We start from the raw sequence: 57,344 nt of genomic DNA, 5'->3' as shown, positions 1-57,344 counted from the left end.
TCACGCCGGACGACATGCAGCCCGAGGTCAAGCGCGGCCGCACTTCCCGCGGCGGTGAGGATGTCGCCGTCGTCCACGAACAACACGTCCGCTTCGAGGCGGACGGAGGGGAAGCGGGCGCGGAAGGCGTCCGCCCATTGCCAGTGTGCGGTGGCCCGGCGCCCGTCGAGGACCCCGGCCTCGGCCAGCGTGAAGGCGCCGCTGCAGAAGCCGACCAGGCGAGCCCCCCGCGCGTGCGCCCGGCGGACGGCGTCGAGTACGTCGGGGCGCCGGGGCACCTCCACGTCGGGGCGGTTCGGGACGATCAAGGTGTCGGCCGTATCGGCCGCCTCAAGACCGGCGGCTCCCATGAGGGTGAAGAACCCGTCACGCATCAGGGTCCGCGGCTCGGGCGAGCAGAGCCGGAAGTCGTACAGTTCCCGGCCGATCTCCGGTCTGCGCAGGCCGAACACCTCGGTGGCGCAGCCGAGTTCGAAGGGGTTCGAGTTCTCGTCGACGATCACCACGACCCGGTGGAGGCCCGACGTGCCGGATGCCTGCGAGGATTCTTGCGTCATATGCGATTCCTAGCACTCCCTTCGACCGCCCGCAGTGGCCGAGGATGAACCCATGACCCCTACGAACCCCGCGCAGCCCCTGCCCACCGCCCCCATCTCCCTCCGCACGGCCCTGGCCTCCTTCAGCGCACTCTGGAGCCCCCGCATCGTCACGCACGTGAACGATTACGACGTCCGCGTCGCCAAGGTCGAGGGCGAACACATCTGGCACGTCCACGACGACACCGACGAGTTCTTCCTGGTGCTCGAAGGGGAGCTGTACATCGCGCTCCGCGGGCCGGACGACGAGCGAACGGTCCTGCTTCCGCAGGGGTCGGTGTTCACCGTCCCCCGAGGCACCGAACACAAGCCGTACGCGCCGTCCGGTGCCGCGATCCTGATGTTCGAGCCCACCGGGACGCCGACCGTGGGCGATCGGCACGACGGCATCCCGGACCACGTGGACGCGACGACCGGGCACACACTGGACCTCTGAGCCGACGGGCGGGCACGGCTCGGGCCACGGCCCCGCCGGGCCCACGCGTGGGGGCCCGCGGGCACTGACGGAGTGGTCGATGCGCAACGGCGCGCTCGGTGGTAGGCGGTGGGCGGTGCCGGAGGGTGGCAGCTTCCGGGCCGGGGTTAGGGTCGATGGTTGGACGGCGATCCCAGGAGGCGGCGGTTTTGACGGCAGTGGTGCTGGTTCACGGTCTGTACCACCGTCCCGAACACTTCGCCCCGGTGACAGAGCGCCTGCGGGCCGCGGGAGTCGACGTCGTGGTTCCCGAGTTGCACCGGGGCTCGCTGACTGCCGACACCCTCGCCGTCCAGGCCGCGACACAGTTGGAAGAGCACCCCGTCCACCTATGTGGTCTGCGCGCGGGACAGGGCCATCGACCCGGAGCTGCAGCGCAGTATGGCCGCACGCTGTTCCGATGTGCGTGAGTGGCGGACCGGGCACTCGCCATTCGTCGGGCGGTCCCAGTTCGTCGTCGAGCTGTTGGGGGAACTGCTCGCCACCGGGGCTGCCGACGAGCGGGATGACGAAGCTCCGGCCTCGCCCGGTGGTCGCGGTCGGGCGTAGGGGCGCGGGTCGGTCCGGTCCGTGTCGTGTACCGGGGCGGATGAGCCCGCACGGATGTATACGCGGCCGCCCCATCGGATGTCCCCAGCCCCGGCCGCGCCGCGGCCAAGCCTTCGGGCGCCATGCCATGGCCCCAACTCGCCTGTCATCAGAAGGGGTTGATGTACGCGGGGTGGTGGCCCGGGCGTACGGGAGTGCGCGGCTCGGTCGGCGGGCGTCGGCATGCCGTCCGGCTCGGCCTCGGGAGCCGCACCGGAGGGTCCCCGCATTCCGTTCGGGCCTGTCTCGCGATCACGTTGCGTATCGCCCGGGCGGCGGAAAGCCACTGCCCACGGGAGGGTGCATGATCGCCGGGGCTGCCGGGTATGTCACGGAAGTGAATCCTGTGCCCCAAGGAGCCGCCATGTCCACCGACGCGATCGTGATGCTCAGGGAAGGCCACAAGGAGCTGAGGCGCTTGATCCGCTCCTACGGTGCCGATCGGAATCCCGGCGTGGTCGACCAGTTCCTGCGCGTACTGACCGTGTACACGTACATGGAGCGGGAGGGTCTGTATCCGCGGGTGTCCGCCCTCGCTCCGGAGAACGAGTTGACGATCATGGAGTTCCGGGAGGAACACCACATGGCCGAGGTGCTGGCCGGCGAACTTCAGGACATGCCGACGGATGGCATCGCGTACGCCGTCAAGGCCCGCTTCCTGATGGACGTCGTCGAGCGCCACATGGATTCCGAGGAGCAGGTGTGGTTCCCGCGGGTACGGGCCACCGTCGGGCGCAAGGAGCTGCAGGAGATCGGTGCCTGGATGGCCCGGCTCGCCGAGCGGGCCCCGAGGCGACCGCCGCGCCGCACGGCACAGGACGCCTGGGACGCGGTGGCGGCGTAGCGGTCCTGGCCCCGGCGAGCCGCGGGGCAAGGCGGTGGGTGTTCTGTCGCTCGGCGGCGGGCCCGTGACCGGTCCGTGGAGCCTGGTTCCGCGGAGCCTCGGTCCGCGTGCCACGGCGAAGCCCCTGACGGGCCCTTCTCCACCGCCAGTCGGGCTCCCCGCCGAGATGAGGGCGGCCGTTCCGCTGATCGACAGAGGCGGTCAACCGCTCAACAACCGTGCCCGTTCATGGTGGAGTACGGAGCGGGCGGGCCCCGTCGGGCCGACCGGAGCGGATGTCGCAGGGGAGAGATCAGCATGGAGCCGTTCACCGTACGCATCGTCGTGCGCGGGTACGAGACCGACTCGCAGGGGCATTTGAACCAGAGCGTGTATCTCCAGTACGCGGAGCACGGGCGCTGGTGCGCCTTGGAGCACGGGGGAATCCGGCAGAGCGATCTGCTGGCCAAGGGGATCGGTCCGGTCACCATGGAGAACACCATCCGCTATCGGCGCGAGCTGCGCGCCGGTGACGAGGTGGACGTGAGCTGTGCGTTCAAGTGGAGCGACGGCAAGTCCTTCCGCATCGAGCAGACCATCCGGCGCGTCGACGACGGGACGCCGGCGGCCGAGGTCACCGCCGTCTGCGGAATCCTCGACCTCGCCGAGCGCAAGCTGGTCCCCGACCCGCGCGCTGTCTTCCACGCCCTGGCCACGGACAAGGCGGTGTTCGGGCTCTAGCGGCTCCGCCCTCCGCCGGCGCCTCCGTGACGCGTGGTCCACCCGCTCCGCAGCCTGCCCCTGGCCCGCCCGGAACCTCGGCCCGGGGACCGTGTACCCTGCCGCGGCCGATGGGGCGGTCGGGTGGCCGACGGGGGCCGATCGAGTGGTGGGGCGGCCGTGGGGCCGTGCCGTCGACGGTCATGTGGGGAGAGGTCGTGGGGGCTCGGGCGCGAGTCCGTGGGCCGCGACCGAGGGGAAAACGTGTGTCTGTGTCAGAGGGCGGGGGAGACCGCGAGTGCTTGGCGACACTTGCCGCGGACGTCTGGTTGGTGCTCGGGGCGGGACTGCGCGAGCGAAAGCTGACGGGTCGTCTCATCGACACCTTCGCCGAGGAGTTCGGGGAACGCTTCGCGGTGGTGGGCACCGATGAGCTCCTCCTGGGCGTACGGGACGGCCGGTTGACCCTGCACGACCTCGACGGGTGCGAGGTGGCCGCCCCGACGACGGCGTACGGCAGGGTGTGGACGCCGGTGGCGAGCACGGACCGCGAGATCACACTGCTGCGCCACCTGGAGGCCATGGGAACGGCCCTGTTGAACCCGGTCGACGCGGTCCTCGCGTGTCTGAACAAGTTCTGGCACCTGCAGCAGCTCGCGGTCGCGGGGCTCCCGGTGCCCGATACGCTCTCCTACGCGGACGCTCCGCTGGGGGAGGCGATCGGTGCGGGAGTGCCACAGCCGTGCGTGGTGAAGGCGGTGCGAGGGCACCGCGGCGAGCAGGTGTTCCTCGCACCGGACGCGGCCATGCTCCAGGGCATCCACGGGAGCCTCGCCCAGGACGCCCCGTACCTGTTCCAGGAGTACGTCGCCCACTCCCACGGGCGGGACCTGCGCGTGGTGGTGGTCGACGGGCGTGCGGTGGCCTCGCAGGTGCGCACCGCCGCCCATGGCGACTTCCGCTCGAACCTGGCGGTGGGCGGGACGGCCACCTTGTGCACCGGGTCCCATCCGCAGGGCGAGGCACTCGCGGTGCGGGCCGCCGCGGTGCTGGGGCTCGGTGTCGCCGGCGTCGATCTCCTCTTCACGCCGGACGGCGGCTTCACCATCTGCGAGGTCAACGCCAACGTCGGCTGGCGCGAGCAGATGACGGACGTCACCCCGGCCGTGGTGGCCGCTCTCCGCAGCCGACTCGCCGCCAAAGGCCGGTCCGTACCGGCCGCTCGGTGATCAACTCCGCGGTGCCGAACGGAGACCCGGGGCAGGCCACGGACGGAGTGCCGGGCCAGGTCGGAGACGTGGGCCCGGGCCGGGAAGGGGACTCCGCGCACCGAGTGTTCCGGCGTTGGCCGTTGCTCCGGAGTCCCAACTTCCGGCTCTTCGCCCTGGGACAGACGACCTCCAACACCGGCACCTGGATGCAGAAGATCGCGCAGGACTGGCTGGCCCTGGAACTGTCGCACGGCAACGGCACGGTTCTGGGCGTCACCACGGCCCTGCAGTTCCTGCCCTTGCTGCTGCTCGGCCCGTACGGCGGTGTCCTCGTCGACCGGCACTCCAGGCGCCGAACGCTCCTCGTGACCGAGGCGGTCATGGGCGTGCTCGCCCTGCTGCCCGCCGCACTCGTGCTGACCGGCACGGTGTCCCTCGCGGCCCTCTACGGACTGGCCCTGGCGCTCGGGCTCACCATGGTCGTGGAGAAGCCGGCACTCCAGGCCTTCATCGCGGAATCCGTCGAACCGGCCCAACTCGTCGGCGCCCTGGCGTTCAACAGCGCGGTGCTCAACCTCGCCAGGATGGCGGGCCCCGCACTCGCGGCCCCGCTCATCGTTTTCGTCGGCCCCGCCCCCGCCTTCTTCGCGAACGCCCTGTCCTACGTCGCCGTGATCGTCTGCCTGCTGCGCATGGACCCCCGCAGCCTCAACCCGGCACCGCCCGTGGCCCGTGCCAAGCGGCAGGTACGGGACGGGCTGCGTTATGTCGCCGAACGGCCGGACCTCGCGCTCACGCTCGGGCTCGTCGCGGTCGTCGCCGCGTTCGGCATGAACTTCCAGATCACCACCGCGCTCATGTCCACCCAGGTCTACGGAGCCTCGGCCGCGACCTTCGGCCTCGGCAACACCGCGCTCGCCGCCGGTTCCGTCGTCGGTTCGATGCTCGCCGCCCGTCGTCAACGCATGACGGGTCATCAACTGGCAGGCGCGGCACTCGTGTTCGGGGCTCTGGAGACCGCGAGCAGCCTGATGCCCGGCCACCTCGCCTTCCTGGTGCTGCTCGTGCCGACGGGGGTGGCGCTGCTCGTGTTCCTCACCGCGGCCAAGGCCCGGCTCCAGCTCGGGGTGAGTGAGGACATGCGCGGCCGCGTGATGAGCCTCTACATGCTCGCCTCGCTCGGCACCACCCCGCTGGCCGCGCCCTGTATCGGGTGGGTCGCCCACACCGCGGGCCCGCGAGCGGCGCTCGCCCTGGGCGGAGCCGTCTCCGTCCTCGCGGCCGTCACCGTGGGCGTGCTCTACCGCCGCCCGGCCGTGGCCGTCGGCAGCGGCCGGCCCGTCCACGCCGCCGGCTGAGCATCGGCGCGGGCCCGGGGCTCCCGTAGCTCAGCGGTGCTGGGCCCGCCCGGGAGCAGCCCGGTGGTCGTGCACCGCGCGCGGACCAGTGCTTGACTGGATTTGAGGTGAAAACGGCAGATACATACACATCGCGGGTCGGTTTTCTCTGCGTGCGCCGCTCCGGGAGCCGCCCAGCCAGTTCACGGAGGCTCTCATGCCTACAGTCAGTGGTCCGTACGCACCAGGCACGCCCTGTTGGATCGATTTGATGGTTCCCGACCAGCAGGCGGCCATCGATTTCTACCGCGACCTGTTCGGTTGGCAGGGCGAGGTGGGGACACCGGAGACCGGCGGGTACGCGGTGTGTTCCCTGAAGGGCCGGCCGGTCGCCGGAATCATGGCGGCGATGAACCCCGACGGAACCAAGCCCGACCCGATGCCCCCGGCCGTGTGGACCACCTACCTCGCCACGGCGGACCTCGCCGCCACGGAAAAGAAGATCGCGAGTGCCGGGGGCCAGGCGATGGTGCCCGGCATGGACGTCATGTCGCTCGGCCGGATGGCCGTCATGAGCGATCCCACGGGTGCCGTCTTCGGCCTCTGGCAGGCCAAGGACTTCCCCGGCGCGGGCATCGTCAACGAGCCGGGCGCGTTCATCTGGAGCGAGCTCAACACCAGTGACACGGACGCCGCTTCGGCCTTCTGCGCCGACGCGCTGGACATCACCACCACCGCTATGGAGGGCGCGGACGGCTACCTCTCGCTCAACGCGGGCGGCCGCATGGTCGGCGGGATGCAGGCCCTCTCCGCCATCGACGACCTCCCGCCGGGCACGCCCTCGCACTGGCTGACGTACTTCTCGGTCGACGACACGGATTCCACGGTGGACGCCCTGGTCAGGGCCGGCGGCAACGTCATGAAGCCACCGTTCGACATGATGGCCGGCCGGATGGCCGTCGTGCAGGACCCGCAGGGCGGGGTCTTCGCGGTCATCAACGCCAAGGGACCCGAGTCCGACTGACACCCCTCCGCCTGTCCGCGGACCCGCCCGGCGGGGATAGCTACAGGAGTGGGGTGAGCCCAACAAGCCCGGGCGGTCGGCGACTTGACGTCACCGGCCGCCCGGAACGGAGCTGTGTCGGACCACCCGCGTCTGATCCGGGTCAGTGTGTGCGGGGTCCCCGCGTATGAGGCTTCGCCACCGCGCCGAACGTGAGGATCTGCTCGGACGCGGACCGTGCGCCCCCGACCTTGCTGCCGGTGGTGTCGGTCCAGGCCCGCACCGGGGTGGTCTCGGCCAACCGGTTGCTCGTGGCGGACAGCCCGAGCACCAGGCCGCTGTACCGGTTGACCAGCCGGAACGTGCCGGTGGGCGCACCGGAGCCGCCGGTGTTGGCGACGACGAACCACTGCTGACCCGCGGTCGGCCCGCCGGCGGGAGCCTTCGTCGCCGTGGGTTTGGCGGCCCAGGCGCGTCCTGCCGTGGAGGTCGAGTCGACGCCGAGGAGCTGCCCGGTGGACGCGTTCGCGATCCGGTACGAGCCGTCACCGTTCGGGCTGAACACCCACTTGGCCAGTGCCGAACTGCCCGTCGAAGCCTGCGAGGTGGTGGCGGATCCGCCCGACACCTGTGCCAGACGGCGACCGGTCCCGCTCGCGATGGTGTAGGCCTTGGCGGGGTCGACCGGCGCGGGGGCGGTGGCACTGCTGGTCACCGTCGTGTCGTAGTACTCGCCGTCGGACCCGTTGGAGCAGAAGAACGAGCAGTACGAGCGGAACGTCTTGCCGACGATCGTGTTGGTGGTGCGGCTCACCGGGTCGAGCAGCCAGCGGTACCACGAGCCCGAGCGGTAGTCGCCGGAGTCCCCGATCAGCCGCCACTTCTGCGTGGCGAGGTTGTCGGTGACGTAGAACCGCTGCTTCTCCGTGCCGTCCTGCTTGATCGTCTCGGGCTCGCCTATGTAGAGACCGAGGTAGGCGTCGTAGGCGATGTTCATGGTGAGCAGATCGGACTTGGCGGGCAGCGTCCCGGCCGTCGTCTGCTGTGCCACGGTGCCCGGGTTGGCCGGGTTGTAGTCGTGCGCGACCGGCGTGTAGCCCGTGGTGTGGGTGGCATCGACCGGCTCCATGTTGCTTTCCAGGCCGCCGAGTCCGGGCTGCGACCAGGCGCCGGCGTACCACTTCTGCCAGGAGCCGGGTGCCATCTTGCCCGACATCGGGGCGCGGGCCACATGCGCCCGGGAGCCGTCCGTCCAGCCGCCCGACACACCGCCCTTCGGGATGATCCGCGAGTTGTAGTAGACGTAGAAGTAGCCCGACGCCGTGTCCACGAACAGCCGGGGGTCACCGTTGCCGTAGTCGTACGTCTCGTGCGGGAACGCCGCCGTGTCGCCGCGTTTGGTGCTGTAGGGCGATGTGAGGACGTGGCTCTGGATGTTCCAGGTGTGGCCCTGGTCCCTGGAGACGGCGTAGTCGATGGCGTCGTAGTGGAGGCCGTCGCCGAAGGGGCCGGGGGTGAACTCGTTGTGCACCAGGCCGTACCAGTCGCCGGTGTCCGGATCGACCCAAACGCCTATCAGGTCACAGTAGTTGGGCTGTGCGTAGCTGGATCCGGCGGGCGCCTTGGTCGCCTCGCGGCCGGTGGGGCTGTTGTTGCACCGCCATGTGGTGTCGTTGTTGCGGTCCTGGGAGTTCTTCGGGTTCACGGCGTCACTGAGGGCGCTCGACCGGGTCGCGGAGTCGAAGTCCTTGCCGGTGTAGAACGACCAGGCCCGGTCGTCATCGGCGGCGTACAGCGAGTGTGCCGATTGGTAGTAGAACGTGCCGTCCTTGTCGATGTACGGCGCGGCCGGAGTGTCGTCGGGGTTCCCCCAGGGGCCCTTCGCTCCGATGGTGACGGTGTACGCGGGGTCCTGGGCCGACGCCGGTGCGACCAGCAGGGTGCCGGTCAGCAGGGCGGTCGTGGCGACGAGCGCGCCGACGATCCTCGTTCTGATGCGGGCGGACACGAATACTCCTCTCGGAGCGGGCCGTCCGCGCGGCGGCGGCCCGGTGGGGCGGGCGTCCGGATCGACGTAAGGGCTGAACTGTGTGCGCGGTAGGGGGTGTTCACTGGTTTCACGGAGGCCGCTGATTAATTTGAATAGAATCCGAACTAATAACGGGCCTGTCAAGGCATCCGGCGCCGGCATGTGCACCTCGGTGTCCTCGGAGTGCACCTCGGTGGCCTCAGCGCGCTTCGGCGGCCGTGAACATGTCGATGAGCCGATGGGGAGTGTCGGCGCCGAAGAGGAGCTCGTGGAGCTGCTCCCCATCGGCGGCGGCAGCGGCGCTGCGGGGGAACATGGCCTGCTCGTACGCGGTGAGTGCGGTCTCGATGTCGTCGGGGTTCTCGGCGATGCCCAGGGCGAGTTCGGCGCCGTCCAGCATGGCGAGGTTGGCGCCCTCCCCGTTCGGGGCGGCGAGGTGGGCGGCGTCGCCGAGCAGCGTCACACCCGGCACCCTTGTCCAACTGTGTTCGATCGGCAGGGCGTTGAGGGTCCGCAGTACGGGGGCGGTGTCGCCGTCCGTGATCAGCGCGGTGAGTTCGGGCGCCCAGCCCTCGAATTCCCGGGCGATCCGTGCGGCGGCCGCGGCGGGATCGGCGAAGTCGATGGCGTCGAACCAGGACCGGGGTTCGGTGAGCGCGACATAGGTGTGCAGGGTCCCGTCGTTCTCGCGGTGCGCCTGGATGCCCCGTCCCGGCGCGAGCACGAACAGCGCTCCGGCGCCCACCGCCTTCGCGGTGGCCGGGTGCCGGGTGTCGGCGTCGAACAGGTAGGTCTCGACGAATGACCTGCCCGTGTACTCGGGGGTCGCGCCGGAGAGCAGCGGGCGGACGCGTGACCATGCCCCGTCCGCGCCCACCAGCAGGCTGGTGATGACCGTGCTGCCGTCGGCGAAGCCCACCTCGTGGCGACCCTCGCCGAGGGCGCGGACGCCGCTCACCTTGTGACCCCAGCGGACGGTACCGTCCGGCAGCGAGTCCAGCAGGATGCGTCGCAGTGCGCCACGCAGCACCTCGGGGCGCCCGCGTGTGGTGTCGTCCTCGAAGAGGACCGTGCCGTCCGTGTCGAGGAGGCGGGTCGCCTCCCGGCCCTCCAGAACGAGCGCGCGGAACTCGTCCGTCAGACCCGCCGCCTCCAGCGCCGGCTGGCCGCTGTCCTCGTGGATGTCGAGCATTCCGCCCTGGGCGCGGGCCGCCGGGGAGGGTTCCGCTTCGTAGACGGTGGCGGCGATGCCGTGGACGTGCAGGACGCGGGCGAGGGTGAGGCCGCCGAGTCCGGCGCCGATGATCGTGACGTGGGTGGTGCTGGGGCTGGTCATGGTGACTCCTGGGGCGTCGGGACGGGTCCTGTGGATGCCGCGGGCCGCGCGGGTGCCGTGCCTGTGGGCCGATGCCGGGGTGCCGCGGTGAGACGGCCCGATGGGGGGCTGAGGTGGAAGGCGGGCCGTCCGCGATGGAACGTTGTTCCAATCAGGCTGGAACGGTGTTCCACGAATGTCAAGCTGGAATGGCGTTCCAGTCATGTGCCAGGATGTCCCCATGGCAACCAGGACGCGTCGCGCGGAGCGACGCGAGGAGCCGCTCTCGCGGGAGCGCATCGTCGAGGTCGCGGTCGAGCTCCTCGACGCCGCGGGCGAGGGCGGACTCACGTTCCGTGCGCTGGCCGAGCGGCTGGCCACGGGGCCCGGAGCCATCTACTGGCACGTCGCGAACAAGAGCGAGCTCCTCGACGCCGCGACCGATGCCGTGGTCGCGGGCGCCCTGGCAGCCAGGGACGCAAGGTCCCCGAAGTCGCCGCGGGACGGGATTCGCGCGGTGGCGCTCGGCCTGTACGACGCCATCGAGGCACACCCGTGGCTGGCCGTGCAGCTCGCCACGCAGCTCTCCCGCAGCCCTTGGCAGCCGGTGACCCTGCGGATCTTCGAGAGCGTCGGCCGTCAGGTGGGTGCGCTCGGCGTACCCGAGAACAGCTGGTTCACGGCGACCTCCGCACTGTTGCACTACATCCTCGGCGCCGCGGGCCAGAACGCCGCGAACGCCGTGAGCGGGCGCGCTCTCGGGCCGGGTTCGAGCCGCGCCCAGTTCTTGGACGACGCGTCGAAGACATGGGAGGCACTCGACCCGGACGACTACCCGTTCACCCGGGCCGTCGCCGCCCAGATGCGTGACCACGACGACCGCGAGCAGTTCCTCGCCGGGGTCGCCCTCATCCTCACCGGCATGACCGCCCCGCCCTCACCGGCCTGACACGCGGTCTCATCCGCCCGGGCCCGACATGGGGCGCATCCGCCCCGGCCTGACACATGGCCTCATCGTCGCCGGGGTGACCGCGGCCCCTCAGCTCGGCGCCCAGCGGCTCACGCCGACTCCCGCGGGCTCGGCGAAGCCAGGTCGGCCCGACTCGCCAACGCTGCGGCCGGTCCCCTCGGCGTCAGTCGGGCGACGCTGCGGCCCTGTCGTCGCGGCAGGGGCTCATCGCGATGCCACAGTGCACGTCGGAGGCGTCGGGCGAGCAGCGAGGAGAGCCGGCTCACATGGGGTTGACCAGTACGTCGTTCCTCGTCCTCCTGGTTGCCCTCACCTTTGTGGCCATGGTCATGACGCTCCTGCTGTGGGGGCGCGTGCCCGGTCCGGGGTGGCTGCGCTGGCCGCTTCGCACACTCATGATCGTGCTGTGCCAGGTCACGGCCATCGCCACCGTCGCCACCGACATCAACAACAGCTACGGCCTGTACGCCTCGTGGGGCGACCTCCTCGGCACCGTCGACGCGAACGCCGCCGCCATGACCGGGCCGCCGCCCAAGCGGGCGAAGTTCACCGAGGCCGCCAACGGCGTGCGCACCACCTACTTCCGCGGCCCGCACTCCCACTTGGCGGGGCGCGTCCTCGTGTGGACGCCGCCGGAGTACGCCGACCGGGCCCACCGCGGCACCCACTTCCCCGTGATCATGCTGCTGCACGGGGTGCCCGGCGCCCCGGAGTCGTGGATCGAACAGGGCGGAATGCCCGGCACGTTCGCGCAGCTCGTGCGGCAGCGCGCGGCCCGTCCGGCGATTCTGGTCATGCCCGTCATCGACCCCGGGGGCGAGGACACGGACTGCACCGACACCCCGCACCGCAAGGTGGCCCGCTGGCTGGCCGACGATGTGCCCACGCTCATCGCCCAGCACTTCCGTGCGCTGCCCGGGCCCCGGGGGACGGGGGTCATGGGCATCTCCACCGGAGGCTTCTGCGCGGCCAAGCTGCCGCTGCAGTACCCGAAGGTGTTCGGTGCGGGTGTCGCCCTCGACCCGGACCCGCTCTCCGGTGACGCCGGCGTGCTGAGCGACGCCGGGCTGCGCGAACGCACCAGCCCGATGTGGCTGGTGGCCCACCACCCGCCGCCCACCTCCCTGTTCCTCGGCACATCGGCCCAGGACCCCGACAGCCCGCCGTCGTACATCGAGGAGTTCGTGAAGGCGGCAGCCGGCACGGACGTCAAGGTCACGACACGGATCACGTCGGGCGGCGGACACAACTGGGGCACGTGGACCGCCTTCTTCCCGCAGGCCCTGCCGTGGCTCAGCGACCGGCTGGACGCCCCTCGCTAGGCGGTCGCGCGTGGGTACCCGATTCCCCGGTGCGTGGAACGAAGGCTTCGAATCGAAATCGGAGAATCGTTTTCCTGAGGCCTGGTCAGGTATGACGTCGCAAAGTTGAGGGGTTTTCTCATATTTCTTGGGCGGTAAGCGCTTGCGATCTTAACGGCACTTTATTCGCTCAGGGATTCGACCCCTTTGCCTTTATTTGAAGCTTCGAATTCCTGGAGTGCTTGTCGTATTCATTGGTGCAGCCATAACGTTCTCTACGTAAGGCGCCGGACGGCCTGGGTGGGGAATCCTGCATGAGGTCATCCGGTCACTCCACTGAAAGAGAGCCGAAATGCTCAGCGTATCCGATCTTGAGGGTCAGACCGTCGGCCTGTTGCCGAACCGCGAGGCCCTGGGGGTGCTGAAGTTCAACTGTGCGCCGACCCATCACGTGCCCGCCCCGTGCCCGCCGGTCCACCACGCTCCGGTCCATCACGTGCCCGTGCACCACACCCCCGTGCACCACACCCCCGTGCACCACGCCCCGGTGCACCACGCGCCCGAGCACCACGTCCCGGTGCACCACGCGCCCGAGCACCACGTCCCGGTCCACCACACCCCGGTGCACCACGCGCCGGCCCACCACGCGCCCGTGCACCACGCGCCGGCCCACCACGCGCCGGCCCACCACGCGCCCGTGCACCACGCGCCGTCGCACTGCGCCCCCGCGCACCACGAGGCGCCGCCGGCGCACCACGCTCCGTCGCACTGCGCCCCCGCGCCGAAGCACTGCTGAGGCCACATGTGGGGGGTCCACAGGCTGAGTGAGTGAACGAGTCGTCGGTCGATCGTCGTGCGGGGCCTGGTCAGCCGCCCTCGACGGTCGGCCGGCGTCACGTTTTTCGTATCCAGGGGGCGTGGTTCGGCGGACGCGAAACGGGAAACGCCGGGGCATCCGATCATTCGCCTTTGTTGTGCGAATGCTCGGCGTTTTCTTTTTCCACGCCGTGCCGCGTTGGGAAGGTCGAGTCATTTATCAGGACGGGCAGTCCGCCGCGGTCGCGGCGCGTATGATTCCGTGTCGGACCGATGGTCTTGAACTGCACGGAAAATACCAGGGGTCCGGTTACGCGGAGCCGGTATTCATCGCCCGCAGGGGTGATGGCCAGGTGGTACATGTCTCGGAACTTCTCCATCTCGTCGCCGTGGCGATCGACGGCAAGCGGGATGTCGAGGAGATCGCGCGGGAAGTCACCGTCTCCTTCGGGCAGGAGGTGAGCGCCGACAACATCGTGTATTTGGTCACGAACAAGCTGGAACCGATGGGCATCACCGCGGCGCCGGGTACCGGCACGGCCCTGGCGAAGGACGTACCCCGTTCCGATCTGCTGCTCGGTCTGGTCGGCCGCCGCACCCTGGTTCCGCCGCGAGCCGTCGCGGTCGCCGCCAGGGCGCTGGCCTGGCTCCACCGGCCGCCGGCCGTCGTGCTGGTCCTGCTGGGCCTGCTCGCCCTGGACGGGTGGCTGTTCCTCGTGCACGGCGCGGTTCCGGCCCTGCTCGGAGCCCTGGACGAGCCGCTCCTGCTGCTCGCCGTCTTCGGCCTCGTGGTGGCCTCGCTGGTGTTCCACGAGTTCGGCCATGCGTCCGCCTGCCACTACGGCGGCGCGAGACCGGGCAGGATCGGCTGCGGCATCTACCTGCTGTGGCCCTCGCTCTACACCGACGTCACCGATGTGTACCGGATCAGCCGGGCGGGCCGGCTGCGCACCGACCTCGGCGGGGTCTACTTCAACGTGATCTTCATGCTGGCGCTGGCCGCCTGCTACGCGGGCACCGGCTGGTCGTTCCTGCTCGCAGCGATCTACCTGGGCCACTTCGAGATCTTCGAGCAACTCGTGCCCGCCGCCCGTCTCGACGGCTACTACATCCTGGCCGACATCGCGGGCGTACCCGATCTGTACGGCCAGATCGGCCCGATTCTGCGCAGCGTCCTTCCGGGCCGGGGGCCCAGGCACGCGGTCGCCACCACCCTGACGCGCAAGGCCCGTACCACCATCGCGGTATGGATGCTGGTGGTCCTGCCGCTCATGATCACCGACCTGGGCTACACCCTGTGGAACCTGCCCCGCATCTGCGCCACCGCCGCGCGTTCGGTCACCTCGCAGGCGCAGGGCGCCTACGAGGCCGCGGTCACCGGGGACGTCTCCGGCTGCGCCGTCGCCTTCACCGGCCTCGCGCTGCTCGCCTTTCCGCTCATCGGCATCGGCTGCCTCCTCGCACGCCTCGTACGCAGGCTCGTCCGGACCGCGCACTCGGCCACCGCGGGCCGCCCCCGGACTCGGGCCGCCCTGGTCTCGGTCGCACTGGCCGCCATCATGTCGACGGCCAGCGCCTGGGCGGCGGGTGTCACCCCCGAACCCCTGCCGCCCAGCCGGTCCTCGGCCCTGCCCTTCACGCACCTGGCCGTTCCGGCGCCGCCCCGCCCGTCGCGCTCGCCGAAGAGCACGGCCCACCATGCGACCCGTCCCACCCCCGGCCCCGCGAAGCCCGGCCCCTGCGGCGGTCTCGGAGCGGCCTGCCCCCACGCCACCCCGACCGCCGTGCCGCGCAGCGCCCGGCCCGCGCCCACTCCCGCCAAGGCGACGCCGAGCCCGGCCCCGCACCGGACCACGACCGCGGAGCCTCCGTCGGCGTCCAGCCCCGCCGCCACCCCCGGCACGGGCCCCAGCCCGTCGGAGCCCCCCGTCGACAACACCCCGGCGCCCTCGCCGAGCTCCCGGCGCGGCCACCGGGGCGGCGGCCGGGGGCCCTCCACGGCGGCCCACAGGACCCGGCCCGCCACGCGGTGACAGCCGTCCCCTGCCAGGCTTATTTGATGCAGCGCGTGGTTGACGTCACGTCCAATCAGGTTGACGGCGGAAGGCGTTGGTGTGGGCCATCCCGCTGCACTTCCGTCGGCGCTCGCACCTGGCGAGAGCAACGCGTCGGCCGTGTGCGGGCGTTGCGGACCCCCTGCCCCGTCATCCCGCCCGCTTCGCGGGGGCGTGGTTGCCAGGAGGCAGGGGATGGGGGATGGTTGCCGAACGGCAATGTTTCCTATGAGGGTGTGAGGTGAGGGGTTCGCGCAGCGGATCCTCGACATTTGGTGACTTCCACCAACCCGGCAACCGGCGTCGACGTCCAGGGAGGCTCCCTGTGGAGCAGGGCTCCCTATCCCGTCCTGATAGCTGATCTGCAGGGCGCGATCATCCTGGTCAACGAGGCGGCGGGTGCGCTTCTGCCGCGGGCGCGCCCCGGTACGCCGATGACGGACGCGGTCCCGGACTGGCTGTCCTCGGCGCACGCGGCGTTGCGCCTTCCCCGGCAGGGCGCGGCCGCCGAGCCCGCCGTGTGGTCGGGCCGGGTGGGCGACCGGGTCTTCGAGGCGCATCCCACGGTCGAGGACAGCGGCACGGTGCTGTGGTGGCTGGTCGACACCACGGACCACCGACTGGCCGAGGAAGCACTGCGCAGGGAACGCGAGCGGACGGCGTTCCTGGGCAGGGCGTCCAATCTGCTGCTGTCGTCCCTGAACCTCGACCGCTGCACGAACGTCACCGCGCAGATGGCCGCGGAGCACCTGGCGGACGCGGCGCTGGTCATCGCCCCCATGCGCGGGAACCGGCTGCCGATCGTGACCTGCCTGGGCGACGGGAACCCGGTCGCGTCCTCGGCGATCGCCGACCCGGCGTCCGTGCCGGGCCTGGTGGAGGCGTTGCAGGGCTTCCCTCCGGTGCCCACCCGCTGGGTCGACCCCCGTACGGTTCCGGACTGGGTGGTGCCCGAGGGGTTCGGAGCGCCCGGCTCGATAGTGGTCACCCCGCTACCAGGGCACGGCGTCCCGGCGGGCGCCCTGATCCTGCTGCGGCGCGCGGACGGCCCCGGATTCACCCCCGAGGAAGAGGTCTTCGCCCGGCTCTTCGCGGCCCGGGCGGGTGCGGCCATGTCGGCCGCCCGCCTGTACGCGGACCAGTCGGCGATCACCGACGTCCTGATGCGCGAGTTGCTCCCGCCGTCCCTGCACCAGGTGTCCGGCGTCGACTTCGCGGGCGGCTACCGCCCCTCGGAGGACCACGAACGCATCGGCGGCGACTTCTACGACGTCCACCCGGCGGGCACCGAGGGCGCCCCCTCCCTCGTGGTGCTCGGGGACGTGTGCGGCAAGGGCCTCGAAGCCGCCGTGCTGACCGGGAAGATCCGGAACACGCTGCACGCCCTGCTGCCGCTCGCCGACGACCACCAGCGGATGCTCGCCCTGCTCAACATGGCCCTGCTGAACTCCCACCACACCCGCTTCGCCACGCTGGTCCTGGCGTCCGCGGTGCGGGAGGGCGGCTCGGTCCGGATGCGGGTCACCAGCGCGGGCCACCCGCCCCCGCTGGTCGTGCGCGCCACCGGTGAGGTGGAGGAGGCCGACACCCGGGGCACCCTGATCGGCGCGATCCCCGAGGTCCGGGCGGACAGCGCCGACCTGTTCCTGGCCCCGGGGGAGACCTGCGTCCTGTACACGGACGGGTTCACCGAGGCCCGGGGCGGCCCCATGGGCGACGCCATGTTCGGCGAGGAGCGACTGCGGCGCGTCCTGGCCGAGTGCGCGGGCATGCCCGCCGAGGGCATCGTCGAGCGCATCCAGATGGTCGCCGCGCAATGGGTCGGCACCGGGCGGCACGACGACATGGCGGTCGTCGTGGTCTCCGCACCGCGCAGCCACCACCTGAGCGCGGTGAACGGCCACACACGGGGCAGGTTCACCGCATGAGTACCGAACTTCGTTCGGCTCCCAGACGCACGGCGGATCTGGAAGCCGCCCTGTGGGACGCCGTCTTCGCGGGCGACGAGTACACGGCGACGGACCTCGTGCAGCGGGCCCTGGACGACGGCGCCGACCCGGAGAGCGTGCTGCTCGACGTCATCGCCCCCGTCCAGTTCAAGGTGGGCGAGGAGTGGGCCGCCAACCGGATGACCGTGGCCCAGGAGCACGCGGCGACCGCCATCAACGACCGTGCCGTGGCGGCGCTCTCGCTGCACGCGGCCTCCCGGACCGTCGCCGGACGCGGGCGGATCACCGTGGCCTGCGTGGACGGGGAGTGGCACGCACTGCCCGCCCGGCTCCTCGCCGAAGTGCTCCGACTGCGCGGCTGGCGCGTCGACTACCTGGGCGCTCAGGTCCCCGTACCGCACCTCATCGCGCATCTGCACCGCACGGGGCCCGAACTCGTCGCGCTCTCCAGCTCCATCGCGACCCGGCTGCCCACCGCCCACGCCACGATCACCGCCTGCCAGGCCGTGGGCGTCCCCGTCGTGGTCGGCGGTGCCGCCTTCGGGCCGGGCGGGCGCTACGCCGAGCTGCTCGGTGCGGACGCCTGGGCGCCCGACGCGCGCTCCGCCGCCGACCGGATACAGCGTGACCCGCTCAAGCGGCCCGTGCCCGGCCACCAGCCGATCGACGATCTTCCGCACCTGGACGACCAGGAATACACGATGGTCACGCGCACCAGGACCAGCCTGGTCCGCGCCGTGATGCGGGGACTGGACCAGGGCTTCCCCGCCATGCTGCGGTACAGCGACCTCCAGCGGGAACGGACCGCCGAGGACGTGGCACACATCGTGGACTTCCTCGCCACCGCCCTCTACCTCGACGATGCGGACCTGTTCACCGACTTCATCGCCTGGACCGCCGGCATCCTCACCGCGCGCGGCGTGCCCGCGCACAGCCTGCCGCCCGCACTGCGCCTCCTGGCGGGTGAACTCAAGGACTTCCCGCGCGCCACGCGCCTCCTGCGGCTGGGCATCGACCAGCTCGCCGCCCCCTCCGCCCACTCCGTACCCGCCAGGAACCACCCGTGAGCACGTTTCCTTCAAGTCACCTGAGACTGACGGCCGTTGACACCGAGACCGTCGTGCGCATAGAGCTGCTCGGCGACCTCGACTACGACAACGCCGACCTCCTTCTGGACGCGGCCACCGCCAAGCTGGCCGCCCGCCCCCGGCTGCGCGAGCTGCACCTGGGCTGCGCGGGGCTCGGGTCGATCGACTCGACCGGGCTCTCCGTGCTCCTGATGATCCGGCGGCGCACCGACGCGGCCAACGTTCTTCTGCGCCTGGAGGACCGCCCGCCCGCTCTCGACCGGCTCCTGACGATCACGGGTAGCCTGGACCATCTGACGGCGCTCCCCACCGGCGCCGCACGCGAGACCTCCGGCCCGGGAGAATCCCGGGCGGACACGGAGGAAGCCATACCGGCCCGCCCCACCGGACCGGACAGCAGCGCCTGACCGGTCCGACCGCCCCGACCCCGCGGGAATGGTCCGGGCACGCCGACGGGGGAGCCCATGCCTCACCGAGACCGCGACCCCCAACTGATCGATCCCGAGTGGGCACCCGCGACGAGCGATGTCGTCGACCTGCTCGACCTGCTGTGGCAGCAGGCCCGCGACACCGTCACCACGACCTCGGTGTCCACCCCGCAGCTGCGTCTGATGTACCTCGTGGACCGCAACGACGGCATACGCATGCGGGCCCTCGGCGAACTCCTGCGCACCGCCCCGCCCTCCGTCAGCCGGCTCTGTGACCGGCTGCAGGCCGCCGGGTTCCTGGAACGGCTGCCCTGCCCCGACAGCCGGCGCGAAGTCAGCCTGCGCCTGACCGCCGGCGGCCGGCGCCACCTGGAGCGAATCCGCAGCGAACGCGAGGCGACCCTGACGCTGGCCGTCGAGGCCATGCCGCAGGCGGACCGCCGGGCACTGGCCACCGGGCTCGCCGCGCTGCAGAGCGCCATCGCCGCCCCCGGTAGGCTGGGGCGTTGATACGGCCGGACCCGGCCGTACGCAGCGGATTCTTGAGGTTCAGGGGTGTGGCGAGCGCATGAAGCGACCTGGACGGCCGCAGACAGCACACGGGCTGCAGAAAGCGGGGGAACTGGCAAGCCGCCTGAGCTCCCTCACCAAGTCGCCCTCCGTACGCGGGAGTTCGGCGACCCGGCTGCTGCGCAAGGCGGCCGAACACGACGCCGTATGGCTGGGCGCGGCAGCGGTCCTGGGCCTGTCCGGCGGTAGGAGCGCCCGCCGCGCGGCACTGCGCGGCATCGGCTCGGTGGCGATCGTCGCGGCCGTCAACCACACACTGGCCAAGCCGGCTGCCCGCAGCTCCCGGCCCGTCCTGGACGCGCTCCCCGGCATCTTCCCGCGCCCGAGCACGGCTTCCCTGCCGTCGAGCCCGATGGCGTCGGCCGCCGCCTTCGCCGCGGGCGTGGTCGTGGAGTCGCCCCGGTACGGCCTGGCCGTGCTGCCGTTCGCCGCGGGCCTCGCCTACGTACGCGCGGGCGGGGAGCTCGACCACCGGCGCCGCGCGGCGGCCGGGGCGATCGTCGGGGTGGGCGCGGCGCTGCTCACGTGCCGCTGGTGGCCCGTGAAGCCGGAGGCCGCGGCCGCCGCGGCCCCGCCGCGCAGGCCGGCGCCCGCGCTGAAGGAGGGCAAGGGCCTTCAGCTGGTGGTCAACCCGTCCTCCGGCGTCGCCTGGTCCAAGGACACCGCCGAGACTCTGCGCGCCCTGCTGCCCGAGGCCGCCATCACCGTCTTCGAGCCCGGCGACGACCTGCTGGCCCTGCTCGACCGGGCCGCGGCGCGGGCGGCCGCGGACGGCGGGGCGCTCGGCGTGTGCGGCGGCGACGGGACCGTGAACGCGGGCAGCGCGACGGCCGCCCGCCACCGTGTGCCGCTCGCGGTCTTCCCCGGCGGCACCTTCAACCACTTCGCCGCGGACCTCGGCAACCAGACCATGGAGGATGTCGCCCGCGCGCTGCGGGCGGGCGACGCGGTCACCGCCGACGTGGGCCGCGCCTCGTCGCCCGTACGCCCCGGCACGCACCCGGCGACGGACGAGCCCGGCGATGCGCCCGAGGAGTTCCCGAGCGGCGAGGACCAGCAGCTCTTCCTCAACACATTCAGCATCGGCGTCTACTCGGAGCTCGTCCACGCCAGGGAGCGGCTGGAGAAGCGCATCGGCAAATGGCCCGCGCTCGCCGTGGGCCTGGCCAAGGTCCTTGCCACGGGCAGTCCGCTCTCGGTCGTCATCAACGGCCGCCCCCGCCGCATCTGGCTGCTGTTCGCGGGAAACGGCATCTACCATCCGGCCGGCTTCGCCCCCACCTACCGCACCCAGCTCGACGACGGACTGCTCGACGTCCGCGCGGTGGAGGCCGGCACCCCGCTGGCCCGGACCCGGCTGCTCCTCGCCGTACTGACCGGCACCCTGCACAGTTCCCGGGTCCTGACGACGGCCCAGGTGCGCCGCCTCGACCTCGAAGTCATCGAGGGCGAGCCGCACTTCGCGTACGACGGCGAAGTGACGGAGGCGACCTACCGGCACCTCGTGCTCGACAAGCTCCCCGGCGCGGTCACCCTCTACCGCCCGGCCGACCAGGAGCAGTGGCTGCGCTGACCGCCGCAGGCCCCCGCGGTCCGGCTCAGGGCAGCGGGGGTACGGCCAGGACGGCCTTGCAGGTCCAGGTGGAGCGATGGGCCGGGTCGAGGGCGTCCAGGGTCAGGTTGACGGCGTTGGGGGAGTAGGAGAGGGCCACGTGGCCCGACGAGTCGCCCGGGCACACGTCCTGGAGGGTGAGGTTGGTGACCGCTGCCGGGTCGTCGGCGGGGGCGGCGAGGAAGCCCGAGGTGTACGGGGTCACCACCTTGTCGTAGGTGGTGACCACGACGGTGTACTTCACCCCGGGCAGGGTGTCACCGCCCTCGTTGAGGCGGGCCAGGAACCGTGACCCGGCCACCTGTTCCAGCGCGGCGGGTCCCAGAACCGCGTCGGTCACCGGGGCGACCGCTTTCAGCACGGCTCCGAGCCCGCTCACGGTCGTTCCGTGGTTGTCCGGAGCGAGCCCGATCAACCGGTGCACCTTCGCGGCGCCGCCCTCGAACTTCAGATACTGCCGCGGCATGGGGCCCGCCCCCTGGGAGTGCCCGACGAGATCGACCTCGCGGGCCCCGGTGGTCCGCAGTACCCGGTCGACGTAGGCCGCCAGCTCCTTGGCCGAGTCCTCGATGCGGCCCGTCGCCTTCGCGCCGAGCGCGGTGAGGGGGCCCGTGGCGCCGTAGTTGATGGCGTAGACGCAGTAGCCCGCGTTGGCGAGGGCGGGAGCCATGACGTTCCAGTTGTCGTACGCGTTCTCCGCGGTGCCGTGGATCAGGACGACGGGCCGGGGGTGTGCGCGCCGGTCGGCGCCGGGCGAGCAGGGCCTGTCGGGGTCCGTATGGGCGCCCGGGGGACGGGAGTTGGCGGTGGCCGGGGACACCGCGGTGGCCGCCAGGGCTCCCACGACGGTGCTGTGATCGGGACGGTCGCCGCCCCTTCGTGCCGCCGAGGCGGGCGCGGCGGCTGCGAAGAGGGCGAGGGAGCAGAGGGCGGCGGCGACGGCTGTCGCACCGGATCGCTGGGGCATCAGGGGAACCTCACGGGCTGGACGGGCCGGGACGGCGCCGCTCGCGGGAACGCACCGGGCACCGCACAAGGAACGCCGTGGGCGGGGCCGGGTCACGCACACTCACCCGGATGTTCGCCCCTGGCCGGTGAGAACCGCCCGTGAGAACCGCCCATGAGGACCCCGCCTGTGAGGACCCCGCCCATGAGGACCCGCCTGTGCCGATCCGCCTGTGAAGACGTGGCCGTGCGGGCGGGGCGGCCCGTCAGCCGTTGGGCAGGATGACGGCCCGTCCCTTGATCAGGCCGTGGTGCAGCCGCTCGTACGCCTTGGGGGCCTCGTCCAGCGAGTAGGTCTCCACGTGGACGTCGACAGCGCCGGCCCGTGCCAGGTCGAGCACCTCGATCAGCTCGGCGCGTGATCCCCAGTAGGGTGCGCGGACCGCCGCGTCGTAGGGCGTCGTGCCGAAGCCGACCAGCGCGGCACCGCCGCCGATGCCCACGATGGTCACGTCCGCCTCCACGGCGGCACAGGCCGTCGCGGTGGTGACGGTGGGGGGCGCGCCCACGAAGTCGAACACGGCCTGGGCGCCCAGGCCGCCGGTGAGCTCGCGTACCCTGGCCGCCGCGTTCTGGTCCGACAGAACGGTCTCGTGCGCGCCGACCTCGCGGGCGAGGGCGAGCTTGTCCTCGCTCACGTCCAGGGCGATGACCCGCGCCGGCGTCAGGGCGCGCAGGAGCTGGATGGCCACGTGACCCAGACCACCGGTGCCGATGACCACGGCGGTGCTGCCGGGGGTGAGCTTCGGCTGGGAGGTCTTGATGGCGTGGTACGGCGTCAGCCCCGCGTCGGTCAGCGGAACGGCCGTGACCGGATCGAGGTCGCCGAGCGGAACGAGATGGCGGGGGTCGTCCACGAGGAGGTACTCGGCGATCGCACCGGGTGCTCCCAGGCCGGGCGGAAGGATACCGAGCTCGGCAGCGCGCAGGCAGAGGTTCTCCTTGCCCTGGGCGCACATCAGACAGTTCCCGCAGCCCCACGGCCCGTACACGGCTACGGATTCGCCCACCTCGAAGCCGGTGACGCCGTCGCCCAGGGCGGCGACGGTTCCCGCGCCCTCGTGCCCGAGCGTGAGCGGCAGCGGGAAGGCGAGGGCCTCGGCGGGCAGGCTCATCACGGCGATGTCGGAGTGGCACACGCCGGCGGCGGTCACCTTCAGGAGCACCTGACCGGGTCCCGGCTCAGGGCGGGCGACGGTGACGACCTCGGGGGCCGCGCCGACGCTGCGGTACTGAACGGCCTTCATCCGGGCCTGATTTGACATGCTCTGTGTCTCTCTTCCTGTGCTCACTTCTGGTTGATCCCTTGTCGCCGTACGCCCTGCCGTGGGCGTCGGTCAGCGGGCCGCGTAACCGCCGTCGACGAGGTGGTAGCTGCCGTTGATGAACGAGGCGCGGTCCGAGAGCAGGAACAGGGTGAGCTCGGCGACCTCTTCCGCGGTGCCGAGCCGCCCCTGCGGGTGCAGCGAGATCAGGTGCTCGCGCGCCTCCTGCGCGCCCCGGAGCAGGGGGGTGTCGATGAAGCCGGGGGCCACGGCGTTGATCCGGATGCCCTGGGCGGCGTACTCGACGGCGGCGGACTTGGTCAGGCCGACGACGGCGTGCTTGGCGGCGGAGTAGGCGCCGGAACCGGCGAAGCCGTTGCTGCCGAGGATCGACGACATGTTGACCACGGCGCCGCCGCCCGACGCGAGGAGCTGGGGAAGTTCGTAACGAAGCGAGTAGAAGACGCCGTTGAGGTTGGTGTCGATGACCCGCTGCCAGTCCTGGACGGGGTAGTCGCCGGTCGGGGCGGAGGTGCCGGCGATCCCGGCGTTGTTGACGGCCAGGTGCAGTGCGCCGAACGTCTCGACGCAGAAGTCGACCGCGCCGCGCACCGACTCCGGGTCCGTGACGTCCACGGCGACGGCGGCGGCACGGCCGCCGGCCGCGGTGATGGCTTCGGCTGCCTCCTTCGCGCCCTGCTCGTTGTGGTCGGCGACGACGACGGCCGCGCCGCCGGCGGCGAGACGGCGGGCCACTTCGAGGCCGATCCCGGAGGCGGCACCGGTGACCAGTGCGGTCTTCCCGGCGAATTCGACGCTCGTGCTGGTGGTGCTCGTGGACATGGTGGTACCTGGTTTCACTTGCGGGTGGGGCGGGGTGCGGGCTCGGCGGCCAGGGCCGCGAACGCCGCGTCGATCAGCTGGGGGAGGGGGGCGGCGCTGCCCGGCGCGATCCAGAACCGCACGGCCGTGCCGAACGCGCCGACCGCGAGCGAGACCGCCAGAGCGGGACGCAGCTCCTCATCGGGATCGACGCCGAGGCGCCGCGCGACGATCCGCACCGAGGTGTTCTGGGCTTCGTCCCGGACGTGGCCGTAGGCGGCGAGCAGCGACGGCTCCTGGTGGAGCAGCCGCAGCAGCTCGCCCGACCGGGGCCGCCGGTGCCAGGCGGCCGGCTCGTCGTCGAGCCAGTCGTGCAGGGCGCGGTGGTAGGCCGTGAGCGGGTTCTCCCGGGCGGGGCGCGCGGCGAGCGCCGCGTTGATCCGCGCGAAGTCGGCGCGCAGCGGGTCGACGACCGCGTCCTCCTTGCCGGAGAAGTAGCGCGAGAACGTGCGCCGCGAGACGTCGACGCGCTCGCTGATGGCCTCGACGGTGATCCGGTCGAGGCCGTGTTCGAGCACCAGGTCCACGGCGGCTTCCGCCATGGCCTCGCGGCTCTCCTTGACCTTGCGGACCCGTCGGCCCTCCGCGCTGTTCATGCCTCCGACTGTACTCCTCAAAATGTCCCAATGGGACACTTGTCCGGGCAGGACAGTTGGCCGGGCCCTGTGGAGCCGGCGTCGTCCGCCCGTCACCCCGGCTCGGCCACCGCCCTGATGAGCTCCACCGGATGCCACGCCCTGCGCCCGGTGCCGTGCTGGATCTGCTGGCGGCAGGAGACGCCGCTCGCGACGATCAGGGTCTCGGCGGGTTCGGCCCGCACGGCGGGCAGCAGACGGTCGGCGCCGACTTCCATGGACAGCGCGTAGTGCTCCGTCTCGAAGCCGAAGGAGCCCGCCATGCCGCAGCAGCCCGCGTCGAGCTCGACGACCTCCACGCCCGGGATGCGGCGGAGCAGCGCGAGTGTCGCGGCGGTGCCGACCTCGGCCTTCTGGTGGCAGTGCCCCTGGTAGAGCAGTCGCCGCCCGGTCGGCCAAGCGGTGTCGCGCAGCCGCAGCCGGCCGCTGTCGAGGGCCTCGCCGAGGATTTCTTCCAACTGCCGGACCCGGCTTGCCACCGCCAGGGCCCGCGCGGACCCCGGATGGAGCGAGAGGTGCTCGTCCCGCAGGGTCATCAGACAGGACGGCTCGCAGCCGGTGATCGGCGAATCCGGTGCGCCGCTCGCGGCGAGGGCCTCGGACAGCCGGGCGGAGGTGCGCTTGGCGTCGTCGAGCAGCCCCTTGGACAGGCTGGAGCGGCCGCAGCAGCCCTGGTGCACGAGATGGACGCGCCAGCCGCCGTATTCCAGGAGTTCGATGGCGGCCCGGCCGATGGCGGGCTCGGTGTACGTGGTGAACGAGTCGGCCAGGAAGGTGAGTTCACCCGTCGGGGCACTCGACGGGCGGCCCGGCGCGGAGGCGTGCCGACGGAACCAGCGGACCAGATTCTCCCGGACGAACGTGGGCAGCGGGCGGGCGGCGGTGATGCCCGGCCAGCGCTCCAGCAGGCGCCGCAGCGGGCGGCTGCGACCCGGGAGGTTGGAGAGCGGAGCCGTCGCCGAACCGATGCGCTGGAGCAGCCGGATCGCGCCGAAGAGGCGGCTCCTGAACGGTGTGCCGTGGAGATCGTGATGGTGGGACAGGGTTTCTGCCTTCAGGGCTGCCATGTCGACGCCGAGCGGGCACTCGCTCTTGCAGGCCTTGCACATGAGACACAGGTCGAGGATTTCGTGCAGCCGCTCGTCGCCGAGAGCCCGGCGTGGATCTGGCTCGGACAACGCGGCGACCAGGGCGTTCGCCCGGCCTCTCGTGGAGTGCTCCTCCTGGTGCGTGGCCATGTAGGAGGGGCACATGGCGCCGGTGCCGCTCTTGCGGCACTGGCCGATGTTCATGCACCGGTCCGCCGCGCCGCGCATCCCGCCGACGACCTCGAAGTCCAGGCGGGTGCGCACCGGCACGGCGGGCGGCAGGGACGCGTCGCGCAGGTGCTCGGTCATCGGCGGCGCGTCCACGATCTTGCCGGGATTGAGCAGGCCGCGCGGATCGAAGAGCTGCTTGGCGCGTCGCATGGCCTCGTACAGATCCGCGCCGAAGACCAGAGGGTTGAACTCGCTGCGCGCGAGGCCGTCACCGTGCTCGCTGGAGTTGACTCCGCCGTACTCCGTGACCAAGTCCCTTATCTCTTCCGCGACTTCGCGCATGGTGGCCACTTGTGCGGGCTCGGCGAGATCGACGAAGGGGCGGATGTGCAGACAGCCGACCGAGCAGTGCCCGTAGAACCCGGCCGTCAGGCCGTGCCGGTCGAGGACCGCTTGGAAGCGTCGGGTGTAGTCCGCCAGGTGGGCGGGATCGACCGCGGTGTCCTCGACGAAGGCCAGGGGGCGCCGGCTGCCTTCGCTCGCGGCCATCAGCAGCCCGAGGCCCGCCTTGCGGACGGTGAGCAGCGCGCGCTGCTCCCGTGGTGTCCTCGCGGTCAGCGTGTGATAGCCGTGCTGGTGGGCCCGCCACAGCGAAGTGAGCCGATCGAGGCTGCCCGACAGCTGGGCCCGGTCGGCGCCGCTGAACGTGACGAAGAGCAGGGCCCCCGGGTCACCGCTGAGGAGGGAGCCGAGCGCCGCGTACTCGATCCGTCGGCGTGACAGGTCCAGGATCGTGCGGTCCAGGAGCTCCACCGCGGCCGGGTCGCAGGCGAGCGCGTCCTCGGTGGCGGCCACGGCGTGGGCGACCGAGGTGAAGTGGCCCACGGCGATGACCGTATGGGCCGGGCGCGGCACGAGGTCGACCAGGGCGCGCGTGACGATGGCGAGGGTGCCTTCCGAGCCGACCACGAACCGAGCGAGGTCGAAACGGGCGGCCGGATCGAGGAGCCGCTCAAGCCGGTATCCGCAGGCGCGCCGCCAGAACTCCGGGGTGCTCTCGCGGATTGCCTGCTCGTACTCGGCCACGAGCAAAGGCAACTGACGGTGTATCAGGCCATCGAGCGTGGACGACGATGCCCGGCGCAGTCGCTCCGGCTCGTCGAGCGGGGCGAAGTGGGCTCGGCCGGCGTCGGAGAGCACCACGTCGAGACCGCGTACGTGATCGATGGTCATGCCGTGCCGCAGGGACCCGCTGCCGGCCGAGTTGTTGCCGATCATGCCGCCGATGGTGGCGCGGTCACTGGTGGAGGTGTCGGGGCCGAACATGAGCCCGTGCGGTGCTGCGGACCGGTTCAAGTGCTCCTGCACGACACCGGGTTCGACCAGTGCGGTGCGTGCCTCGGGGTCGACCTCCAGGATCGAGTCGAGGTGCCGCGACAGGTCGAGTACCAGACCGGCCCCGACGGTCTGCCCCGCGAGACTGGTGCCCGCGCCGCGCGGCACGATCGGCACGCCGAGCTCCCCGGCGACCTGGACGGCCGCCTGTACGTCGTCGGCGGTACGCGGGAAGGCGACTCCGAGCGGGGTGATGGCGTACATGCTCGCGTCGCGCGAGAAGAGCTGTCGGGTGTAGTGGTCGAACCGGACCTCGCCGTCGAGGGCCCGGCGCAGCCGCTCCTCCAGTTCGGGGCCGAGCGCGGGGTCGGACGGGCCGAGTGCAGGGTCGGGCGGTGTGACGTCTCCGGCTGCCGGCATGAGGGGTGCTCCTCGGGTCTTCGGGTCCTTGGTGAGGTGCGGGGTGGGCGGACGTGCGGCACCGGTCACCCGGCACGCAGCACGTCCAGTGCCGCATCGAGCCCGGCCGACGGGACGGGGACGCCTGCGAGCTGGAGACCCATCTGCACGCCGGCCAGAGCACCCGCCAGGGTGAGGTCGTTGAGGTGGCCCAGATGCCCGATGCGGAAGACACGTCCGGCAAGACGGCCGAGTCCCGCGCCCAGTGACATGTCGAAGCGGTCGAGGATGACCTCACGGACCTTGTCGGCGTCGTGCGCCTCGGGAAGGAGCACGGCCGTGAGGGACCCCGAGTGCTCCCGGGAATCGAGACACAGCACCTCAAGTCCCCACCCCTCAACGGCGGTTCGGGTCGCGGCGGCGTGCCGGGCATGGCGGGCGAACACCTCGGGGAGGCCCTCCTCGCGAAGCATGTGCAGGGCTTCGTCGAGGCCGTACAGCAGGTTGGTGGCGGGGGTGTGCGGGAAAAAGCCGTGTTCGTTGGCGTCGAGCACCGGCTGCCAGTCCCAGAAGGACTTCGGCAGGCGGGCCGTCCTCGCCGCGGCGAGGGCACGTTCGCCGATCGCGTTGAACCCGAGGCCCGGCGGCAGCATGAGCCCCTTCTGCGACCCGGCCACGGTCACGTCGACACCCCACTCGTCATGCCGGTAGTCGATGCAGGCCAGCGAGGAGACGGTGTCGACGAGCAACAGGGCGGGGTGTCCGGCCTCGTCGAGGGCGCGCCGCAGCTCCTGGACGCGGCTGGTCACGCCGGTGGACGTTTCGTTGTGCACGACGCAGACGGCCTTGATGGTGTGCCGGGGGTCGGCGGCCAGGCGCAGCCGAAGCGCCTCGGGGTCGGCGCCGTGCCTCCAGTCGCCGGGTACGAGGTCGACGTCGAGGCCCAGCGAGCGCGCCATGCGGTGCCAGAGCGTCGCGAAGTGGCCGGTCTCGAAGCAGAGCACGCGGTCGCCCTGACTGAGGGTGTTGACCAGTGCCGCCTCCCAGGCACCCGTACCCGATGCGGGATAGATGACGACGGGACCCCTGGTGCCGAACACCGCTTCAAGGAGCGGAAGGAGACGGAGCATCAGCTCCGCGAACTCGGGGCCGCGATGGTCGATGGTCGGCGCCGCGATGGCTCGTTGCACGCGGTCGGGAATGTTGGTGGGGCCGGGGATCTGCAGGAAATGACGTCCTGTTCGGGATGGCATCGGCCAACTCCCCTTGAGGCATTGTGCCGTTCAGCGGCACAGCGTACCGTTCCATGGCACGCACGAGCGTAGGGTCGTCGTCCAAGGGGAGTCAAGGATGCAGAACGTGCTCAATGCGCTCAGGGCGCTGGAGGAGATCGCCGAGCGGCAGCCGATCGGCGTGGCCGAGCTCGCCCGCGCCATGGAGCTGCCCAAGAGCTCGGTGCAGCGCAGCCTGCTCACGCTGCACGAAGCGGGCTGGATCCGCCCGGCGGCCGGAACGCCGACCCGCTGGGCGGTCACCGCCAAGGCCCTGTACGTGGGCCGGCGTGCCACTGGTGAACTGGGGCTGCGGGACGCGGCGGTGCCGGTGATGGAGGAGCTGCGCCGACAGTGCGGGGAGACCGTCCACCTGGCCGTGCCGGAGGGTGATCGGGTCGTCCTCATCGAGCGTCTTGAGACCAGCCAGCCGGTGCGCATCGTGCTGCCGCTGGGCCAGGACCTGCCCGTACACGCCTCGGCCAACGGGAAGGCGATCCTCGCCGCCGGCCCCGTCGCGACACTGGAGCGCCAACTGGTGCGCGAACTGGCCGAGTTCACGGCAACGACCATCACCGATCCCGACCGGCTGCGCGCCGAACTCGCCGAGGTGCGACGCCGCGGTTACGCGATCAACAGCGGTGAGTGGCGCGCGGACGTGTCGGCCGTCGCGGCGGCGGTGCTCGGTGTCGACGGCCTGCCGGTGGCGAGCCTGAGCGTGAACGTGCCGACCAGCCGGATGACCGATGCCTCCGGTGCGCAGTTCGCGGCCATGGTGGTGGTGGCGGCGGAACGCCTCGGCCATGCACTGGGGAACGCCAACTCCAGTCCGCTCGGGGGGAGTTGTTGACCTGACCCCTTGACGAAGTTCCGGAGTGCTCTCAAGCTGTGACACCAATCGGAAGCATTGTTCCGCGATGCGGAATCAATGACCGTGTCTGTGTGTCTGCGTGTCCCTCCGCAGACGGATCGAGCGTTCTTGCCGCCACCTCCTTCCCGGCCGCAGAAAGCGAGAACTCCGTGTATCGCCAGATCACCGACCCCTTGGACCACCCTGCCCTCACCGCACTCCTCGCCGCGACCCCGCTCCTCGTACTGCTCGTGCTGCTCGGCGTCCTGCGCGTCAAGGCGTACTGGGCGGCCCTCGCAGGGCTCACCACCGCTGTCGTGACCGCCGTCGCCGTCTACGGAATGCCGGCCGGACAGGCGGCCCTCGGCGCGACCGAGGGTGCCGCCTTCGGCCTCTTCCCGATCGTGTGGATCGTGCTCGGCGCCGTGTGGATCAACCGCCTCCAGCGCGCCTCCGGGCACGACGCCGTCATCAGCCGTAGCTTCGCCCGGCTCTCCGACGACCCTCGCATCCAGGCCGTCCTCATCGCCTTCTGCTTCGGGGCGATGATCGAATCGCTCTCCGGATTCGGCACTCCCATCGCCGTCACCTCGGTCATTCTGGTGGGCCTCGGGCAGCCGCCGCTGAAGGCCGCGGCGATCGCCACCTTCGCCAACACCGCGCCCGCCGCATTTGGTTCGGTGGGCAACCCCATTCAGGCACTCGCCAAGGTGACCTCGTACCCCGCCGCGGAACTGGGCGCCATGGTGGGACGGCAGTCCGCGGTGATCGCCTCCCTGGTGCCGTTCGTCCTCCTCTTCATCCTCGACGGCCGCCGCGGACTGCGCGAGCTGTGGCCGATCGCCCTCGCCGCGGGAGCGGGCTTCGGCGCGGGGCAGTACCTGTGCTCCAACCACCTGGCCTACCAGCTCACCGACCTCGTGGCCGCGCTCGTCTCGGCCGGCGCGGTCATCCTGGTGCTGCGCGTGCGCCGCCCGCCGCACCCTCCGGACCCCGGTCCCGGCGCCGGGAGCCGCGCGCCCGTCGCGCCCCGCCTCCCCGCGCAACCGGAGCCGGAGCCGGCTTTCGCCCTCGCCGCCGCGGCGCCCCTGGTGCCCCCGCCCGTCGCCGACGTGCCCAGCGCCCCGGTTCCGCCCGTCGATCACCGCCGCGAAGTGCTCCGCGCCTACTTCCCCTACGCGCTGCTCACGCTCCTCTTCTCCCTCGTCTCCTACGACGGCCCCGTCGCACGGTTCGTCGACGCCCAGGACGTGTCCTTCATCTGGCCCGGACTGCACGTGGTGAGCGCGAGCGGGCGACCGGTGGCCATCGCCACCTTCGACTTCGGCTGGCTCGGCGCGGCCGGAACGCTGCTGCTCCTCACGGGAGTCGTGAGCGCGTGGGTGCTGCGGGTGCCCGCCCGGCGTGCGCTGCGCTGCTACGGCGAAGCCCTGCGGCAGATCCGCTGGGCCGCCCTCACCGTCAGCTGCGTCCTCGCTCTCTCCTACGTCATGAACCTGGCCGGGATGGCCGTGTCGCTCGGCGTATGGCTCGCCGGTGCGGGCCGGCTCTTCGCCCTGCTGTCCGGGCTGCTCGGTTGGTTCGGGGTGGCCCTCACCGGCTCCGACACCTCCTCCAACGCCCTGTTCGGGGCGATGCAGGTGACCGCGGCCCAGCACGTCGGCATCTCCCCGCTGCTCGCGGCGGCCACCAACAGCACCGGCGGGGTACAGGGCAAGGCCGCCGCGATGCAGAACCTCGTCATCGCCGCCGGGGCCGTGGGACTGACCGGCCGTGAGGGGGACGTCCTGCGCAAGGTGATCGGCTGGAGCCTGGCCGTCCTCACCGTCCTGTGCGTCCTCGCCTGGCTCCAGTCCACATCCGTACTGGGCTGGATGGTGCCGTGACCGCCCGCGTACGGAGCTCCCCGTCCGGGCCGTCGACGTGCCGCGATGCGGAAAGGATCTCGGGTATATGATTCATGTCTTTTGCACATCACTGAGACTGATCCTGTACGAATCGCGCGAGGATGATGGTGTCGACGAAGTCCGGTCCCGTACGTGAGCCCCTTGCCGATCGTATGTACAAGGTGCTGCTCGATCAGTTCATCGCCGGTGAGAGGGTCGCGGGTTCGCCGCTGAACATCGGTGCGCTCTCGCGTGAACTCGACGTCAGCCAGACCCCGTTGCGTGAGGCGCTGGCCCGCCTTGAGCACACCGGCCTGGTGCGGCGCGAGGCCCTCAAGGGCTACCGGGTCGCCGATGCGCTGAGCGACCGCGAGATCGGCAAGCTCTTCGAGGCCCGGGCGGTACTCGAACCCGCCCTGACGCTGGAGGCCGGGCTTCGGGCCACACCCGAGTTCCTCGAAACGCTGGGTGCCGCGGTCGACGAGCTGGACGGCTCGGCGTCGAGTGCCGACACCCGCACCGAGGGGTTCCAGCACTACTGGCGGGCCGACGACGCCTTCCACCGGCTGATCGCCGCCCAGAGCGGTAACCCCTTCCTCGAACAGGCGCTGCTCGCGCTCGGCGGCCATGTGCAGCGCTTCCGGATGTTCAGCAAGCGCGGCCGGACCGGCGCCGCGCACGCGGCGGGGGAGCACCGCCTGATCCATCAGGCCCTGGAGCGCCGGGACGCGGAAGGCGCGGCAGAGCTGATGCGCCGTCACCTCGCCGAGGCGAAGGCCCGGATTCTGGAACCCGGCACGCACTGAGACCGCCACACGCCGGGCCCGGCGCAACGGGGAATCGGGGGGGCGGGGAGCGCCGGCCCCCGGGTGCTCAGCCCCGGCCTTCGGCAACCGCTTCGAGCAGGGTGTCCGCGTAGGCCTCGGCGGCGAGTGGTCCGCGCAGGTGGGCCAGCAGCGAGCGGGCCGCGGTGGAGCCTGCGGAGCCGGTGCTCAGGATCGCCGAGAAGTGGCTGTAGTGCTGCACTTCTTCGGGAAGTGGTCCCGCGATGTCCGCCCGGGGGACGAAGAGCAGCTCACTCAACTGCTGGACGGCTATGTCGGCCCGCCCGTCGACCACGGCCTCGGCGATGAAGCCCTTCTCGATGATGGTCGCCCTGGCGTTGATCTCCTCGGCGATGCCCAGGTCGTCCAGGAGTTGGGCGAAGTACAGGCCGCTCGCGCCGGTCCGTGAGTAGGCGACGCTGCGGGCGGCCCGCAGCGTCGCGACGAGGGCGGCGCGCGTGCTGATGTCCGGGCGCGGCGCTCCGAAGGGGACGGCCAGGCCAACTCCCGTACGAGCCAAGGAGGTTCGTGTAGTGGGGTCCAGCAAGCCGCGTTCCACGAGCGGGTGGAACGAGTCGGTGACGCCGATCAGGACGTCGAACGGGTCACCCGCGTCGATCCGGCGCACGAGCTGGACCGTGGGATCGAACACGGCGCTCACGGCCACCCCGGTCCGCCGGGTGAAGTCGGGCAGCACGACCTCGTCCAGGGCCTTGCGCACGGCCAGGGCGCTGAAGAGGGTGACGGATTGCCGGGCGGGTCCGTTCTGGGGCTTCGCGGAGTCGGCGGGGCGGATGCTGTCGCGCACGATGTGTTCGCTTCCTTCTCTCGGGGCCGCCGTCCGGTCGACGGGTGCGGCGGCGTTGGTGCGGAGCTGGGCCACGAGCTACGCGGGTGGCGTGAGGGCGGCCTGCTCGGCCTCGGTGAGCGGCCGGGTCGGCATGCCGCGCAGCAGCAGGAAGAGCCGGGCCGTCTCCTCCAGTTCCTCCAGCGCGTCCAGGGCCGTCGCCAGGTCGCGGCCGGCGACTACGGGTCCGTGATTGCGTAGGAGGACGGCGTGTCCGAACCGGGCCGCCTGCTCTGCCGCGTCCGCCAGGTGCCCGTCGCCCGGTGCGTAGTACGGGAGGAGCGGGAGGCGGCCGACGCGCAGGGCGAAGTAGGCGGTCAGGGGTGGCAGGGCGCTCTCGGGGTCGAGCTCGGCGAGACAGGAGACGGCCGCCGCATGGGTGGAGTGGGTGTGGACGACGGCCCGTGCGGTGGGCCGGGCGCGCAGCACCGCCGCGTGCAGCGCGGCCTCCTTGGAAGGCGGTGGGCCGTCGAGATGGCGGCCCTGGGCGTCGATCAGGGAGAGCTGGCCCACGGTGACCGTGCCGAAGCTTGATCCGGTGGGAGTCACCAGGATGCCCTGCGGGATGCACACGGAGAGGTTGCCGGTGCGGCCGTGGGTGAGACGGCGGGAGAACAGCGAACGTGCGGTCCGCACGATGTCCTCGCCCGCGGCGGTCCGTTCGGAGCACGTCATGCGCGGGTCCGTCCGGTGGTGGCTCCCGCAGCCGTGGCGGTGAGCAGCAGGTCCCTTTCGCCGAAGTTCCCCGACTTGAGAAGGACGTTGAGTCCGGCGGCGGTGTGGATCCACGGGACTCCCCGGGCGGCTTCGGCGCCCACCTGCCCGCCTTCGATGCCGAGGGCCGTGACGACCGCGCCGGACGTCTCCCCTCCGGCGACGACGATCCGAGTCACCCCGCGCGCGGCCAGCCCCGTGGCGATGCGGCCGAGCGTGCTCTCCAGGATCGAAGCGGCCCGGTCCGCGCCGAGGGCGTCCTGCACGGCACGCAGTGCCGGGGGCGGCATCGAGGAGTGGATCAGTGCTCCCGCCGCGGATGCGTCGCTGCCGAGCCCGTCGTACCAAGCCAGCGCCTGCCCGGCGAGCCGGTCCGGGTCCTGCTCGGCCAGGGGGTCGAGCGGATGGACGGGGCGGCCCGCCGAGCGCATGACGTCGATCTGTTCCAGGGTGCGCCGGGAGCAGCTTCCGGCGAGGGCGACGGCGGGTCCCTCCGGACGCGGCGCCGGAGATGCCGGGGCGTCCCGTAGGGAGGGGATCCGCTCGGCGTGCACCTTGGCGAGTGCTCCGCCAAGCCCGGCCGCCCCCGCGAGCAGCGGCAGTTCGACGCAGGCCCGCGCGATCGCGTACAGGTCGGCATCGGTGAGCGCGTCCGCGAGCAAGTACCGCGTGTGGCCCGCGTGTTGGCGGAGGGCGGCCGCGATCCGGTCGGATCCTCCCGCGACGACGGTGTGGTCGAGAACCGCGCAGCCCGTGTGTGCCGACTGGGCGTCGAGCAGCCGCGGGAGGTAGGAGTCCCGCATGGGGGTGAGGGGGTGGTGGCGCATGGGGGACTCGGCGAGCAGGACGCCGTCCACGAAGAGGTAGCCCTGGTACTGGGTGCGGCCGTGTTCCGGGGAGCTCGGCGTGGTGACGACGGGGCGGCCGTCGGCCACCTCCTCGCCGAGCGCGTCCAGGACCGGGCCGATGTTGCCCCGGTCGGTGGAGTCGAAGGTGGAGCAGTACTTGAAGTACAGCTGACCGGCTCCGGAACGGATGAGCCACCGGGCGGCGGCCCTGCTTTCCTCAACTGCCTCCAGCACAGGGGACGTTCGCGTCTTGAGGGAGATCACCGTGGCGTCGGCGGGATAGCGCGCCGGGAGCCCGGCGGGCAAGCCGAAGCAGAGCTGGGTACGCAGTCCCTGGCGTCGCAGGGCGGCCGCGACGTCGGTGCCACCGGTGACGTCGTCGGCGATCACGCCGATCATGTTGATTCGTTCCTTCCGTCTCACCGGCCGTCGTCGGCCGGTCACTGGATGAGGGCGGACGCGGCGAGTACGCAGCCGAGGCCGAGCACCGACACGGTGGTCTCGATCACCGTGAAGCTCTGGAACATGTCCTTCAGGGACATGCCGAAGCTCTCCTTGACCTGCCAGGAAGCCGCGTTGTTGATGTGCGGGAAGATGATCGAGCCGCAGCCGAGGGCGAGGACGACCAGCGCCGGGTGCAGCCCCGGGCTGTCGGCCACGATGGGCGCGACGATGCCGGACGCGGTGATGATGGCGACCGTCGCGGAGCCGACCGAGAGCCGGATCAGAGCCGCGATCAGCCACGCCAGGATCAGCGGAGAGATGCCCAGGCCGTGGGTGAGGTGGGCGATCGCCCTGCCGATCCCGGAGTCCACCATGACACCGCTCAGGGCGCCGCCCCCGCCGATGATGAGCAGGATCGGGGCGATGGCCGCGATGCTGTCGTCGACCTGCCCCTTCAGCTGCTGACCGCGTACTCCCCGCGCCCAGCCGAGCCCTGCGACGGCGATGAGCACCGCGATGAGCAGGGCGACGACCGGCTGGCCGACGAAGGCGACCGCGTCGGCCCAACTCCCCTTCCAGTCGCCGACGGTGACCACCGACTGGCCCACGACCAGGATCAGCGGAAGCACCACGGGCACGACCGACAGGGCGATGCCGGGGGGTGTCCGGTCGTCGGTCTCCTTGAGCGCGAACTGCTCGACCAGTCTGGGCGGTGGCACCGGGAACATCCGGCGCGCGATCGGGCCGGCGAGGAACTGCCCGGAGACCACCATCGTGATGACGGCGATCGGCAGCCCGTACGCGATGACGGTACCCACATCGGCGTGGACGGCCGTCGCCGCGGCGGTCGGCCCCGGATGGGGTGGCACCAGCGCGTGGACCGAGGCGACGGTGCCGAGGGCCGGGACGCCGACGAGCAGGTAGGGCGAGGTCCTCCGGCCCTTCGCGTCGCGGCCTTCGCTGTCCAGGAGCGAGGTCTCGACCTCTCTGGCGATGCTGAACAGGAGCGGAAGGAGCACCGCGAGGGCCACCTCGAAGAAGAGGGGGAGCGCCACGATCAGGGCCAGCAGGCTCACCATCCACGGGATGGTGCGCAGCGAGCGGCCCCGGGTCAGTGTGGTGGCCAGCCGCCCGATGGCACCGGACTCGGCGAGTACGGTGCCGAGGATGGTGCCGAGCACCAGGATCAGGCCCGTCTGCCCCAGGGTGCCGCCGGCCCCCGTGGTGACGGACCGGACGACGGCCGCGGGCGCTTCGCCGGCGACGAGCCCGATTCCGAGCGCGCCGATCACCAGCGCCAGGAACGGGTGGACCTTCAACGGTGTCGTGATCAGCAGGACGACGATGACAATGCCGACGAAGCCGGTGACCAGCAGACCGACGTCAGATGAGGGGGCCACGCCAAACCTCTCTGTTCGCAGGGGAGTTGACCCGCAAGCGGGCCGTGGAGGAGGGATCGCGGTGAAGACGTGGACGCGGGCGCGGGCGCGCCGGCTTGAGGCGACGCGGGGAAGGCGTGCCAGGGCGACGCGGGGGAGGCGCACCGGGGCGATGCGGGCGGAGCCGTGCCGGTGACGGGCATGGCCGCCGGCCGGCCTACGAGCCGCTCAGTCGCCCTTCAGGAGCGCGCGCAACGCATGCGCGGCACTCGTCGGACCGGACACCACCGGCACCCCCAGGGCCACCGCGAGTGCGCGGGCCGCCGGGGCCAGCGAGTACTGGGCGAGGAAGACGGCGTCGGCCGTGGCGGCCGGCTCGGACGCCGCCGCGGCCAGCACCCGCACCAGGTCCTCGATGTCCCCCGCCGCCGTGAGGGCTCCGGGCACCACGACCCCGGACACCCGGCTGCCCGCTTCCGGTGCGTGCCGGGCCAGAGCGACGCGCAGCCGGTCCGTGGAGTCCTGGAGCGCCGCCTCCAGCGAGGCGATCACCAGGACGTGTTGGTGCCCGCCCGTCGTCAGCAGCTCGAACGCCGCTCGGTCCGGAGCCAGGACCGGAACCGCGCTCACAGCGTCCAGCTCCTGTGCCACCACCCCGTAGAGCGAACAGGTCAGCAGAACGGCATCGGCGCCTCCGGCCACCGCGTGCTCGACGAGGCGACGCATCCGGGCGCGCAGCGAGCCGCTCAGACCGGCGGGCCCGTCCGCGTCCGACAGGAGCCGGTCGTCCAGGAGGTGCCACAGCTCCGCCTCGGGGAAGCCCGTGCCCAGTGCCTCGGCGGCCGGGGCCATCGCCCCGGCCACGGCACTGATCAGCGCGATCCGGGGTCCGGTCATGCCGCCGCCTCCCCGACGTGCCGCATCCAGTCCAGACCCGCCGCGGTCCCGCCGGCCGGTGCGTACTCGCAGCCGATCCAGCCCTGGTATCCGGAGTCGGCGACGGCCCGGAGCACGGCGCGCCAGCCGATCTCTCCGGTCCCCGGCTCGTGGCGCCCCGGAACGTCCGCGAGTTGGAGGTGCCGCACCCGGTCCTGGACACGGCGGTACGTGCCGATCAGGTCCCCCTCGTCGATCTGCAGGTGGTAGAAGTCGAGCAGCAGGCCCACGTGTTCGTCGCCGACGGCCTCCGCCACCGCGGCCGCCTGCTCCTGGGACTCCAGGACGAACCCGGGGCAGTCGCGCTTGTTCTGCGCTTCCAGCACGATCCGGATTCCGGTTCCCCGGGCCCGTTCCGCGGCCCACCCGATGTTGGTGACGTACCGCGCGAACGCCCGGTCACGGCTCACACCGTCGGGCACGATGCCGCCGACGACGTGCAACAGGCCGCAGCCCAGCTCGGTCGCGTACTCCAGACCGCGCTCGACTCCGGTCCGGAACTCGCCCTCCAGGCCGGGGATGCAGGCCAGCCCCGAGCGGGTCGGCGTCCCGGGCTCGCCCATGGGAGTGTTGATGAGTACCTGGGTCAGCCCCGCGTCGCGCAGTCGCCCGCGCAGGAGGCCGACGGCCCAGCCGTAAGGAGACGGGAACTCCACGCCCGCGAAACCGGCCGCCGCTGCCGCGTCGAAGCGCGCCTCGAAGTCCAGCTCCGTGAAGAGCCACTTGAGGTTCGCGGCCCAGCGCCATGTCGTCGTCGCCGGGGTCACCGCCGCTGCGCCTCTCGCGGCCGTGCCCGATCGGCGGGCTCGGCGTACTCGGGGTTGACGGTGTGCTCGGAGCGCTCGCCGCGAAGGACGGTCACCACCGAGCGGGCGGCCGTCATCCCCGAGCGCGCCCGCGACTCGACGGTGGCCGCGCCTATGTGCGCGGTCACCAGGACGTTGTCGAAGGAGCGCAACGGGCTGTCCGACGGCAGGGGTTCCGTCTGCACGGTGTCCATCGCGGCGCCCGCGAGCCTGCCGGAGGCGAGCGCGTCGGCGAGGGCCTCCTCGTCGACTATGCCTCCGCGCGCGGTGTTGATGACGAAGGCGCTGGGCTTCATCAGGGCGAACGCCTTCGCGTCCAGCAAGTGGTGGGTCTCGGGGCTGAGGAAGAGATGCAGGGTGACGAAGTCGGACTCGGCCAGCAGCTGCGGCAGTCCGAGCACGCCGATGCCGTGCTCGGCCGCGTACTCCCGGTCGATGAACGGGTCGTGTGCGACGACCCGCATGCCGAAGGCCTGCGCCAAGTGGGCCACCAGCCGGCCGATCGCGCCGAGCCCGACGACGCCGAGCGTCGCGCCCGCCAACTCCCGTCCGCCGGACTGGTCCCAGCCACCCGCGCGGACGGACGCGACGTTCTGCGCGATCCCGCGTGCGAGGCTCAGGAGCAGCCCCATCGTGTGCTCGGCGACGGACTGCCGATTGACCCCGGGTGTCGGGCAGACCGCCACACCATGGGCGGTGGCGGCCGCCACGTCGATGTTGTCGTAGCCGACACCCGTACGTCCCACCACCCTGAGCCGGGGCGCCGCCTCGAACACCTCCTTGCCGAAGGGTTCGGTCCCCGCGACGATCGCGTCCACGGGGCCCACCAGGTCCGACAGGGAGGCGCCACCGCGCTCCCGGACGGAACCGTGGACGACCTCCAGCCCGGCCCCGATCAGATAGCGGTCCACTTCGTCCCCGGGACCCAGCCATCCCGTGGTCACCAGGACTCGCCCAGACGTGGGCGTCACTTGCCCTGTCCCATCCGCCAGTTGATCAACCAACGCCGTCCCGCCCATCCGGCTGTCACAGCCACCGCTCATGCATCGCTATCGTGTGGATGCAAATAAAATACTATAGCGACGCGGCTGATACTAGACCGTGGCTGGATGTCAGCTGAACGCGGCGAACGCCGGTCGAAGTGCACCGTCGCGACCGCGCATCGGACGGTGCCGCTTCCCTGCGCCCTCGCTCGGGCGGTCGAGCGCCTGGCCCGCGCCCGGGTCGATCCGCGCCGCCACGGACCGCCCGGAATCCCGCGCCCCCGTCTGTGTGACGCAGTGTCAACTATGAGCTGGGAGACAGGTCTTGGACGCCTATGACCCGCAGTAGTTCGAGCCGCTGACCGGTGTCGGTGCCCGGGCGCGCCGAATGCACGATGAGCTGCTGACCCTGCCCGTCGCTGAGGAGCACCTCGCAGTCGAGGTCGAGGGTGCCCACCACCGGATGGAGGAACCGCTTCGGCGACGGGCGGCGCACGACGACGTCGTGGGACTGCCAGTACGTCTCGAACTCGTTTGATGCCGTGCGGAGTTCTTCGACGAGTGCGGCCGGGCCCGGGTCGCCGGGGCGCGCGGCGGTGACCGCCCGCAGGCTCGCCACATGCGCGCGGGCGTGCTGCTCGTGGTTCTCGGGCGGGAACAGGGCCCGGGTGCCGGGGGCCGTGAACCAGCGCCGGATCAGATTCGTCCCGGTGCGGTCTCCGGTGAGGGCCACCGACATCGTGTTCTGCGCAAGCACCTCGCCCCAGTCGCTCAGCACCGACGCGGGCAGATCGGTCAGCCGGTCGAGGATCATCAGCAGGCCGGGCCGGACATGGCCCGAGGAGCCTCCCGGCCGCGGCGGCTCCTCACCGGCCAGGTGGAACAGATGGTCCCGCTCGACATCCGTCAGCCGCAGGGCACGCGCGAGCGAGGTCAGCATCTGCCGCGACGGGTGGGAGCCGCGGCGCTGTTCGAGGCGCGTGTAGTAGTCCGTCGACATCCCCGCGAGCTGTGCCACCTCCTCGCGGCGCAGACCCGGGGTGCGACGCCTCGGCCCCGCGTTCAGGCCCACGTCGGAGGGGGTCAGCCGGGTGCGTGCGCGGCGCAGGAAGTCGGCGAGTTCGATTCGGTCCACCCCGTCAGGGTCCCTCGGATCCGGACTCGTATCCAGGGAGAGCCGGTCCCTGGACAGCCGCGTCTCTCCCGCCGGGCCCCCCGGGCCCGCACGCTGGGGCCACGGCTACGACAACGAGGAGGCGGCCATGCTGACATTGGTGACAGGCGCTACGGGCCAGGTCGGGCGGCGGTTCGTGCCGCGGCTGCTGCAGAACGCGGCACCCGGTGACGAGGTGCGGGTGCTGGTGCGGGACAGCGCGCGCGGCGAGCGCTTCGCCGAGCTCGGCGCCCAAGTGGTGGTCGGCGATCTGCGGGACACGGACGTGCTGGGCAAGGCCGCGGACGGCGTGGACGCGGTCGTGAACGTGGCCGCCGCGTTCCGCGGAGTGCCGGACGAAGAGGCGCGCGCGGTCAACCGGGACGCGGCCATCGAGCTGGGCCGGGCCGCCGTCGCCTCCGGCGTGCGCCGGTTCGTGCAGGTCAGCACCGGGCTCGTATACGGGGAGGGCCGGGGCAGGGCGCTGGTCGAGAGCGACGAAACAGTGCCGGGCGGCCACCTCTGGGGGGCCTACCCCGAGTCCAAGGGGGAGGCGGAACGAGCGCTCGGCGCGCTCGACGGCCTCGACGACCTCCGCATCGGACGGCTGCCCTTCGTCTACGGCGACGGCGATCCGCACCTGTCCGTCGCGCTGCGATGGGCACCCGACTGGCCGGCCATGCAGCGCCTGCACATGGGCCACCACCTCGACGTGGCCCAGGGCCTGCGGCGACTCCTGTACGCCCCCGGCGCGCACGGCGTGTACAACATCGCCGACGACGCCCCGGTCACCACGGTCGACCTCTTCCAGTTCCACGGTCTGGCCGTGCCGCCCCAGGTGTACGAGAAGGAGACCCCGGACCCCTGGAACGGCGTGATGTCGACGACCCGCATCCGGCACGAGCTGGGCTACCGCCCGCTCATCCCCTCGCTGTGGGCGGCCCGGGACGCGGGAGTGCTGTAGCGGCTCGCGGGACCGGGCGTCGGCGAGCGCGCCGGGCCGGGCACGGCACCCCCTGCCGTGCCCGGCCCGGCACGCGGGGTGCCGGGCCGGGGCGGTGGTCAGAACTCCCAGGCCTGGCTCGCCGCGCCGTTGCAGCTCCAGCTCACCAGGAGCTGGCCGTTCTCGGGCCGGCCGCCGAGGATGTCCAGGCACTTGCCGTTCATACGGCTACGGATCTCGTCGCCGTTGCGGAACCACTTCTGGTTGATGCCGCCGTCGCAGTCCCACATGCTCGCCGAGCCCTGGTCGCCCGGATGGAACGCGTAGATCTCCAGGCACTTTCCGTTGAGGTTGGAGCGGATCTGCTCGCCGTCCCAGCGCCACTGCTGGTTGGTGTTGCCCGTGCAGTCCCACGTCACCGTGGAGGCGCCGTTCTCCTGGTGGAACATGAAGATGTCCGCACACTTCCCGTTCAGCTTGGACTTGAGCAGCGGTGCCGCGGCGAACGCGGGCGAGCTCGCCAACGTACCCCCGGCCACGAGACCGGTCACTGCCGCCAGCAGCATCAGTCGCCTCAGAACCCTCATGGTGTTCCTCCGTATCGCTCGTGCGCGGTTGCGCCGAGCCAGGTCTAGCCCCCGGCGGATGTCCGGCGCCGGGACGTGGATTGCGGACATCAAAAGCTGGACAACCACCACGCAGCACGGCAGGGAGGACTCCGGGAGGGAAGCCATGCCACGCCCCGAACGCCCGCTCGACCAGGACGGCAGTCCGCTGACGCGGTTCGCCGCCGACCTGCGGAAGCTGCGTGAGGCGGCGGGCCTGCCCCCCTACCGGACCCTGGCCAAGACGGCGCACTACGCGTCGACGACCCTGTCGGACGCCGCCGGCGGCCGGGTCCTCCCGAGCCTCGCCGTCACGCTCGCTTACGTGGAGGCGTGCCGGGGCGACCGCACGGAATGGGAGACGCGGTGGCACGCGGTCGCTGCCGAGATCGCGGCGGGCGCACCCGGCGCCGGACCGGGGGAGACCAGCACTCCGTACGCCGGGCTTTCGGCGTTCCAGCCGGAGGACGTCGACCGGTTCTTCGGGCGCGAGCGGCTGACCGGCGAAGTGCTCGCGAAGGTGCGGGACCACCGGTTCCTTGCCGTCTTCGGACCGTCGGGGTCGGGCAAGTCCTCGCTGTTGAGGGCAGGCCTCGTCGCCCACGCAAGGGCGTCCGACCGGCCGGTGATGCTGTTCACGCCGGGCCCGCACCCCCTGGAGGAGTGCGCGATCCGACTGGCCGCGACGACCGGAGAGGCGCCGCGCACGCTCCTGGGCGAGCTCCGCAGCGACCCCGGGGCGCTGCACCTGCGGATCCGGCAGGCCATGGCCGACCGGCCGCGGGACATCGACACGCTGATCGTGGTCGACCAGTTCGAGGAGGCCTTCACCCTCTGCCGGGACGGCGGCGAACGGGACGCCTTCATCGCCGTGCTGGCCGCCGCCGTGACGGCCCCCACCAGCCGGACCACGGTGGTCCTCGGGGTGCGCGCCGACTTCTACGGCCACTGCGTCCAGGAGCCGCGCCTGGTCGAGGTGATGCGTGACGCGCAGATCGCGGTCGGCCCGATGAGCAGCCAGGAGCTGCGCGAGGCCATCACCCGGCCGGCCGCGCTCGCCGGGTGCACGGTCACCGGCGCGCTCCTCGCGGCCGTGGTCGCGGACGCGACCGGCCAGCCCGGTGCGCTGCCCCTGGTCTCGCACGCGATGGTCGAGACGTGGCGCCGCCGCAGCGGCAACCGCCTGACCCTCGACGGATACCTCGCGGCGGGCGGCATCCAGCACGCCCTCGCGCAGACCGCCGAGGCCGCCTACCGGGCGCTGACACCCGTCCAGCAGGACCTCGCCCGGTCCCTGTTCCTCCGCCTGACCGCGCTCGGCGACGGAACGCAGGACACCAGGCGCCGCATCACCAGGGACGAGCTCGACCCGGGCCCCGACACCGCCTTCGTACTCGAATCCCTGGCCGGGCAACGGCTTGTGGCCCTGGACGAGGAGTGCGTCGAGATCACCCACGAGGCGATCATCCGGTGCTGGCCACGACTGCGCGGCTGGCTGACCGAGGACCGGGACCGGCTGGTCGTGCACCGGCAGCTCACCGAAGCGAGCGCCGCCTGGGCCGCCCACGGCCACGATCCCCACGCGCTGTACCGCGGGGCCCGGCTGTCGGCGGCGCTGGACCTGGCCGCTGCCGACAGCAGCCGGCTGACCGCCAAGGAGCGCCGCTTCCTCGACGCGAGCCGCCTGGCGCAGGCCGGCGAGATGGCGGCGGTCAGACGGCGCACGGTCCGGCTGCGCCAACTGGTCACGCTGCTCACCGCGTTGGTGGTCGTGGCGGTCACCGCGGGGGTCCTCGCCGTCGGATCGCGCGGGACGGCCATCGAGCAGCGCAACGTGGCCATCGCGAGGAAGGCCGCCGCGGACGCGGCCGAGGTGCGACCGGACAACCCCGCGCTGGCCGCCCAACTCGGCCTGGCAGCACATCGGCTGGGCCGGACCCGCGATGTACGCGACCAGCTCATGAGCGCGTTCGCGACCCCGTACACGAGCAGGCTCACCGGCCACACCTCCGATGTGGTCTCGCTCTCCTTCGCCCCCGGGGGCGCTGTCCTGGCCACCGCGAGCTGGGACCGGACGGCCCGGCTCTGGGACGTCCGTGACCCCCACCGGCCGGTCCAGCTCGCCGTGCTGAGGCAATCGGAGCGGCTGAGCTCGGTGGCGTTCGGCGACGGCGGCCTCGTCCTGGCCACGGCGGGCGAACGGCACGTACGGCTGTGGGACGTCTCGAACCGACGCGCCCCCGCCGAACTGAGCACCCTGCCCGAGCAGTTCGCCGCGCCGACATGGGTGGCCGTCCGGCCCGGCGGAGTCATCGCCACCGGCCACACCGACGGCACGGCACGGCTGTGGAACGCGAGCGATCCCCGGCACCCGAGGCTCGTCGCCACCCTGCCGGGCCACTCCGGCGCAGTCACCTCGATGGCGTTCAGCGCCGACGGCCGCACGCTGGCCACCACCGGCGACACCACCGCCAGGCTGTGGAACGTCACCGACCCCACGGATCCGCAGCCCCTCGACGTCCTGCGCGGACACGCGGACACCGTGACCTCGGCCGCCTTCAGCCCCGACGGCCGGGCCCTGGCGACCGGGAGCTGGGACCACACCGCACGCATCTGGCCCCTCGGCAACGGCCCGCGCGCGCGGACCCCGGCCGTCCTGCACGGCCACCCCGCGATCGTCTGGTCGGTGGCGTTCGCCCCGGACGGCCGCACGCTCGTCTCGGTCGGTGGGTCCACCCTGTTCTGGGACATCGGCGACCCGGTGAACCCGAAGCGGATCAACATGGTCCAAGGCGGCGCCTATCAGGCCGCTTTCAGCCCGGACGGCCGCACCCTCGCCAACTCCGACCGGATCCTGGACCTTCGGGACCTGTCCTTCGGAACCCACGACGACGTGGTCACCTCCGTGTCGTTCAGCCCAAGTGGCCAACTGCTCGCCAGCGCCAGCTGGGACGGCACCGCACGGCTGTGGCAGGTCGTCGGCGGCCGGGCCCTGTGGCCGCTGGCCGCGCTGCGCGGGCACACCAAATTCGTCCGGTCCGTGGCGTTCAGCCCCGACGGGCGCGCCCTTGTCACGGCCAGCGAGGACACCACCCTGCGCGTCTGGGACGTGAGCGAGCCACGCACGCCCCGGCTGACCTCGGTCCTGACCCCCGACGCCGGCGAAGTGGGCGGCGCCCGCTTCGGACCGGACGGCCATCTGCTGGCCTTCTGGGCCCAACAAGCCGCCGGGCTCTGGGACTTGACCGACCTGACCCGGCCTCGGCAGCTGGGTCGGGTACCCGCGGGCGGCCCCGACGTCACGATGGCCTCGTTCCGGCCGGACGGCCGCACGCTGGTGACGAGCACCGGCGAGTCCGGCTCGCTGCGGTTCTGGGACATCGGCGACCCGCGCACCCCCAGGGAACTGCCGTCCCCGTTCCGTTCCGACCCGCTGACGGATGGCGTGTTCAGCCCCGACAACCGGCGGCTGGCCGCCATCCACCGGGCGGACCGTGCGGTCTGGCTCATCGACGTCAGCGACAGGGACCGACCGGTGAAGGTGCGGCACCTGCCGGGGCCCGGCTCATGGCTCTACACCCTCGCCTTCGCCGCGGACGGCCGCCAACTCGCGGCCGGTGCCGCGGACGGGAAGGCCCTGCTGTGGGACCTGAACGGCGAGCCCGCCCCCACGGTCCTCACCGGCCACGCAGGCCCCGTACCGGCGGTGGCGTTCAGCCCGGACGGAGGCACCCTCGCCACTGGCGGGAACGACTTCACCGTCCGGACCTGGGACACCCGTCTGGACAGGGTCGCCGCCCGCATCTGCGACAGCGCGTACCCCCGGATCACCCGGGCGCAGTGGGCCCAGTACTTCACGTCGGTCGACTTCGACCCGCCCTGCCCCGGAGCGTGACCGGATGGGCCAGTAGCCCTGGCGGGTGACAGTGAAACCTTTCGGCAGGGCTGCGGGGGATGGCCCCGACGCGGGCCAGGCAGGGATCGGGCGACCTGCCGACATCCTTTGGCTCCCCCGACCGACCGGAAAGAGAGTCCCATGCGTCTTCGTCACGCCCTCGTCTCCGCCTGCGGCGCGCTCGCGCTGATCGCCACCCTGGGCGCGCCCGCCCACGCGGCGACCGGACACTTCGGCTACAAGTACATCGGTCTGGACGGGCGGCCGCACAAGGGCTCCCTCTCCAACCCCGAGGACATCGTCTGCATCACCATCCCGGAGGTCGGGGACCCGGACTCCTCCCGCCCCGCGTTCGCCCCGCACATCCGGACCGACATGTCCGCCATGGTGTTCACCGAGCCCGACTGCTCGGGCCTCTCCTGGACGCTGAAGCCTCATGGCAAGCCCGCCACCGACCGCCTTGAGCTGCGCTCGGTCGCCTTCTTCCGCAAGTAGGCCCCGGATCTGGACGCCGTTTCGCCGGCGGGGAGTCGAGGTGGGGCGGCCCCCCGGCCTCAACGCCCTTGTGCCATCGCTCTGTTGATGGCCTCCAGCACCGGGGCGACGCCGTCCTCGGTGGCCAGTCGGTCCGCCAGGGCCCGGGCACGCCGGCGGTAGCCGGGGTCGGAGGTGGCCTCCTTCAGCGCCGCCGCCAGGCCGTCGGCCGTCAGCCGTCGCAGGGGAACGGCGCGGGCCCCACGCCGAGGCGGACCAGACGGTCGGCCCAGAACCCGGCGTCGAACTGGATAGGCAGCGGCACCGCCGGGATTCCCGCACGCAGCCCCGCCCCCGTGGTTCCGGCGCCGGCGTGGTGGACGACCGCTGCCAGATGGGGGAAAAGGACGCTGTGCGGGACGTCCCCGATGGTGATCATGTCGTCGTCGGCGGCGTGCAGACCGGCCCAGCCCTCTTGCAGGACGCCCCGCAGTCCGGCCGCCCGCAGCGCGCGGACGATCTCGTCCGACACCCGCGCCGGGTCGGGCACGGTGGCACTGCCCAGGCCGATGAACACCGGTGCCGGCCCGTCGGCGATGAAGTCCCGCAGCGCGCCCGGCAGTTGTGGGTCGGGAACGCGTGGCCACCAGTAGCCCGTCACGTCCAGGCCGGGGCGCCAGTCGCCGGGCCGGGGCACGACGAGCGGGCTGTAGCCGTGCAGCACGGGCCAGTGGGCGCGTTCGCGTTCCCGGTGCTGGACCCAAGGCCCGTGCGAGCTGCTGCCCAGGCGCTGCCGTACTCGCTGTGCGGCCGGCGCGTACACATGCGCCAGGGCCAGGTGTACGCCGTGCCCGGCCGCCCTGTTGGCCGGGGCGCCCCACGATCCGACACCGGCCATCGGTGGGACGAAGGCGCCGGTCGGATGCAGGGGCTGGAGGTTGAGCCCGATGCTGGGCAGCCCGAGACCCTCGGCGATGGCACAGCCCAAGGGGGCCACGGAGCCGGCGAGGAGAAGGATGTCGCTTGCCTGCGCGGCCCGGAGGAGGTCGTCGGTCATCTCCCCGGCCAGCGACCTCGCCATCGCCAGCACCCGGGCGAGTTTGCCCGGCCCCGTCCTGCTGCGGTGCAGCGAGTGCCCCCGGGCGCCGTGCAGTTCGGCGTGCGGATCGATGGGGATCGGGTGGAACCGGACGGCAGACCCCGAAAGCAGCGGCTCGAACCGGGCGTGGGTCACCACCGTGACGTCGTGCCCCGCCCGGACAAGCCCGTCCGCAAGACCGGCATAGGGAGCGACATCGCCTCGTGAACCGACCGTCATGATCGCTACTCGCACGGCCCTCAGTATGCCGTCCAGGACATCAGCGCAGCAGTGGCCGGCGAGCGCCGTTGGTACGGACGGGCATGCCGTTCCGGAGCGCCGGACGCCGTACCGGCCGCGCGGCGGTACCTATCACGCGGGACACCGGACGTATGCGCCACTATGGACGCATGAACACTGCCGAGGTTTTGACGGACGCCTTCGGGCGCGTCCAGGAGGAAGTGCACACCGCCGTCGAGGGCCTGTCACCGGAGGACCTGGCGTTCCGGCCCGACAGCGGGGCCAACTCCATCACCTGGCTGATCTGGCACCTCGCCCGGGTCCAGGACGACCATGTCGCCGACGCCGCGGGCCGGGACCAGGTATGGATCACCGACGGGTGGGCGGACCGGTTCGACCTGCCGCTCGGCGAGGAGGAGACCGGTTACGGGCACTCGGCCAAGCAGGTGGCATCGGTCAGCGGTGTCTCCGCCGACCAGCTGGCCGGGTACTACGACGCCGTCCACGAGCAGACCCTGGCGTTCGTGCGCGACGTCGACGACGCGGCGCTCGACCGGGTCGTCGACGAGCGATGGACACCGCACGTCACCCTCGGCGTCCGGCTGATCAGCGTCATCTCCGACTGCCTGCAGCACACCGGCCAAGCCGCCTATGTGCGGGGCCTGTTGGAGCGCCGCTGAGGGCCGGTGCCGTCGACGGACGGGGCCTGCGGGCCCGGGACGGCCGGGCCCGTGCCCAGCGGCACGGCCAGGCCTCGGGCGGGCTCGGCGCGAGCGAATTCGATGGAGATGCCGTGCGAGTCGACGGCACCATGCCCCTATGACGACCAACCGAAAGGCCCATGCCGCGTAGACGGCCGGGGCGGACCCGCGTCGACCTCGCCGACGGCCACCGCGCATCACGGGCGCGACCCGTCATCGACGGCCTGACGTCGCGTGCGCTGTCCGAGATCAGCCATCTCGAGCGCACCCGCAGCTATCTGCAGCCGGGCGACGTCAGCGCGGCCGTACACCTCTGGAAGGACTACGTCCAGCGGCCCGAGCGCGAACTCTGGTGGGACTACGAGGCGGGCGACCAGCGCTGGTACGGCTGCGACGACCCCCTCGAAGCCCGAGCCGTCCTGGACGGCGTGATGCGGGCCCTGTCCGCACGGAGCGCCCGCGAAGTTCGACAGGTGGAAGTCCCCACGCTCAAGCCGGCGACCAGGACATGCACCGAAGTCCGGCTGGGGTACTAGGCCCCCATGGCCCTCCCGTACGCCGCGACGACGTTCTCGATCGGCCTGCTCATCGTCGCCGTGCCGACGGCCGTCGCCCACTCGGTGAAGCGGGCGGCGACCTGCTGCACGTCGGCCAGGGTCCCTCCGTCGGCCATGACGTGCTCCAGCTCGGCGAGGGTCTCCGCGGGGCCCTGGGCGTTGCCGCCCTTCTGGGCGAGCACGGTCGAGACCTGCAGGAAGGGGGCGAGAGCCGCGATGGTCGGCTCTCCGGACCGCTGTTCGTAGATCCGGCGGCACCGTTCAAAGGACGCCTTGAACCGCTCCTCGTGCGACGGTTGGGGCGCGGCGACGTGCCACGGAGCCGTCATCTCGATCGGGGTGTATTCACGCTGCTGTTCTCCGGTGCGGGCCTTCGCCGCGGTCCCATGCGCCCTGCGCGACCAGTCCTCCAGATGGCCGGCGTCCTGGCGGATGTCGGCGAAGCTCGCCATGCCGACCCCGAAGCTGCGGAACTCCAGGGGGACGACCGGGACCCCGCCGGGGGAGTCCAGCGACGTGAGCTCGGTCATGCCGCCGAACTCCCGCTCCTGTGGGCCCACCAGACGGCCGTCCGGGTCCGGGAGGAACTCGGCGATGCCCGAAAGGGCTTCGTCCAGGTACCGGTTGAGGCCCAGGACGTGCGCCTCGCTCATCGGCGGATCGCCCTGCCCGGTCCTCGGCGCCACCGCGAAGTAGTGCTCCCACATGCCTGCCCGGATCGCGTCCCCGCCGCCGACGAGGAAGACCTTCGCGGAATCCGGCAGCGACTGCTGGACCGTGCCGAGGCTCACCCGGGCCAGCACTGCGGTCTTGTTCTTCACCTGTCCTAGTGCCGTCTCGCCCGGTCGCGCCGGATCGTCCGCGCGGAGCTTGTCCGCCAGCGCGGCGAACTGGGTGTAGCAGAGCGAACCGAAGCCGCGGACCTCCTGCGCGCCCACCGCAGCGTCGTGACCGGGAGCAGTGGCGGCGGCCGGTGACTGCAGGAACCGCGCGCCGAGCTCGTTCCCGACCTGGACCGACCTCACCAGGTGCTCATGGGCCTTGCTCTTCACCAGGGCGCGGACCTTGCTCCCGGTCTTGTTCCGCGGCTCCGGGGTCCGCACGGCCTCCGCGAAGACGTCCGTCATGCCGTTCAAGGGAAGGCCCACGGTCTGGTGGACGAAGAGCCCCTGCCCTCTCCCTTCCTGGCCGTTCCGCTCGCTATGGGGCTTCTCCGGGGCCACCCTCGCCGTCTTGAAGCCAGCGGCCAGCTCGTATCCCTCCTTCTCGGGATAGAGCCTCCTCATCTGCTTCTCGGCCTGCGGGCTGTCGGCACCGGGGGCATAGAGGCGCTGGTGGGCATCCTCCAGATGGTCGATGGTCTGCGACACCGTGCGAGGGAACCGCTGCTCCTCGCCAGGGAGCACCGCGCTGGGCTCGGCCACGAACTCGGCGTTCGTGTAGGTGCCTCGGCTGTCCGAGACCAGTTTGATGCCCTGGCCGGAGTGCCTCATCATCTCGATGCCCGTGCTGTTGTCGCTCTTGACGTCCTCCCCGCTGTGCCGGACAACGGGCCGGTCGACCTCTACCTCAAGGCCGATCGCGCGCTGCACTGCCGCGGACGGACTCGCCTGTGCCGGCGCCGGTTCCGTCGCCGCCTGCGACGCGGGCGCCGGACCCGCCAGCAACCGCGTCGCGTTGGCCTCGGCCTCCCGCTCGAACCGGTCTGAGGGGTCGCTCACCCGGAGCCCCGAGCCGTTGTCCGTGCCCGCGACCGGGCCCTGGCGCTGCTGGATGACGTGGGTCAGCTCATGGGCGAGGGTGTGCCGGTCGGTTCCGCCGACGCCCATGACGACGTGGCTGCCGGAGGTGTAGGCGCGGGCGCCGAGCTCCGCGGCGGAGGCCCGGGCGGTGGAGTCGTCGTGGACGCGGACGTTGGAGAAGTCCGCGCCCAGCCGGGCCTCCATGTCGATGCGGGTCGATTCGTCCAGGGCTCGCCCGGGGGCGCGTAGGACATCGTGGACGGCAGAGCGCTGCACTGCGGGCTGTGCCGGCTGTTCGGCCGGCTGGTGGCCGCAGCCGACGCCATGCTGGTGCTGCTCGGGCTGGGCCCACGGGTGGCCGGCGGCGCGGAGCATCTGGACGACGGCGGTGTTGCCCGCGGTGCTCTGCAGGGCGAGGAGTCCTGCAGGTGTGCCAACGCCTGGGGCGGGGGTCTTGGCGGCGGAGCGGACGGGTTTTTTGCCCTTGGGGGTCGGGGCCTGGTCGTTGGTGTGCATTGAGTCCTCGCCTGGTGCCGGGTCGGGAGCGTTGTCCGACGGGGTATGGACAGAGGCTCTGTGGGGAACCTCTGAGGGTTCCCGGCGACGCCAACGCTTCGCTAACCTCTTCAAGTGCTTCGCGTTAGCAGGGAGCGTTTTCCAACCTCACGCTGATGCGTGGTGAAGGACGAGGACGGCCTTCACGACGTCGGTGATCCCGTTGGTGCTGCAGCGGAGTTTCCGCAGGAGGCGCCAGCCCTTGAGGGTGGCCATGGCCCGCTCGCCGGGCAGCGCGGGCGAGGCCCAGAGGGGGCGTCCGAACGGGTCTGTGAGACCTGGACGTTCATGCCGTGGCGTTTGTGTTTCCCGGAGTAGTACGGGGTGTCGGCGGCGATGCGGTCGATCGGCAGGAGGCTGCCGTCGAGGATGACGAACGCCTTCGCCCGGATCGTCCTCATGACAACGCCGCTTCTGCCGACCGGCGACCCAGGGCTCGCCTGGCGCAGCCCGCCGAGCAGGTCTCGTAAGCCGGCGGCGGCCGCGCGGGCGGTCGGGTCGGCGTAGTGCCCGGACTGGTTGGCGAGGGCGCGGGCGAGCCAGGCGTCGACCTTCGCGGTGCGGTAGTCGTGGTTCTCGTCCAGGAGGTCGCCGGCGGCTTCCTCTTGTGGGTGACCTGCGCTCGCCGTCGGACCCATTACTGCGGCAGGCAAGGATCCCCGAGTGTCGGCTTTCTCCGCTCGCCCTCGGGGGTGAGGGTCAACGATTCGCGGAACGAGCCGCCGCCGAATCGCACTGCGAGGAGCAACGGTTGCTCGTGCTCGGGTGGCCACGGTTCGGCCCCCGGTTTGGTGCCGTTCCACAGGTGGAAGACCACCATCGGCTGCTGCGGATCCTCGGTGAGGTAGCCGAGCGTCTTCCCGTACAGAGGATTGGTCCCTCCGAACAGCACAGAGGGAGGACCAAACTCCGCCGTCACATCAGCCCAGGTGCGGTCAACCGTGACCCACCCCCGAACTCGGCTTGTGAGGGCCTCGTACTCCTCGCCAGCGAGAACCCGATCGGGCTTGAGCCAGCCTCGCCGGTACGCGAACTCCGCTTATGCCGAGGCGACTTCGCAGCAATCGGCCTGCGCGGGGAAGACATCCTGGAAGGCCCCGCTGGGGCCGAAGGAGGTCCAGAGCCCCTGCTCTTCCCAACTCTGCTTCAGCTGGCTCCACGCCTCGGGCCGGCGCTCGACGAACAGCACGTGGTCGATCAGGATCCGGAGAGCCACCTCGCCTCCGAACATCCCGGGCCGGCGCAGGGCGAGGTTGAGCTGATCAATGAGGTGATCGTAGATCTCTTGAGCAGTGGCAAGCGGAGTAGGAAGCGTCACGCACACAGTCTTCCGCATGATGATCACCACGGATCACCTGTTCCACTGACGACGACGAGTGGATGAATCACAAGCTGAGGCAGGGCATGAAGACACCCCCAACAGGTCTGCCCAATGGGCCCGTTGGGGGTGTGGTGTGGTCCGTGTCCCGTCGCGGATCAGACGGCGTCGGGGAGTCTGACCTCCAGCACGCCGTCCTCCGTGAGCCGGGTTTCGAAGACCGGCTGGGGCGCGGTCGCGGGGCCGCCCACGTTCTGACCGTCCGTCAGACGGAAGACGCTGCCGTGCCACGGACACTCGACGCAGCCGTCCGCCACCTTGCCCTGGGACAACGGGCCCGCCATGTGGCTGCACCGGTCGACCAGCACGCGGAACTCGCCGTGCGGCTCCCGCACCACGAGCAGCGGGACCTCGCCCAGCATGCGCCGGACCCCCTGCCCCTCGGGGAATTCCGAGGGGCTGCCCACGGGGTGCCACCCCGGCTCCACCAAGTGGTCGACCGGCTCCGTCTTGTTGGAGCCGACCGCCTGCCGAAAGGCCAGGTGGCCCCCGATCATTCCGCCGACACTGGCCACCCCCAGCCCGGCGAACGCCAGCAGCCGGCCCAGTACCGGCCTGCCCCGGCCCCGCACGGCCCAGGAACCGGCATATAGGCCGATGGCCACGCCGTTCGACGCGGCATGCACCACTCCCGTACGCAGTTGGCGCTCGGGCTGCTCGGCCCAGTCCACCCAGCCGGCCCAGGCGGCCGGTACCGCGGAGACGACGCCCATGCCGATGAGGAGCCGCGCGTTGCGCCCACCGCCCGGCACGAGGTCGAGCACCGCCGCGGACGTCCAAGCGCCGATCGGCACCTGCACAAGGACGGGGTGCAGCGGGTGGCCGATGGGCCGTCCCTGGAGGATCGCTCGGTACGGGCCCAGGGGCAGGGCGCGAATCGCCTTTTGCAACGGGCCGGTGATCCTGTCCAGCTGCTTCGCCCCGCCGAGCGCGTCCAGCGCCTTGAGCAGGGCCTGCGCCGGAGCGCCGCCCGCGACCGCATCGTCCCGGCCCGGGGAGTCCACACCGGGCGTCACCCACTTCGCTGACTGGTTTCCCATGGAATCCGGTTAACCCCCGCGCCGCGGAGCCAAACGGCCTGCCGCGGGGTTCTACCCGTACACGAGCGGCATCGGCGCACCTGACCCCGCCGGGTGGTGGGGGAGGCGAGGCGCTGGTAAGTGCCTCACGGACCGCTCGCCGTGGGGGCTCGTCGTGCGCCCGGTGCCGGGGCCGTGCCTCGGGGCTGCGCGTCCTTGTCGGGGCCGCGGCGGGTTTCACGGCCGCTGCTAGCCTGCGGCCATGATCAAGGGCAGCCCGGTGGGTCGAATAGGGAGCTTGGTGGGGGACAGCGGGCCGGAGCGCGTGCTGATCGCCGCCAGTTTCGTCAATCGGGTCGGCAACGGGCTGTTCAACGCGGCGGCGGCGCTCTACTTCACCTTGATCGTGGGGCTGCCCGCGGCGCAGGTCGGCGGCGCGCTCACCATCGCCGGAGTGGTCGGCCTGTGCGCGGGGGTACCCGGAGGGCACTTCGCCGACCGGCGCGGGGCGCGAACGATCATGATGGTGGCCCTCGTGGTCCAGGCGGTGGCGATGGCGGCCCTCGTCCTCGTCGAGAGCTGGACCGCACTGACGGTCGTCGCGACGGTCGACCAGATCGCCGCGGCGGTCGGCGGCGCTGCCTGGGGCGCGTTGGTGGCCCGGGTCGGGCGTGACCGCCCGGCCAGGTTCCGGGCGAAGTTGCGCACCTTCGTCAACCTCGGCGTCGTTCTCGGCACCGTGGGTGCCGGTCTTGCGCTGGCCGCGGGCACTCGTGGCGCCTACGTCGCCCTGATCCTCGGCAACGCGGCGAGCTTCGCCGTGTGCGGGGCGCTCCTGCTCCTGCTGCCCCGCTATCCGGTCCTGCCCGCGCCGCCGCAGGAGCGTCGCCTGCTCGCCTTCCGGGACCGCCCGTACCTTGTCTTCACCGTTCTGTACGGGGGCATGGGACTGCAATACCCGGTCGTCTCCCTGCTCCTGCCGATCTGGATCGCCGAACACACCGCAGCGCCGCGCTGGACGGTGGCCGCGCTGTTCGCCGTGAACTCGGCCTTCTGCGTGCTGTTGCAGACCAGGATCGGCTCCCGCATCGAAACCCCGCACGACGGCGGCAGGGCGTTCCGCACCGCGGGGCTGCTCTTCCTCGTGAGCTGCCCCCTGATGGCGCTGGCGGCCTACACCCCGGTCTGGGCGGCCGCGGCCCTGGTCCTGGCGGCGGTCTTCGTCCACAGCCTGGGCGAGGTCTGGGAGTCCTCGGCCGGCTTCGCCCTGGGCTTCGGCCTTGCCCCCGAGCATGCGCAGGGCCAGTACCAGGGGCTCCTCGGCCTCGGCTTCAGCGCGGGCCAGGCCCTCGCCCCCGCGATCCTCACCACCGTGGTGCTCGGACTCGGTGCGACGGGCTGGCTGCTGCTCGCGCTGTGCTTCGCGGCTCTCGGGGCGGCGGGCCCGTCCGTGGCCCGCTGGGGCCTGCGGACCCGGCCGCAGCCGGCCGTTGCGGTGGAAGCGACGTCATGACCGGTTGGCGGGCGGGCGGGCCTCGACTCGCCGACCGGCCGATGTCCCGTCAAGTCAGGTACGTAGGGGCGCAGTTGGGCTCGCCGCGGAGCTGACCGCGTGGATCGGGTGGAGTGGGGCAGATGTGGGAGTGATCTTGCTCCACGCAAGATCACCCACCCGCGCGATTCGAGCCTCCCGGCCGGCGCCAAGGCATAAGGAGCCCACCGATGACGATGCCCGTCCGCCGTGAAACGGCCGTCATAGGGCGGCGCCACCAGAAGTTCAGCCTGCGGAGCACCGCACTGAGTTTTGGTCTGGTGGCGCTCACCATCTGGGGGGTCGCCGTCACCTTCAAGTCGGCGGTACGCCCGCACTCGCATCCGGTGGGCACCGTACTGGCGCTGCTCGCCCTGCTGTTCCTGGTGGCCGCCGCGGTGCGCAGCAAGTGGTTGCGCCGGGCGGCCCGCAGAGCGACGCTCGAAGTCGCCGTGGCCGGGCCCGCGAGCCTGTCGGCCCCGGCGCCGGCGGACCCCGTTCTTCCGCCCACGGTCGGCGCCCCGGACGCCGTCGAGTCCGCGGGCATCGACCCGCTCGCCTTCGAGGACGCCGTGTCCGACCTGTGCCGCCGTGACGGCTGCACGGACGTCCAGGTGGTCGGCGGCGCGGGCGACCTGGGCGCCGACGTGGTGGCCACCGCCCCCGACGGGCGCCGGCTCGTCATCCAGTGCAAGTGTTACGCGGCGGGCCACAAGGTGGGCTCGCAGGACCTGCAGCGCTTCGGCGGCACCTGCTACGCGGTGCACGACGCCGAACTCGCGGTCGTGGTCACCACCAGCGAATACACGGAGCCGGCCCTGGACTACGCGGCCCAGTGCGCGATCCTCTGCTTCGACGGCGAGCTCCTGCGGGCCTGGAACGCCGGTACGGGACCTGCCCCCTGGGAACTCTGGCACACCTGACCCGCGCGGGCTCCCCGAACGCCCCAGCACCCGGCGGCCGATGGTCTGTGACGTCCTCGCGCTCTTCGCCGGCCCGGTACGGGGTATCCGACAGGCATGGGACGACGGGGAGTTCGGAGAGGTGGCGGGTTGTGATCTGGTGGGCATGGTTGATCGCCGCGCTGGTCGTGGTGCTGGCGCTGGGCGGGCTCGTGCTGGGCACGCAGGCCCGGCGTCGGCGCGGTGGCGTGATCGTGGTGCGCCGGGGCCGGCGCTCCGGGTCCGGGAGGGGCCGATGAATGTACTGATGCTGGCCGGTGAGCTGGCGAAGCGTCCTGTGGTCACCCTCGGCGGTGAGGCGGTGGGCCAGGTCAAGGACACCGTCTTCGACGCGGCGGGCGCTCGGATCACCGGCTTCACCCTGGCCGGACGTGGTCTGCTCGCCGGGCCCCTGAAGCAGAGCCTGCCCTGGTCCGGGGTGCACTTCCTGGGGCCGGACGCCGTGATGATCCCGTCGCTGGACGTACTGGAGGACCGGGCCGCCGTGGTGGCCAGGAGCGAGGCCGGGCACGGCCAGGTCCGGGGCGCCCGGGTGCTCACGGACGGCGGTCTGGAGGTCGGCACCGTCCTCGACGTGGTGATCGAGGGCGGCGCGGACGGGCGGGTCGTCGGTGTTCACCTCACCGCCACTGACGCGCTCGGCAAGAAGGGGCGCAAGGTGTTCCTGCCGGCACAGGGCCGGCTCTCCATGACCGGTGACACGCTCGTCGTGCCGGGCCACACCGCCGGCCGGGCCACGGAGGACCTGGGCGCCCTGGCCGAGGAACTGTTGCGCGGGCACGGTGCGAGCCCGGTGCCGGGGGAGGGGAAGACACTGTGATGCTGCTCAGCCAGACGCTCGGCCGTTCGGTGATCAACGTCGAGGACGCCCAACAGATCGGCACGGTCGAGGAGTTGGTCATCGACCCGGCCGCTGCCCGGATCGTCGCGATTCGGCTCCGGGGCGCCAAGGACAGCGGTGACGGCACGGTCGCGTGGGAGGACCTGCAGGCGGTCGGGCCGGACGCGGTCATGGTCCACGCGGCCCGCACCGCACGCCTCAGCTCCGTCGACGCGGA

49 protein-coding genes and 4 pseudogenes (2 of these 53 running past the window's edge) are annotated in these 57,344 nt (G+C 71.8%); 29 read left to right on the top strand and 24 right to left on the bottom strand.

Annotated features, from left to right (window positions below; translation table 11 throughout):
- A protein-coding gene (locus IE267_RS12520) for a GlxA family transcriptional regulator (protein WP_167162004.1) crosses the window boundary here: on the bottom strand, positions 1-557 show its 5' portion. 442 nt of this gene lie to the left of the window's left edge; only the first 557 of its 999 coding nucleotides appear in the window; it begins with the start codon at positions 555-557; its stop codon lies off the left edge, out of view.
- Positions 558-609: 52 nt separating this feature from the next.
- On the opposite strand from IE267_RS12520, the gene IE267_RS12515 reads away from it, so the two are divergent.
- From IE267_RS12515 to IE267_RS12490, 7 genes and pseudogenes are all read left to right on the top strand, one after another.
- Positions 610-1,032 (top strand): cupin domain-containing protein, encoded by a 423-nt coding sequence (locus IE267_RS12515; protein WP_373304534.1) that lies wholly within the window; start codon positions 610-612, stop codon positions 1,030-1,032.
- A 188-nt stretch (positions 1,033-1,220) separates the two neighbouring features.
- Positions 1,221-1,620, top strand: a pseudogene (locus IE267_RS39590) (lipase family protein).
- A gap of 403 nt (positions 1,621-2,023) precedes the next feature.
- A complete protein-coding gene (locus tag IE267_RS12510; protein WP_167162000.1) occupies positions 2,024-2,503 on the top strand; it encodes a hemerythrin domain-containing protein in 480 nt (159 codons plus the stop codon).
- 297 nt (positions 2,504-2,800) lie between these two features.
- On the top strand, positions 2,801-3,223 hold the full coding sequence (locus tag IE267_RS12505) for an acyl-CoA thioesterase (RefSeq protein ID WP_189763233.1): 423 nt from the start codon (positions 2,801-2,803) through the stop codon (positions 3,221-3,223).
- Between the two features lie 281 nt (positions 3,224-3,504).
- Positions 3,505-4,431: a RimK family alpha-L-glutamate ligase gene (locus IE267_RS12500; RefSeq protein ID WP_229861056.1), complete on the top strand. Its 927-nt coding sequence runs from the start codon at positions 3,505-3,507 to the stop codon at positions 4,429-4,431.
- 122 nt (positions 4,432-4,553) lie between these two features.
- The gene (locus IE267_RS12495; protein ID WP_189763232.1) at positions 4,554-5,771 is read left to right on the top strand and encodes an MFS transporter; all 1,218 of its coding nucleotides are present in this window, start codon (positions 4,554-4,556) and stop codon (positions 5,769-5,771) included.
- Positions 5,772-5,967: 196 nt separating this feature from the next.
- Complete coding sequence (locus IE267_RS12490; protein ID WP_167161994.1) at positions 5,968-6,774, top strand: VOC family protein; 807 nt, start codon at positions 5,968-5,970, stop codon at positions 6,772-6,774.
- Between the two features lie 142 nt (positions 6,775-6,916).
- Here IE267_RS12490 and IE267_RS12485 read toward each other — a convergent pair whose 3' ends face one another.
- Together IE267_RS12485 and IE267_RS12480 are read right to left on the bottom strand one after the other, a co-directional pair.
- Positions 6,917-8,761 (bottom strand): RICIN domain-containing protein, encoded by a 1,845-nt coding sequence (locus IE267_RS12485; RefSeq protein ID WP_229861054.1) that lies wholly within the window; start codon positions 8,759-8,761, stop codon positions 6,917-6,919.
- A gap of 220 nt (positions 8,762-8,981) precedes the next feature.
- Positions 8,982-10,118, bottom strand: coding sequence for an FAD-dependent oxidoreductase (locus tag IE267_RS12480; protein ID WP_189763231.1), 1,137 nt, complete (start codon positions 10,116-10,118; stop codon positions 8,982-8,984).
- Positions 10,119-10,338: 220 nt separating this feature from the next.
- Between IE267_RS12480 and IE267_RS12475 the strand changes: the two genes are divergently transcribed.
- From IE267_RS12475 to IE267_RS12465, 3 genes are all read left to right on the top strand, one after another.
- Positions 10,339-11,046, top strand: a complete 708-nt coding sequence (locus IE267_RS12475; RefSeq protein WP_189763230.1) for a TetR/AcrR family transcriptional regulator — start codon at positions 10,339-10,341, stop codon at positions 11,044-11,046.
- 287 nt (positions 11,047-11,333) lie between these two features.
- On the top strand, positions 11,334-12,389 hold the full coding sequence (locus tag IE267_RS12470) for an alpha/beta hydrolase (protein WP_189763229.1): 1,056 nt from the start codon (positions 11,334-11,336) through the stop codon (positions 12,387-12,389).
- A gap of 331 nt (positions 12,390-12,720) precedes the next feature.
- Entirely contained in the window at positions 12,721-13,164 is a 444-nt protein-coding gene (locus IE267_RS12465; protein WP_189763228.1) for a hypothetical protein, read from the top strand.
- A 163-nt stretch (positions 13,165-13,327) separates the two neighbouring features.
- Here IE267_RS12465 and IE267_RS12460 read toward each other — a convergent pair whose 3' ends face one another.
- Entirely contained in the window at positions 13,328-13,546 is a 219-nt protein-coding gene (locus tag IE267_RS12460; protein ID WP_189763227.1) for a hypothetical protein, read from the bottom strand.
- Here IE267_RS12460 and IE267_RS12455 point away from each other — a divergent pair.
- The 6 genes from IE267_RS12455 (at position 13,538) to IE267_RS12430 (ending at position 20,846) form a co-directional block, all read left to right on the top strand.
- Positions 13,538-15,217, top strand: coding sequence for a hypothetical protein (locus IE267_RS12455; RefSeq protein WP_189763226.1), 1,680 nt, complete (start codon positions 13,538-13,540; stop codon positions 15,215-15,217). The two genes, IE267_RS12460 and IE267_RS12455, sit on opposite strands and share 9 nt — an antisense overlap.
- 374 nt (positions 15,218-15,591) lie before the next feature.
- A complete protein-coding gene (locus IE267_RS12450) occupies positions 15,592-17,166 on the top strand; it encodes a PP2C family protein-serine/threonine phosphatase (RefSeq protein WP_373304547.1) in 1,575 nt (524 codons plus the stop codon).
- A complete protein-coding gene (locus IE267_RS12445; RefSeq protein WP_189763225.1) occupies positions 17,163-18,254 on the top strand; it encodes a cobalamin B12-binding domain-containing protein in 1,092 nt (363 codons plus the stop codon). The genes IE267_RS12450 and IE267_RS12445 overlap by 4 nt, the downstream gene beginning before the upstream one ends.
- Entirely contained in the window at positions 18,251-18,682 is a 432-nt protein-coding gene (locus IE267_RS12440) for an STAS domain-containing protein (protein ID WP_167161978.1), read from the top strand. The genes IE267_RS12445 and IE267_RS12440 overlap by 4 nt, the downstream gene beginning before the upstream one ends.
- Positions 18,683-18,739: 57 nt before the next feature.
- Positions 18,740-19,213 (top strand): MarR family winged helix-turn-helix transcriptional regulator, encoded by a 474-nt coding sequence (locus IE267_RS12435; protein ID WP_167161976.1) that lies wholly within the window; start codon positions 18,740-18,742, stop codon positions 19,211-19,213.
- Between the two features lie 58 nt (positions 19,214-19,271).
- A complete protein-coding gene (locus tag IE267_RS12430) occupies positions 19,272-20,846 on the top strand; it encodes a diacylglycerol/lipid kinase family protein (RefSeq protein WP_189763224.1) in 1,575 nt (524 codons plus the stop codon).
- 25 nt (positions 20,847-20,871) lie between these two features.
- Here IE267_RS12430 and IE267_RS12425 read toward each other — a convergent pair whose 3' ends face one another.
- The 6 genes from IE267_RS12425 to IE267_RS12400 all read right to left on the bottom strand — a co-directional run bounded on the left by IE267_RS12425 (position 20,872) and on the right by IE267_RS12400 (position 28,918).
- Positions 20,872-21,852, bottom strand: coding sequence for an esterase/lipase family protein (locus IE267_RS12425; protein WP_189763223.1), 981 nt, complete (start codon positions 21,850-21,852; stop codon positions 20,872-20,874).
- Positions 21,853-22,096: 244 nt separating this feature from the next.
- On the bottom strand, positions 22,097-23,137 hold the full coding sequence (locus tag IE267_RS12420) for an NAD(P)-dependent alcohol dehydrogenase (protein ID WP_189763468.1): 1,041 nt from the start codon (positions 23,135-23,137) through the stop codon (positions 22,097-22,099).
- A 90-nt stretch (positions 23,138-23,227) separates the two neighbouring features.
- Positions 23,228-23,998 carry an SDR family NAD(P)-dependent oxidoreductase gene (locus IE267_RS12415; protein WP_189763222.1) on the bottom strand — a complete coding sequence of 257 codons (771 nt, stop codon included), beginning with the start codon at positions 23,996-23,998 and terminating at the stop codon, positions 23,228-23,230.
- A 14-nt stretch (positions 23,999-24,012) separates the two neighbouring features.
- On the bottom strand, positions 24,013-24,633 hold the full coding sequence (locus IE267_RS12410) for an acyl-CoA-like ligand-binding transcription factor (protein WP_189763221.1): 621 nt from the start codon (positions 24,631-24,633) through the stop codon (positions 24,013-24,015).
- Between the two features lie 92 nt (positions 24,634-24,725).
- The gene (locus IE267_RS12405) at positions 24,726-27,686 is read right to left on the bottom strand and encodes an FAD-binding and (Fe-S)-binding domain-containing protein (protein WP_189763220.1); all 2,961 of its coding nucleotides are present in this window, start codon (positions 27,684-27,686) and stop codon (positions 24,726-24,728) included.
- Positions 27,687-27,751: 65 nt separating this feature from the next.
- Positions 27,752-28,918: a pyridoxal-phosphate-dependent aminotransferase family protein gene (locus IE267_RS12400; protein ID WP_189763219.1), complete on the bottom strand. Its 1,167-nt coding sequence runs from the start codon at positions 28,916-28,918 to the stop codon at positions 27,752-27,754.
- Positions 28,919-29,015: 97 nt separating this feature from the next.
- Here IE267_RS12400 and IE267_RS12395 point away from each other — a divergent pair, with 97 nt between their 5' ends.
- From IE267_RS12395 to IE267_RS12385, 3 genes are all read left to right on the top strand, one after another.
- On the top strand, positions 29,016-29,786 hold the full coding sequence (locus IE267_RS12395; RefSeq protein ID WP_189763218.1) for an IclR family transcriptional regulator: 771 nt from the start codon (positions 29,016-29,018) through the stop codon (positions 29,784-29,786).
- A 170-nt stretch (positions 29,787-29,956) separates the two neighbouring features.
- The gene (locus tag IE267_RS12390; protein WP_189763217.1) at positions 29,957-31,672 is read left to right on the top strand and encodes an L-lactate permease; all 1,716 of its coding nucleotides are present in this window, start codon (positions 29,957-29,959) and stop codon (positions 31,670-31,672) included.
- A 122-nt stretch (positions 31,673-31,794) separates the two neighbouring features.
- A complete protein-coding gene (locus IE267_RS12385) occupies positions 31,795-32,478 on the top strand; it encodes a GntR family transcriptional regulator (protein ID WP_308428804.1) in 684 nt (227 codons plus the stop codon).
- Between the two features lie 67 nt (positions 32,479-32,545).
- Here IE267_RS12385 and IE267_RS12380 read toward each other — a convergent pair whose 3' ends face one another.
- The 8 genes from IE267_RS12380 to IE267_RS12345 form a co-directional block, all read right to left on the bottom strand.
- Positions 32,546-33,304: a substrate-binding domain-containing protein gene (locus IE267_RS12380; RefSeq protein WP_229861053.1), complete on the bottom strand. Its 759-nt coding sequence runs from the start codon at positions 33,302-33,304 to the stop codon at positions 32,546-32,548.
- Between the two features lie 78 nt (positions 33,305-33,382).
- Positions 33,383-34,018: a 3-oxo-tetronate 4-phosphate decarboxylase gene (gene otnC / locus IE267_RS12375; protein ID WP_189763216.1), complete on the bottom strand. Its 636-nt coding sequence runs from the start codon at positions 34,016-34,018 to the stop codon at positions 33,383-33,385.
- Entirely contained in the window at positions 34,015-35,304 is a 1,290-nt protein-coding gene (otnK, locus tag IE267_RS12370) for a 3-oxo-tetronate kinase (protein ID WP_189763215.1), read from the bottom strand. The genes otnC and otnK overlap by 4 nt, the downstream gene beginning before the upstream one ends.
- Positions 35,305-35,345: 41 nt before the next feature.
- Complete coding sequence (locus tag IE267_RS12365) at positions 35,346-36,749, bottom strand: GntT/GntP/DsdX family permease (RefSeq protein ID WP_189763214.1); 1,404 nt, start codon at positions 36,747-36,749, stop codon at positions 35,346-35,348.
- A 207-nt stretch (positions 36,750-36,956) separates the two neighbouring features.
- Complete coding sequence (locus IE267_RS12360) at positions 36,957-37,625, bottom strand: aspartate/glutamate racemase family protein (RefSeq protein WP_189763213.1); 669 nt, start codon at positions 37,623-37,625, stop codon at positions 36,957-36,959.
- Positions 37,622-38,431, bottom strand: coding sequence for a hydroxypyruvate isomerase family protein (locus IE267_RS12355; protein ID WP_167161952.1), 810 nt, complete (start codon positions 38,429-38,431; stop codon positions 37,622-37,624). Before IE267_RS12355 ends, IE267_RS12360 begins: the two co-directional genes overlap by 4 nt.
- A complete protein-coding gene (locus IE267_RS12350; protein ID WP_229861051.1) occupies positions 38,428-39,414 on the bottom strand; it encodes a phosphoglycerate dehydrogenase in 987 nt (328 codons plus the stop codon). Before IE267_RS12350 ends, IE267_RS12355 begins: the two co-directional genes overlap by 4 nt.
- A 343-nt stretch (positions 39,415-39,757) precedes the next feature.
- Complete coding sequence (locus IE267_RS12345) at positions 39,758-40,588, bottom strand: helix-turn-helix transcriptional regulator (protein ID WP_189763212.1); 831 nt, start codon at positions 40,586-40,588, stop codon at positions 39,758-39,760.
- Between the two features lie 127 nt (positions 40,589-40,715).
- On the opposite strand from IE267_RS12345, the gene IE267_RS12340 reads away from it, so the two are divergent.
- Positions 40,716-41,570: an NAD-dependent epimerase/dehydratase family protein gene (locus tag IE267_RS12340; RefSeq protein WP_189763211.1), complete on the top strand. Its 855-nt coding sequence runs from the start codon at positions 40,716-40,718 to the stop codon at positions 41,568-41,570.
- Positions 41,571-41,668: 98 nt separating this feature from the next.
- Here IE267_RS12340 and IE267_RS12335 read toward each other — a convergent pair whose 3' ends face one another.
- Positions 41,669-42,136, bottom strand: a complete 468-nt coding sequence (locus tag IE267_RS12335; RefSeq protein ID WP_189763210.1) for an RICIN domain-containing protein — start codon at positions 42,134-42,136, stop codon at positions 41,669-41,671.
- Between the two features lie 145 nt (positions 42,137-42,281).
- Between IE267_RS12335 and IE267_RS12330 the strand changes: the two genes are divergently transcribed.
- Together IE267_RS12330 and IE267_RS12325 are read left to right on the top strand one after the other, a co-directional pair.
- Complete coding sequence (locus tag IE267_RS12330) at positions 42,282-46,049, top strand: nSTAND1 domain-containing NTPase (protein WP_189763209.1); 3,768 nt, start codon at positions 42,282-42,284, stop codon at positions 46,047-46,049.
- A 141-nt stretch (positions 46,050-46,190) separates the two neighbouring features.
- The gene (locus IE267_RS12325; protein ID WP_189763208.1) at positions 46,191-46,544 is read left to right on the top strand and encodes a hypothetical protein; all 354 of its coding nucleotides are present in this window, start codon (positions 46,191-46,193) and stop codon (positions 46,542-46,544) included.
- A gap of 59 nt (positions 46,545-46,603) precedes the next feature.
- Here IE267_RS12325 and IE267_RS12320 read toward each other — a convergent pair.
- Positions 46,604-47,841: pseudogene (locus tag IE267_RS12320) on the bottom strand (glycosyltransferase).
- A 170-nt stretch (positions 47,842-48,011) separates the two neighbouring features.
- Here IE267_RS12320 and IE267_RS12315 point away from each other — a divergent pair.
- Positions 48,012-48,521: a mycothiol transferase gene (locus IE267_RS12315; RefSeq protein ID WP_167161946.1), complete on the top strand. Its 510-nt coding sequence runs from the start codon at positions 48,012-48,014 to the stop codon at positions 48,519-48,521.
- Positions 48,522-48,682: 161 nt separating this feature from the next.
- Positions 48,683-49,078: a hypothetical protein gene (locus IE267_RS12310; RefSeq protein ID WP_229861049.1), complete on the top strand. Its 396-nt coding sequence runs from the start codon at positions 48,683-48,685 to the stop codon at positions 49,076-49,078.
- A gap of 1,604 nt (positions 49,079-50,682) precedes the next feature.
- On the opposite strand, the pseudogene IE267_RS40580 reads toward IE267_RS12310, so the two are convergent.
- From IE267_RS40580 to IE267_RS12285, 4 genes and pseudogenes are all read right to left on the bottom strand, one after another.
- Positions 50,683-51,357 (bottom strand): annotated as a pseudogene (locus IE267_RS40580) (eCIS core domain-containing protein); the annotation flags it as partial.
- Positions 51,358-51,504: 147 nt separating this feature from the next.
- Positions 51,505-51,797, bottom strand: a pseudogene (locus IE267_RS12295) (transposase family protein); the annotation flags it as partial.
- Between the two features lie 638 nt (positions 51,798-52,435).
- Positions 52,436-52,744 carry a hypothetical protein gene (locus IE267_RS39585; protein ID WP_229861048.1) on the bottom strand — a complete coding sequence of 103 codons (309 nt, stop codon included), beginning with the start codon at positions 52,742-52,744 and terminating at the stop codon, positions 52,436-52,438.
- Between the two features lie 128 nt (positions 52,745-52,872).
- Complete coding sequence (locus tag IE267_RS12285) at positions 52,873-53,814, bottom strand: Rieske (2Fe-2S) protein (protein ID WP_189763206.1); 942 nt, start codon at positions 53,812-53,814, stop codon at positions 52,873-52,875.
- 241 nt (positions 53,815-54,055) lie between these two features.
- Between IE267_RS12285 and IE267_RS12280 the strand changes: the two genes are divergently transcribed.
- The 5 genes from IE267_RS12280 to IE267_RS12260 all read left to right on the top strand — a co-directional run.
- On the top strand, positions 54,056-55,306 hold the full coding sequence (locus tag IE267_RS12280; protein WP_189763205.1) for an MFS transporter: 1,251 nt from the start codon (positions 54,056-54,058) through the stop codon (positions 55,304-55,306).
- Positions 55,307-55,515: 209 nt separating this feature from the next.
- A complete protein-coding gene (locus IE267_RS12275; protein WP_167161943.1) occupies positions 55,516-56,247 on the top strand; it encodes a restriction endonuclease in 732 nt (243 codons plus the stop codon).
- Between the two features lie 131 nt (positions 56,248-56,378).
- The gene (locus IE267_RS12270; protein WP_167161942.1) at positions 56,379-56,525 is read left to right on the top strand and encodes a hypothetical protein; all 147 of its coding nucleotides are present in this window, start codon (positions 56,379-56,381) and stop codon (positions 56,523-56,525) included.
- Positions 56,522-57,106: a PRC-barrel domain-containing protein gene (locus IE267_RS12265; RefSeq protein ID WP_167161941.1), complete on the top strand. Its 585-nt coding sequence runs from the start codon at positions 56,522-56,524 to the stop codon at positions 57,104-57,106. Before IE267_RS12270 ends, IE267_RS12265 begins: the two co-directional genes overlap by 4 nt.
- On the top strand, positions 57,106-57,344 hold the 5' portion of the coding sequence (locus IE267_RS12260) for a PRC-barrel domain-containing protein (protein WP_189763204.1). It continues 217 nt past the right edge of the window; 239 of the gene's 456 nt are visible here — the first part of the coding sequence; its start codon is at positions 57,106-57,108; the stop codon falls past the right edge of the window. Before IE267_RS12265 ends, IE267_RS12260 begins: the two co-directional genes overlap by 1 nt.

It is taken from the genome of Streptomyces xanthochromogenes (assembly GCF_014650455.1).
Lineage (GTDB): Bacteria > Actinomycetota > Actinomycetes > Streptomycetales > Streptomycetaceae > Streptomyces > Streptomyces xanthochromogenes.
Note: the sequence above shows the minus strand (reverse complement) of the source record. Positions and strands in the feature narration are given on the sequence as shown.

Excerpts from the sequence above, each read along its gene's own strand:
- IE267_RS12515 (WP_373304534.1), top strand. The coding sequence starts at position 610 with ATGACCCCTACGAACCCCGCGCAGCCCCTGCCCACCGCCCCCATCTCC.
- IE267_RS12510 (WP_167162000.1), top strand. The coding sequence starts at position 2,024 with ATGTCCACCGACGCGATCGTGATGCTCAGGGAAGGCCACAAGGAGCTG.
- IE267_RS12505 (WP_189763233.1), top strand. The coding sequence starts at position 2,801 with ATGGAGCCGTTCACCGTACGCATCGTCGTGCGCGGGTACGAGACCGAC.
- IE267_RS12490 (WP_167161994.1), top strand. The coding sequence starts at position 5,968 with ATGCCTACAGTCAGTGGTCCGTACGCACCAGGCACGCCCTGTTGGATC.
- IE267_RS12480 (WP_189763231.1), bottom strand. The coding sequence starts at position 10,118 with ATGACCAGCCCCAGCACCACCCACGTCACGATCATCGGCGCCGGACTC.
- IE267_RS12475 (WP_189763230.1), top strand. The coding sequence starts at position 10,339 with ATGGCAACCAGGACGCGTCGCGCGGAGCGACGCGAGGAGCCGCTCTCG.
- IE267_RS12470 (WP_189763229.1), top strand. The coding sequence starts at position 11,334 with ATGGGGTTGACCAGTACGTCGTTCCTCGTCCTCCTGGTTGCCCTCACC.
- IE267_RS12465 (WP_189763228.1), top strand. The coding sequence starts at position 12,721 with ATGCTCAGCGTATCCGATCTTGAGGGTCAGACCGTCGGCCTGTTGCCG.
- IE267_RS12460 (WP_189763227.1), bottom strand. The coding sequence starts at position 13,546 with ATGTACCACCTGGCCATCACCCCTGCGGGCGATGAATACCGGCTCCGC.
- IE267_RS12445 (WP_189763225.1), top strand. The coding sequence starts at position 17,163 with ATGAGTACCGAACTTCGTTCGGCTCCCAGACGCACGGCGGATCTGGAA.
- IE267_RS12435 (WP_167161976.1), top strand. The coding sequence starts at position 18,740 with ATGCCTCACCGAGACCGCGACCCCCAACTGATCGATCCCGAGTGGGCA.
- IE267_RS12430 (WP_189763224.1), top strand. The coding sequence starts at position 19,272 with ATGAAGCGACCTGGACGGCCGCAGACAGCACACGGGCTGCAGAAAGCG.
- IE267_RS12425 (WP_189763223.1), bottom strand. The coding sequence starts at position 21,852 with ATGCCCCAGCGATCCGGTGCGACAGCCGTCGCCGCCGCCCTCTGCTCC.
- IE267_RS12420 (WP_189763468.1), bottom strand. The coding sequence starts at position 23,137 with ATGAAGGCCGTTCAGTACCGCAGCGTCGGCGCGGCCCCCGAGGTCGTC.
- IE267_RS12415 (WP_189763222.1), bottom strand. The coding sequence starts at position 23,998 with ATGTCCACGAGCACCACCAGCACGAGCGTCGAATTCGCCGGGAAGACC.
- IE267_RS12410 (WP_189763221.1), bottom strand. The coding sequence starts at position 24,633 with ATGAACAGCGCGGAGGGCCGACGGGTCCGCAAGGTCAAGGAGAGCCGC.
- IE267_RS12405 (WP_189763220.1), bottom strand. The coding sequence starts at position 27,686 with ATGCCGGCAGCCGGAGACGTCACACCGCCCGACCCTGCACTCGGCCCG.
- IE267_RS12400 (WP_189763219.1), bottom strand. The coding sequence starts at position 28,918 with ATGCCATCCCGAACAGGACGTCATTTCCTGCAGATCCCCGGCCCCACC.
- IE267_RS12395 (WP_189763218.1), top strand. The coding sequence starts at position 29,016 with ATGCAGAACGTGCTCAATGCGCTCAGGGCGCTGGAGGAGATCGCCGAG.
- IE267_RS12385 (WP_308428804.1), top strand. The coding sequence starts at position 31,795 with ATGATGGTGTCGACGAAGTCCGGTCCCGTACGTGAGCCCCTTGCCGAT.
- otnC (WP_189763216.1), bottom strand. The coding sequence starts at position 34,018 with ATGACGTGCTCCGAACGGACCGCCGCGGGCGAGGACATCGTGCGGACC.
- otnK (WP_189763215.1), bottom strand. The coding sequence starts at position 35,304 with ATGATCGGCGTGATCGCCGACGACGTCACCGGTGGCACCGACGTCGCG.
- IE267_RS12360 (WP_189763213.1), bottom strand. The coding sequence starts at position 37,625 with ATGACCGGACCCCGGATCGCGCTGATCAGTGCCGTGGCCGGGGCGATG.
- IE267_RS12340 (WP_189763211.1), top strand. The coding sequence starts at position 40,716 with ATGCTGACATTGGTGACAGGCGCTACGGGCCAGGTCGGGCGGCGGTTC.
- IE267_RS12335 (WP_189763210.1), bottom strand. The coding sequence starts at position 42,136 with ATGAGGGTTCTGAGGCGACTGATGCTGCTGGCGGCAGTGACCGGTCTC.
- IE267_RS12330 (WP_189763209.1), top strand. The coding sequence starts at position 42,282 with ATGCCACGCCCCGAACGCCCGCTCGACCAGGACGGCAGTCCGCTGACG.
- IE267_RS12325 (WP_189763208.1), top strand. The coding sequence starts at position 46,191 with ATGCGTCTTCGTCACGCCCTCGTCTCCGCCTGCGGCGCGCTCGCGCTG.
- IE267_RS12315 (WP_167161946.1), top strand. The coding sequence starts at position 48,012 with ATGAACACTGCCGAGGTTTTGACGGACGCCTTCGGGCGCGTCCAGGAG.
- IE267_RS12310 (WP_229861049.1), top strand. The coding sequence starts at position 48,683 with ATGCCGCGTAGACGGCCGGGGCGGACCCGCGTCGACCTCGCCGACGGC.
- IE267_RS12285 (WP_189763206.1), bottom strand. The coding sequence starts at position 53,814 with ATGGGAAACCAGTCAGCGAAGTGGGTGACGCCCGGTGTGGACTCCCCG.
- IE267_RS12280 (WP_189763205.1), top strand. The coding sequence starts at position 54,056 with ATGATCAAGGGCAGCCCGGTGGGTCGAATAGGGAGCTTGGTGGGGGAC.
- IE267_RS12275 (WP_167161943.1), top strand. The coding sequence starts at position 55,516 with ATGACGATGCCCGTCCGCCGTGAAACGGCCGTCATAGGGCGGCGCCAC.
- IE267_RS12265 (WP_167161941.1), top strand. The coding sequence starts at position 56,522 with ATGAATGTACTGATGCTGGCCGGTGAGCTGGCGAAGCGTCCTGTGGTC.